The 42271-nt window shown below is 69.0% G+C and carries 43 protein-coding genes and 1 tRNA gene; 25 read left to right on the forward strand and 19 right to left on the reverse strand.

From position 1 onward, the window contains the following. Window positions 1-28 precede the first annotated feature (28 nt). Entirely contained in the window at window positions 29-520 is a 492-nt protein-coding gene (locus tag CVO96_RS16400) for an LEA/WHy family protein (RefSeq protein ID WP_103313156.1), read from the reverse strand. Between the two features lie 63 nt (window positions 521-583). Between CVO96_RS16400 and CVO96_RS16405 the strand changes: the two genes are divergently transcribed. Both CVO96_RS16405 and CVO96_RS16410 read left to right on the forward strand, forming a co-directional pair. Then, entirely contained in the window at window positions 584-1642 is a 1059-nt protein-coding gene (locus CVO96_RS16405; protein WP_103313157.1) for a hypothetical protein, read from the forward strand. Window positions 1643-1729: 87 nt separating this feature from the next. Beyond that, window positions 1730-2392, forward strand: coding sequence for an outer membrane lipoprotein carrier protein LolA (locus CVO96_RS16410; RefSeq protein WP_103313158.1), 663 nt, complete (start codon window positions 1730-1732; stop codon window positions 2390-2392). A 232-nt stretch (window positions 2393-2624) separates the two neighbouring features. Here the strand turns inward: CVO96_RS16410 and CVO96_RS16415 are convergent, their stop codons facing one another. Further along, a complete protein-coding gene (locus CVO96_RS16415) occupies window positions 2625-3257 on the reverse strand; it encodes a C40 family peptidase (protein WP_103313159.1) in 633 nt (210 codons plus the stop codon). 422 nt (window positions 3258-3679) lie between these two features. On the opposite strand from CVO96_RS16415, the gene CVO96_RS16420 reads away from it, so the two are divergent. The 7 genes from CVO96_RS16420 (at window position 3680) to aat (ending at window position 7986) form a co-directional block, all read left to right on the forward strand. Further along, complete coding sequence (locus tag CVO96_RS16420; RefSeq protein ID WP_103313160.1) at window positions 3680-4069, forward strand: hypothetical protein; 390 nt, start codon at window positions 3680-3682, stop codon at window positions 4067-4069. A gap of 78 nt (window positions 4070-4147) precedes the next feature. Then, window positions 4148-4819 carry a uracil-DNA glycosylase gene (locus CVO96_RS16425; RefSeq protein ID WP_103313161.1) on the forward strand — a complete coding sequence of 224 codons (672 nt, stop codon included), beginning with the start codon at window positions 4148-4150 and terminating at the stop codon, window positions 4817-4819. A 104-nt stretch (window positions 4820-4923) separates the two neighbouring features. Then, on the forward strand, window positions 4924-5187 hold the full coding sequence (locus tag CVO96_RS16430) for a DUF1844 domain-containing protein (protein WP_103313162.1): 264 nt from the start codon (window positions 4924-4926) through the stop codon (window positions 5185-5187). 30 nt (window positions 5188-5217) lie between these two features. Beyond that, window positions 5218-5655 carry a D-aminoacyl-tRNA deacylase gene (gene dtd, locus CVO96_RS16435; protein WP_103313576.1) on the forward strand — a complete coding sequence of 146 codons (438 nt, stop codon included), beginning with the start codon at window positions 5218-5220 and terminating at the stop codon, window positions 5653-5655. An 85-nt stretch (window positions 5656-5740) separates the two neighbouring features. Then, window positions 5741-6901, forward strand: coding sequence for a peptidoglycan DD-metalloendopeptidase family protein (locus CVO96_RS16440; protein WP_103313163.1), 1161 nt, complete (start codon window positions 5741-5743; stop codon window positions 6899-6901). A gap of 29 nt (window positions 6902-6930) precedes the next feature. Further along, entirely contained in the window at window positions 6931-7362 is a 432-nt protein-coding gene (locus tag CVO96_RS16445) for a PaaI family thioesterase (protein WP_165795335.1), read from the forward strand. Further along, window positions 7363-7986 carry a leucyl/phenylalanyl-tRNA--protein transferase gene (gene aat / locus CVO96_RS16450; RefSeq protein ID WP_103313164.1) on the forward strand — a complete coding sequence of 208 codons (624 nt, stop codon included), beginning with the start codon at window positions 7363-7365 and terminating at the stop codon, window positions 7984-7986. 180 nt (window positions 7987-8166) lie between these two features. On the opposite strand, the gene CVO96_RS16455 is transcribed toward aat, so the two are convergent. Continuing rightward, a complete protein-coding gene (locus CVO96_RS16455; protein WP_103313165.1) occupies window positions 8167-9423 on the reverse strand; it encodes an Nramp family divalent metal transporter in 1257 nt (418 codons plus the stop codon). A gap of 309 nt (window positions 9424-9732) precedes the next feature. On the opposite strand from CVO96_RS16455, the gene serA reads away from it, so the two are divergent. From serA to CVO96_RS16475, 4 genes are all read left to right on the forward strand, one after another. Further along, a complete protein-coding gene (gene serA, locus CVO96_RS16460; protein ID WP_103313166.1) occupies window positions 9733-11358 on the forward strand; it encodes a phosphoglycerate dehydrogenase in 1626 nt (541 codons plus the stop codon). Window positions 11359-11647: 289 nt separating this feature from the next. Continuing rightward, window positions 11648-13045 (forward strand): amidase family protein, encoded by a 1398-nt coding sequence (locus CVO96_RS16465; protein ID WP_103313167.1) that lies wholly within the window; start codon window positions 11648-11650, stop codon window positions 13043-13045. Between the two features lie 60 nt (window positions 13046-13105). Further along, window positions 13106-13180: transfer RNA gene (locus CVO96_RS16470), tRNA-Val, on the forward strand. 571 nt (window positions 13181-13751) lie between these two features. Then, complete coding sequence (locus tag CVO96_RS16475) at window positions 13752-14081, forward strand: cyclic-di-AMP receptor (protein ID WP_103313168.1); 330 nt, start codon at window positions 13752-13754, stop codon at window positions 14079-14081. Between the two features lie 41 nt (window positions 14082-14122). Here CVO96_RS16475 and CVO96_RS16480 read toward each other — a convergent pair whose 3' ends face one another. From CVO96_RS16480 to CVO96_RS16495, 3 genes are all read right to left on the reverse strand, one after another. Further along, window positions 14123-14392: a hypothetical protein gene (locus CVO96_RS16480; RefSeq protein WP_103313169.1), complete on the reverse strand. Its 270-nt coding sequence runs from the start codon at window positions 14390-14392 to the stop codon at window positions 14123-14125. Between the two features lie 592 nt (window positions 14393-14984). Then, window positions 14985-16361 carry a chromate efflux transporter gene (gene chrA, locus CVO96_RS16490; RefSeq protein ID WP_103313170.1) on the reverse strand — a complete coding sequence of 459 codons (1377 nt, stop codon included), beginning with the start codon at window positions 16359-16361 and terminating at the stop codon, window positions 14985-14987. 606 nt (window positions 16362-16967) lie between these two features. Further along, window positions 16968-19457, reverse strand: a complete 2490-nt coding sequence (locus CVO96_RS16495; RefSeq protein WP_133161815.1) for a tetratricopeptide repeat protein — start codon at window positions 19455-19457, stop codon at window positions 16968-16970. A 181-nt stretch (window positions 19458-19638) separates the two neighbouring features. Between CVO96_RS16495 and CVO96_RS16500 the strand changes: the two genes are divergently transcribed. Further along, complete coding sequence (locus CVO96_RS16500) at window positions 19639-20568, forward strand: Ig-like domain-containing protein (protein ID WP_133161816.1); 930 nt, start codon at window positions 19639-19641, stop codon at window positions 20566-20568. A 169-nt stretch (window positions 20569-20737) separates the two neighbouring features. Here CVO96_RS16500 and CVO96_RS16505 read toward each other — a convergent pair whose 3' ends face one another. The 3 genes from CVO96_RS16505 to CVO96_RS16515 all read right to left on the reverse strand — a co-directional run bounded on the left by CVO96_RS16505 (window position 20738) and on the right by CVO96_RS16515 (window position 23188). Next, window positions 20738-21043 carry a hypothetical protein gene (locus tag CVO96_RS16505; protein ID WP_103313173.1) on the reverse strand — a complete coding sequence of 102 codons (306 nt, stop codon included), beginning with the start codon at window positions 21041-21043 and terminating at the stop codon, window positions 20738-20740. A 67-nt stretch (window positions 21044-21110) separates the two neighbouring features. Next, window positions 21111-22388 carry a tyrosine-type recombinase/integrase gene (locus CVO96_RS16510; protein WP_103313174.1) on the reverse strand — a complete coding sequence of 426 codons (1278 nt, stop codon included), beginning with the start codon at window positions 22386-22388 and terminating at the stop codon, window positions 21111-21113. Between the two features lie 77 nt (window positions 22389-22465). Beyond that, window positions 22466-23188, reverse strand: a complete 723-nt coding sequence (locus tag CVO96_RS16515) for a helix-turn-helix domain-containing protein (protein ID WP_133161817.1) — start codon at window positions 23186-23188, stop codon at window positions 22466-22468. 40 nt (window positions 23189-23228) lie between these two features. Between CVO96_RS16515 and CVO96_RS16520 the strand changes: the two genes are divergently transcribed. The 3 genes from CVO96_RS16520 to CVO96_RS16530 all read left to right on the forward strand — a co-directional run bounded on the left by CVO96_RS16520 (window position 23229) and on the right by CVO96_RS16530 (window position 25872). Continuing rightward, window positions 23229-23642: a helix-turn-helix domain-containing protein gene (locus CVO96_RS16520; protein ID WP_103313176.1), complete on the forward strand. Its 414-nt coding sequence runs from the start codon at window positions 23229-23231 to the stop codon at window positions 23640-23642. A 224-nt stretch (window positions 23643-23866) separates the two neighbouring features. Continuing rightward, window positions 23867-24952, forward strand: a complete 1086-nt coding sequence (locus CVO96_RS16525; RefSeq protein ID WP_133161818.1) for a hypothetical protein — start codon at window positions 23867-23869, stop codon at window positions 24950-24952. Window positions 24953-25212: 260 nt separating this feature from the next. Continuing rightward, window positions 25213-25872, forward strand: coding sequence for a hypothetical protein (locus CVO96_RS16530; RefSeq protein WP_103313178.1), 660 nt, complete (start codon window positions 25213-25215; stop codon window positions 25870-25872). Here CVO96_RS16530 and CVO96_RS16535 read toward each other — a convergent pair. Continuing rightward, window positions 25869-26570 (reverse strand): hypothetical protein, encoded by a 702-nt coding sequence (locus tag CVO96_RS16535; RefSeq protein WP_103313179.1) that lies wholly within the window; start codon window positions 26568-26570, stop codon window positions 25869-25871. The genes CVO96_RS16530 and CVO96_RS16535 overlap by 4 nt on opposite strands. A 55-nt stretch (window positions 26571-26625) precedes the next feature. Here CVO96_RS16535 and CVO96_RS16540 point away from each other — a divergent pair, with 55 nt between their 5' ends. Next, on the forward strand, window positions 26626-26982 hold the full coding sequence (locus CVO96_RS16540; RefSeq protein ID WP_103313180.1) for a hypothetical protein: 357 nt from the start codon (window positions 26626-26628) through the stop codon (window positions 26980-26982). A gap of 208 nt (window positions 26983-27190) precedes the next feature. Here CVO96_RS16540 and CVO96_RS16545 read toward each other — a convergent pair whose 3' ends face one another. The 3 genes from CVO96_RS16545 to CVO96_RS16555 form a co-directional block, all read right to left on the reverse strand. Beyond that, window positions 27191-27583 (reverse strand): endonuclease domain-containing protein, encoded by a 393-nt coding sequence (locus CVO96_RS16545; RefSeq protein WP_103313181.1) that lies wholly within the window; start codon window positions 27581-27583, stop codon window positions 27191-27193. Further along, the gene (locus tag CVO96_RS16550) at window positions 27580-27879 is read right to left on the reverse strand and encodes a hypothetical protein (RefSeq protein ID WP_103313182.1); all 300 of its coding nucleotides are present in this window, start codon (window positions 27877-27879) and stop codon (window positions 27580-27582) included. Before CVO96_RS16550 ends, CVO96_RS16545 begins: the two co-directional genes overlap by 4 nt. 63 nt (window positions 27880-27942) lie before the next feature. Next, a complete protein-coding gene (locus CVO96_RS16555; protein ID WP_103313183.1) occupies window positions 27943-28428 on the reverse strand; it encodes a GNAT family N-acetyltransferase in 486 nt (161 codons plus the stop codon). A 664-nt stretch (window positions 28429-29092) separates the two neighbouring features. Here CVO96_RS16555 and CVO96_RS16565 point away from each other — a divergent pair. Beyond that, on the forward strand, window positions 29093-29587 hold the full coding sequence (locus CVO96_RS16565; RefSeq protein WP_103313185.1) for a hypothetical protein: 495 nt from the start codon (window positions 29093-29095) through the stop codon (window positions 29585-29587). Window positions 29588-30041: 454 nt separating this feature from the next. Here CVO96_RS16565 and CVO96_RS16570 read toward each other — a convergent pair whose 3' ends face one another. Both CVO96_RS16570 and CVO96_RS16575 read right to left on the reverse strand, forming a co-directional pair. Continuing rightward, window positions 30042-31607, reverse strand: coding sequence for a bifunctional metallophosphatase/5'-nucleotidase (locus CVO96_RS16570; RefSeq protein WP_103313186.1), 1566 nt, complete (start codon window positions 31605-31607; stop codon window positions 30042-30044). A gap of 109 nt (window positions 31608-31716) precedes the next feature. After that, window positions 31717-32154, reverse strand: coding sequence for an Hsp20/alpha crystallin family protein (locus CVO96_RS16575; protein WP_103313187.1), 438 nt, complete (start codon window positions 32152-32154; stop codon window positions 31717-31719). Window positions 32155-32246: 92 nt separating this feature from the next. Here CVO96_RS16575 and miaA point away from each other — a divergent pair, with 92 nt between their 5' ends. Next, the gene (gene miaA, locus CVO96_RS16580) at window positions 32247-33191 is read left to right on the forward strand and encodes a tRNA (adenosine(37)-N6)-dimethylallyltransferase MiaA (protein WP_103313188.1); all 945 of its coding nucleotides are present in this window, start codon (window positions 32247-32249) and stop codon (window positions 33189-33191) included. Window positions 33192-33391: 200 nt separating this feature from the next. Then, on the forward strand, window positions 33392-34633 hold the full coding sequence (gene glgC / locus CVO96_RS16585; protein ID WP_103313189.1) for a glucose-1-phosphate adenylyltransferase: 1242 nt from the start codon (window positions 33392-33394) through the stop codon (window positions 34631-34633). Window positions 34634-34704: 71 nt separating this feature from the next. On the opposite strand, the gene CVO96_RS16590 is transcribed toward glgC, so the two are convergent. Next, on the reverse strand, window positions 34705-36366 hold the full coding sequence (locus tag CVO96_RS16590) for a methylmalonyl-CoA mutase family protein (protein WP_103313190.1): 1662 nt from the start codon (window positions 36364-36366) through the stop codon (window positions 34705-34707). 130 nt (window positions 36367-36496) lie between these two features. Between CVO96_RS16590 and CVO96_RS16595 the strand changes: the two genes are divergently transcribed. Further along, window positions 36497-37444, forward strand: a complete 948-nt coding sequence (locus CVO96_RS16595) for a hypothetical protein (RefSeq protein WP_207795327.1) — start codon at window positions 36497-36499, stop codon at window positions 37442-37444. Between the two features lie 21 nt (window positions 37445-37465). Here CVO96_RS16595 and CVO96_RS16600 read toward each other — a convergent pair whose 3' ends face one another. Further along, a complete protein-coding gene (locus tag CVO96_RS16600; RefSeq protein WP_165795336.1) occupies window positions 37466-38074 on the reverse strand; it encodes a TetR/AcrR family transcriptional regulator in 609 nt (202 codons plus the stop codon). A gap of 56 nt (window positions 38075-38130) precedes the next feature. Here CVO96_RS16600 and CVO96_RS16605 point away from each other — a divergent pair, with 56 nt between their 5' ends. Beyond that, entirely contained in the window at window positions 38131-38547 is a 417-nt protein-coding gene (locus CVO96_RS16605) for an ester cyclase (RefSeq protein WP_103313192.1), read from the forward strand. A 375-nt stretch (window positions 38548-38922) separates the two neighbouring features. Here CVO96_RS16605 and CVO96_RS16610 read toward each other — a convergent pair whose 3' ends face one another. Further along, entirely contained in the window at window positions 38923-40122 is a 1200-nt protein-coding gene (locus CVO96_RS16610) for a serine hydrolase (protein WP_243398421.1), read from the reverse strand. Between the two features lie 115 nt (window positions 40123-40237). Between CVO96_RS16610 and CVO96_RS16615 the strand changes: the two genes are divergently transcribed. Both CVO96_RS16615 and radA read left to right on the forward strand, forming a co-directional pair. Next, window positions 40238-40519 carry a DUF2087 domain-containing protein gene (locus CVO96_RS16615; protein WP_103313194.1) on the forward strand — a complete coding sequence of 94 codons (282 nt, stop codon included), beginning with the start codon at window positions 40238-40240 and terminating at the stop codon, window positions 40517-40519. Continuing rightward, window positions 40512-41849, forward strand: a complete 1338-nt coding sequence (gene radA / locus CVO96_RS16620; RefSeq protein ID WP_103313195.1) for a DNA repair protein RadA — start codon at window positions 40512-40514, stop codon at window positions 41847-41849. Before CVO96_RS16615 ends, radA begins: the two co-directional genes overlap by 8 nt. On the opposite strand, the gene CVO96_RS16625 is transcribed toward radA, so the two are convergent. Next, on the reverse strand, window positions 41841-42271 hold a 431-nt coding region (locus CVO96_RS16625), incomplete at its 5' end, for an NUDIX domain-containing protein (RefSeq protein WP_103313579.1). The genes radA and CVO96_RS16625 overlap by 9 nt on opposite strands.

Raw genomic sequence — 42271 nt, forward strand, 5'->3', positions numbered from 1 at the left:
AGTACGGGGCGCCGGGTCATCGTGGACATTAGAAGGGCAGGATCGGCTCCTGCTTCCACTGGCCCTGGGCCAGCGTGAACGGCCCGAAGCGCTGCAGCCCCAGCGGCCCGAAATCGGCCGTGAAGCCGCCGTCCAGCCGGTAGGTCACGCCCTGGCCCCGCGCGATCTTCAGGAACGAGGCGGCCGTGTTCAGGGTCACGGGGATGGACACGTTCGCCGTCTGGTTCGCCGAGCCGCGCGCCGGGACGTTCACGTTGGGCAGCTCCACCTGCCCGACCCGCGCGCCGTCCACGATCACGTCGGTCAGGATGTTCGCCATCCGCAGCCCGATGGCGTTGGGATTCGAGACCTTCAGGTTCAGGGTCACGTCCGCGACCGGCGTGCCGCCGAAGCCGCCCGGCAGGCTCAGGCGCGTCAGGCGCACGCCCTGCACCTCCACAGTGGGCACCTGCAGGATCTGGGTCGGGGCGCAGGCGCTCAGGGCAAGCAGGGTCACGGCAGCGGGCAGGCACTTACGCATGGACTCACGTTACCCTGCGGCCTCACACGGAACCTGACGGGAGCCGCTGCTAGGCTTGGCCGCATGAACACTGGCCCCCTGACCGCACCGACCCTGACGCTTCGCCGGCTGCTGATGAGCACGTCCCTGACGCTGCTGCCCCCAGTGCTGCTGGGAGGTGCAGGCGCCACCGGCATCGACTTCGGCGTGGCCTACCGCAGCGGCCAGGGCACCCTGCTCGACTCCGCCTGGGCGCGGGTCGGCGTGTCCGACGTCGACTTTCTGGGGGGCGCCGTCTCGGCCGGGGTCTCCACCCGCGCAGCCGACCTGGCCTATGCCCGCAGCCTGAGCCTGCCCCCGCTGGGCGCCGTGACCTCGCGCAGCGACCTGGCCGTGACCTGGCAGGGCGGCGTGCGGCTCTCGTCGCGGGCCACGGCGAGCCTGGGGCCGGTGGCGCTGAACCTGGGGGGGGCGTATTTCACCACGTCGGCCCTGAACGTCGATCCGCTGGCGGCCTGGGCGGCGGCCCCCACCGATCTGCGCGCTCAGGGCTGGAACGCGGATATCACCGCGCGATACCGCGTGAACCGCACGCTGGTGGCGGTGGCGGGCGGCGAGTTCGGCCCGCAGAATCACGGCCTGCTCGGGGTGGAGGGTCGCCGCGAGCTGACCCGCACGCTGCCGCCCGCCGAGGGCGACGACGCCGACACCCCGCCCGAGACCGAGACCACCGGCACCCTGACCTGGCGACTCGGCGCGCGGGCCGGCCAGGACGTGCTGGCCGCCACCGCCGGCCTGAGCTACGCCACCCCGGCGGGCCTGAGTCTGGCCGTCGACGGCCTGCTGGGCCCGGACGACCTGGGCCTGAGCGCCAGCGTGAACGCGCCCGACACGCTGGGCGAGGGCAGCACCCTGCGCCTGTACGCCGCCTACGAACCCTGGCGCACCGCGAGCGCCCCGCTGCGGGTGGGGGCGGAGTACGGGCGGCCGCTCGGCGCCGGCCAGCTGGCCCTGAACGTGAGTGGGGGCCGCGACCGCCAGGGTGTGAGCGGCTTCGGCGCCCGGCTGGGCTACCGCCTGACTCTGGGGGCAGCGAGCCCGGAGCAGGGCCCGCCGGAAGAGGGCGGGCCGCAGACACCCTGACGGCCGCGGGAGCCCCGCCCCCAGAGCCTAAACCCGGCGTCAGGGCCGGCGCCCTCTTCTCATGAGGGTGGACGGGATACTCGCTCCATGAAGACCACCCGACTTTTCGCCCTGACGCTGGGAGTTGCCCTGACCGGCGCCGCCCAGGGCCAGACGGCTCAGGACATCATCGGCAAGGTGGACGCTGCCCAGCGGGCCTCCAAGGACATCTCGTTCCGGCTGTCGGGCAACGCCACGCTGGAATCCAGCAGCCAGAAGCTCGATCTGCTGGTCAAGACCATTCCGTCGCTGAGTCTGGTGCGCGTGCAGTTCAACGCCCCCGACGCCCTGGCCGACAACATCTTCGTGGCCGACAAGACCGAGGTGCGCCAGTACCTGTACCTCACCAACCAGGTCACGGTGACCTCGGCCAAGAAGGCGGCCGACGGCGCCGGGCTGAGCGGCCTGGACTTCACGCAGGTCGGCAACACCGCCGCCATGCTCAGTTCCTTCGACGTGAAGCTCCTGGGCAGCAGTGGGGCGGCGGGCAAGCGAACCTTCCAGCTCGAGGCCACGCCCAGGTCGGGCCAGTCCGACAAGACCCGGGTCTGGATCGCCGAGGACGGCTGGCGCCCGACCCGCATCCAGGTGGTGAACACCGCCGGCAAGACCCTGGCCGACCTGACCATCTCCAACTTCCGCAAGAACACCGGCCTCAGCGTGTCGACCCTCAAGCAGCTGCCCAAGGACGCCGAAATCATTCGGCAGTAACCGGCCTCAGGCCGCCTGACCCACCAGGCTCAGCACAGACCACATCAGGCCGTGCCCGGAACACTCGTTTCCGGGCACGGCCCTCTTGTTCCGCCGGGTACTGGCCCGGTCGTCGACGCGGGTGCGGGAGGGAGCCCCTCGCCACCCTCCTCAAAAGGCGACACTCCCGCCCGGAAGCAGGAGTGTATCGATGAAACGCCTTGAGGTCAGTGGGGACGGAGCAGGGGAACCCTCAGTTCAGGACGCGGCGGGCGCCGTCGTAGCGGTTGGCCCAATAGGCGTTGCTGAACAGGGGCTCGACCACGGTGCGGCCCTGGTAGGAGTTGGCGTTGGCCATCATGCCGTTGCCCAGGTACAGCCCCACGTGGCTGGCCGTGCGGCCCATGGTGTTGAAGAACACCAGATCGCCGGCCTGCAGGTCGCGGCGGCTGACCGCCACGCCGGTGCGCCACTGGGCGGCGGCGGTGCGGGGCAGGTTGATGCCCATCTGCTGGAACACGCGCAGCGTGAACGCGCTGCAGTCGATGCCGCCGGCGCCCATGCCGCCCAGCGAGTAGCGGATGCCCAGGAAACGGCTGGCGGCCGCGCTGACGAAGGCCCGGCCGCCGCTGGCGGGGGCACTGGCCTGGGCCTGCGGAGCGCGGGCCGGGGCGCTCGCGGTGGCGGCCCCCCCGATCTCCAGACGCTGACCGACCTGGATCGTGCTGCTGCCCATGCGGTTCAGGCGCATCAGGGTCGGCGCGTCCGTGCGCGTGGCGCGGGCGATCGAGTACAGGGTGTCACCGGGTTTGACGGTGTAGGTAGCGGCGCTGGCGAAGGTGCTGCACAGGGCGGCGGCGGTGAGGAGCAGACCGGGGAGTTTCATCGACGTCTGGAAGTTTAACCCACGTTAATTCATTTGTCCTTTATTCAACGGCAAAGGGGGGGTTGGTATGCGCCTATACGGCGCCTATGCGTTTGGCCGATCTGGAAATTCACCGTTTGGCTCAGAGTTCTCAGACTCTTACTCACGTCTGACGGGGTTCGGTTGGAGCAGTGAGACACGGCAAAAAAGTGATCCGTGAACTTTCCGACATGCTCATCTTTCTCACATGAAGAATCAAAGAAGGGCCACTGTCCGCTCACTTTGGGCCCGATTCCGCCCCTCAGGGGGGGCCTTGCCCCCGTTGCCGAAGGGTCTCCCGGCCCGGCCCGCCGCGCCGCCGTTCCTCCTATACACTCTGCCCAGACGTTAGGACACGGCCAGGACAAGCCGCACGCCGTCAGCCCCGATGCGCCGGAGGACAGATGAAAGACACCATGACCACCGACCAGATCCTGCTGGGACTCAAACATTACCGGCGGATCGCCCGCCAGGACATGTTGCGCGCCACCGAAACCCCCCACCCCGAGGCCTTCCTGAAGCACGCCGAGAGCCGCCGCGAGGTCTACGTGACGCTGGGCACCTATGCCGAGAGGCACGCCACCGATGAGGTCATCGAGCACGCCCTGGGCCTCTACCGGGCCCTGCCCTTCGTGACCGGCACCGCCGAGCACGAGTACCCCGAGGTCAAGGGACAGGAAAACGCCCTGGAGAACTTCTTCCTGCTGATCGGCCTCGATCCCAAGGCCCGCCGGGAGGCGCGCAGCCAGCGCCCCCGCATGGAGCCCCGGCCCGGCGAACCCACCGCCCCCTGATGGGCGGGCGATTGAGCCCGGCATGACGGCTGTGCAGGCTCACGGCTGTGCAGGCCCCGCCCGCACTACCCTGCGGTCGTGACCGATCCGACTGCCGGGCTGGCCGCCCTGGAAGCCCAGGCCCGAGGCTGCGTGGCCTGCCCGCTGCGCCAGGGCTGCAGTCAGGTCGTGGTGGCCGAGGGCCGCGCCGACGCGCCGCTGCTGATCATCGGCGAGGGGCCGGGCGGCACGGAAGACCGCACCGGGCGGCCCTTCGTGGGCCAGGGCGGGCAGCTGCTCGACCTGATCCTGGCCGCGGCCGGAATCCGGCGCGACGAGGCCTACATCACCAACATCGTCAAGTGCCGCCCGCCGGGCAACCGCGATCCGCAGCCGCTGGAGACCGAGACCTGCACGGCCCTGTGGCTGGAGCCGCAACTGCGGCACTTGCGCCCGCGCGTGATCCTGAGCCTGGGCAACACGCCCACGAGCTACCTGCTGGGCACCCGCGCCGGCATCACGCGCCTGCGGGGCCAGTGGTTCCCCTTCCGCCACGACGACGCTCAGGGGGGCGAGTACAGCGCGTGGCTGATGCCCATGCTGCACCCGGCCTACCTGCTGCGCCACGACAGCCGCGTGCCCGGCGGCCCCAAGAGCCTGACCTGGCGCGACATCCGCGAGGCGGCGGCGGTGCTGCGGGGCGAGAAAGGCCCGGACGGCTTCGGCTCGCTGGCCCCGGCCGACATGCAGGGTCAGCCGGGCCTGTTCTGAAGCCTGGGTCTGAGGGATGCAGGCGTGGGTGCGGAGACCGGCCGACCCCACGATCGGCACGCGGCCCGGACACGCAGGCGCCGGGCGGAGGCTATCCTCACCCCATGCCCCACCCGGAATTCGTCGGACTCGTGAACTCGCTGCAGGCCACCGCCGAGGCGGCCCTGGGCGACCTGAACGCCGCCACCGCCAGCGCCGCCAGAGACGGGCTGCTGGAGGAGGGCCGCGCCCGTCAGACGGCCGAGCGCAGCCTGAAGCTGCTGACCATGCTGGCCGACAAGACCCGCGGGAACCTCGATTTCACCGAGGCCGACCTGCTGACCGGCGCGATCGCCAGCCTCCGTGCCCGGCTCGATCCGGGCCACTGATGACGGGTGCCCTATGACCGGGGCGGCTCGATGAAGGCCGTGGTGCAGCGGGTCTCGCGGGCGACCTGCACGGTGGGCGGCGTGGTCACCGGGCAGACCGGGCCGGGCCTGCTGGTGCTGCTGGGCGTGGCGCCCACCGACACCCCCCGGACGGCCGAGGCGCTGGCCGTCAAGATTGCCCGACTCCGCATCTTCTCGGACGAGGCCGGCAGGATGAACCGCTCGGTGCAGGAGACCGGCGGGGGTGTCCTGAGCATCAGCCAGTTCACGCTGTTCGCGGACACCCGCTCCGGCAACCGGCCCAGCTTCATCGGCGCCGCCCCGCCGGAGCAGGCGCGCGAGCTGTACGCCGCCTTCAACTCCTCGCTGCGGGCGCAGGGTCTGGAGGTCGGCGAGGGCGTCTTCGGCGCGCACATGGTCATCGACCTGAGCAACGACGGCCCGGTCACCCTGACCCTGGAGCTGTGACCCGGTGCCCTCAAGGCCGTCTGAGCGCTTCTCCAGCCGGTCAGTGCGGCGCGACATTCTCACCCGTTCCCCGTATGCTCCAGCTATGAGCCGCCGCCACATCCTTCTGCTGACCGCCCTGCTGACCGGCTCCCTGCTGACGGGTCTGGCCGGCGCGTACACCGTGAAACCCGGGGACACGCTGTATTCCATCGCCCGCGCCAACAAGACCAGCGTGGGCGCCCTGGTGCGGCTCAACCGCCTGAGCAGCACCACCCTGGAGGTCGGCCAGACGCTGCGGCTGCCCGGCGACCCGGCCGCGCCCGCCTCCGGCCCGGTCCGGCCCACACCTGGTCAGTCCAGCCGGCCGGCCACGCCGCCCACGGCGACCAGCAAACCCGGCCTGCCCGCGCCGTTGCCGGCCGAGCAGCTGGCCCCCACCTCGGCCACCGCGCGGATCGCCGGCATCAACGTGGACGTGCCGGCCAGCCTGCGGATGGGCGACGCCTTCATCCTGCGGCTGAGCGGGGCACGCGCGGCCCAGGCCACCGTCCGCTTTCCCAGCGAGGTGGGCGAGGACGTGCGAGAGCCCAACGAGGTGCTGCGTCCGGTGGGGGCGGCCGGCGAGTACCGGGTGTTCGGCCGGGTGGTGCTGGGCAAGACCACCCCGGTGGTCTACGAGGTCGGCATCGGCGGAGAGCTGATCCGGGGGCGGATTCCGGTCACCGGGCTCGACCAGCCCATCCAGCACCTGAACCTGCCGACCCGCATCAGCGGCGTGCTGCAGGATCCGGGCCGGCAGGCCGAGGACGCCGCGGTCGAGAAGGCCTACGCGCGGCGCACCCCGCAGCAGTGGACAAGGCCCTTCGCCCAGGCCCTGGCGCGTGGGGCCGCCACCAGCAGTTCCTTCGGGCAGCCGCGCACCTACACCGCCGGGGGCGAGGTGGCCTACCACTTCGGCGCCGACTACCCGGCGCCCGTGGGCACCGCCGTGCTGGCCGTCAACGACGGTACGGTGGTCATCGCCGGGAAGTACCCGGTGCGCGGCGGCCTGGTCGTGATCGACCACGGGGCTGGCGTGACCAGCCTGTATTTCCACCAGAGCCGGGTGGTGGCGAAGGTGGGGCAGCGTGTCCGGCGCGGCGACAAGATCGGCGAGGTCGGCAGCACGGGCCTGAGCGCCGGCCCGCACCTGCACCTGGAGATCCGCGTGCGCGGCGAGGGCACCAATCCCGCCGGCTGGTTCAACCGGCTCGCGCCCCTGTGAGACGCGCCTCCGCCTGTTAGCCTGGGCACATGCCTGAGCTTCTGCACCCCGAGCTGCCCACCCTGGACGACCTGAATGCCCTGGGAGAAGGGAAACTTCCCGGACTGATCGGCGTGCGCTTCACCCACGTGGAGCGCGGGCTGATCCGCAGCGAACTGAGCGTCCGGCCGGAACTGCTGGCCCCCAACGGCTTCCTGCACGCGGCGAGCATCGTGGCGCTGGCGGACACCTCCTGCGGCTACGGCACCCGGCTGCTGCTGCCGGCCGGGGCGAGCGGCTTCACCACCATCGAACTCAAGAGCAACCACCTGGGTACGGCGCTCGACGGCACCATCACCTGCGAGGCGCGCGCGGTTCACGCCGGGCGCACCACCCAGGTCTGGGACGCCGAGGTGCACAGCCCGCAGGGCAGGCCGATGGCCCTGTTCCGCTGCACCCAGGCCGTGCTCTACCCGCGCTAGATGCCCGCCGCCAGCGCGTTCCTGCTCCACCCCGATGGGCTGACCCGCGAGGTCGCGCGGGGCTACGCCGGCGGCGCCTTCCTGATGGACAACGGCGAGGGCGTGCAGTGGTATTCGGTGGCGGGCCGGGCCCTGGTGCCGCTGACCGAGGCCGCCGGACTGCACGTGTCCCGGCGTCTGCGCCGTGAGCTGCCCCGCTTCGAGGCGCGCCTGGACACGGCCTTCGGCGACGTGCTGCTGGGCTGCCGGGGCCGCCTGCCGGGCAGCCCCCCCCGTGACGGCGAATGGATCAGCGACGAGCTGAGCGCGCTCTATCACCATCTGTACCAGAGCGGCCTGGCCCACTCCTACGAGGTCTGGAGAGACGGGGCACTCGCGGGCGGTGTGCTCGGGCTGGCGCTGGGCGGGGCGTTTATCGCCGAGAGCATGTTCCACCGCGTCACGAACGCCAGCAAGGCCGCGCTGGTCGGGCTGGCGGGTCACCTCCAGGAGCGGGGCTTCACCCTGCTCGACGCCCAGATCCAGAATCCGCACCTGCAGACCCTGGGGGTCCGGGAGGTGAGCCGGGCCGCGTACCGCCCGCTGCTGCAGCACGCCCTGAGCGTGGAGGCCAGCTTCAGCTGAAGCGGACTGGGGTCGGGGCGGCCGGCCTGTGGTGTCCAGCGGCCCGGAGCGGATGTTGGGATACCGATGTGGGCGAGCGTGACGAACGCCGGGAGCCACACTTCAGCTGGCCCTCCCTCGAACAGAGCTGGGCTGGACGATATTTCCCTCGTCCAGCCCAGTCCCTGGATTCGCCGCCGTTCAGCTCCCGGTCGCCGCGCCCCACAGCAGGTAGATGTTCAGGGCGATGATGAGTCCGGCGAACAGCCAGCCCAGCGTGTTGACCCAGGGTTTGCTGACCAGCACGCCCATCACGTCGCGGCGGGCGGTGAACATCAGCAGGGGCACCAGCGCGAAGGGCACGCCGAAGCTCAGGATCACCTGCGAGAGCACCAGCGTGGCGGTCGGGTCGAGCCCCAGCCAGATCACGATGAAGGCCGGCAGCATGGTGATCGTGCGGCGCAGCCACAGCGGAATCTGGAAGCCCACGAAGCCCTGCATGATGACCTGCCCGGCCATCGTACCGACCGCCGAGGAACTCAGGCCGCTGGCCAGCAGGGCGATGGCGAAGGCCACGGCCGCCGCCGGCCCCAGCAGCGGGGTCAGGGTCTGGTAGGCGGTTTCCAGGTCGCCCGCGTTCTCGATGCCCTTGCCGTGGAAGGTCGCGGCCGCCACCGCCAGCATGCTCATGTTGATCAGCCCGGCGAGGCCCATCGCGGCGTACACGTCGATCCTGTTCAGGCGGCTCAGGCGCAGCTTTTCCTCGTCGGTGCGGGTGGGCACGCGCCCCTGCGTGAGCGCCGAGTGCAGGTAGATCACGTGCGGCATGACGGTCGCGCCGATGATGCCCACCGCCAGGTACACGGAGTCCACGCCCTGGAAGCTGGGCACGAAGCCCCGGCCCAGCGAGGCCAGCTCCGGGCGGGCCAGCACGAACTGCACCAGGTAGGCCGAGCCGATCACCAGCACGAAGCCGCCGATGGCGATCTCCAGCGGCCGGAACCCGCGCTTCTGTAGGGTCAGCAGCCAGAAGGTGATCACCCCGGTGATCGCCGCGCCCCAGATCAGCGGCAGGCCGGTCAGCAGGTGGATCGCCACAGCCGCGCCCAGAAACTCCGCGAGGTCGGTCGCCATCGCCACCAGTTCGGCCTGCACCCAGTAGAACCACACCACCGGACGCGGAAAGCGTTCACGGATCACCTCGGGCAGGTTCTTGCCGGTGGCGATGCCCAGCTTGGCGCTCAGGTTCTGGATCAGCATGGCCATCAGGTTGGCGGCCAGGATCACCCAGATCAGGGCGTAGCCGAATTGCGCTCCGCCCTGGATGTTGGTGGCGAAGTTGCCGGGATCCATATACGCGATCGAGGCGATGATCGCCGGGCCCATGAACGGCGCGATGCGGGCGAAGCCCCGGCGTCCGCCCCGGTTGTTCAGGATCTGCGTGGCCCGCGCCGTCATGCGGCTGTCCAGATCGTGGCCCGCCGACGCTGCCGTTCCACTTGCTGCCGGCCCTGGTGCTGCCGGCCCTGGTGCTGCCGGGACGGGTGCTGCCGGGACGGGCGGCTCGTCGGGCAGATCCGGGGTGGAGGAGGGGCGAACCGACATAATCGGATTTTAGGCATTCCTAAAATAGTTGTCCAGTCCCCTCAAAGGGGGAAGCCTTTACGTCCTGCGCCCGTTCCGCTGCCCGGTCTGGCTGCTCCGGCCTGCTGATGTCTCCCTAGCCATCTCTCCGCAGGGCGGCCTCCGGACGCTTACCCTGACCGCATGACCGCCCCCGCTCCTGCCCAGACCGAAGCGCAGCCCGGAGCCCCGCTCCGCGTGCTGATCTGCGACGAGATGAACCCCGGCGACCTCGACCACGCCGGCTTCCAGATCGACTACGAGGGCAATCTAGAGCGCGCCGAGACGCTGCGCCGCCTGCCCGGCTACGACGCCCTGATCACCCGCAGCCGCACCAAGGTCGACCGCGAGCTGATCGACGCGGCCGGCCCCCGGCTCAAGGTCATCGGGCGGGGCGGGGTCGGCGTGGACAACATCGACCTGGACTACGCCAGCCTGCGCGGCCTGCTGGTGCTCAACGCGCCGGAGAGCAACAACGTGTCGGCCGCCGAGCTGGCGATCATGCACCTGATGGCCGCCGCGCGCGGCCTGACCCGCTCCGACCGCCTGACGAGGGAGGGCACCTGGGATCGCAAGTTCCTGGGCCTGGAGCTCAAAGACCGCGTGCTGGGCATCGTCGGCCTGGGGCGCATCGGGAGCATGGTCGCCGACCGCGCCCAGGGCCTGCGGATGAGCGTGGTGGCCTACGACCCCTACGTACCGGATTCCAAGTTCGAGCGCCTGGGCGTGGCCCGCGCCACCACGCTCGACGAGCTGCTGGGCCGGGTGGATTTCCTGACGGTGCATACCCCGCTGACCGAGGAGACCACCGGCATGATCGGGGCGCGCGAGCTGGCCCTGCTGAAGAGGGACGCCATCGTGGTGAACGCGGCGCGCGGCGGAATCATCGAGGAGGCCGCGCTGGTGGCGGCGCTGCAGTCCGGGCACCTCTTCGGCGCCGGCGTGGACGTGTTCGTGGAGGAGCCGCCCACCCCCCAGCACCTGTTCCTGCAGGCCCCGAACCTGGGCATCACCGCGCACCTGGGCGCCAACACCCGCGAGGCCCAGGAGCGCGTGGGCGCCGAGATCGTCTCGCGCGTGCTCGACGCCCTGCACGGCGACGTGAGCAAGGGCGCCGTGAACGCCCCCGCGCTGGACGCCAAGACCCTGGAGGCGATCGGCGGCCACCTGCAGCTGGGCGAGAAGCTGGGCCGCATCCTGGCGCAGCTGCTGCCCGGCGCCCACGACGTCGAGGTCACCTTCCGGGGTGAATTTCCCGCCGATCCGGCGCCCATCGTCACGTCCGTACTGGTGGGTTACCTCTCGGGCAGCACTGACGAGCGCCCGAACATGATCAACGCCCGCGCGCTGGCCCGCGAGCGCGGCGTGAACCTCGCCATCCGCGAGGAGCAGGACAGCCCGGACTACCAGACCGAGGTGATCGTGAAGGTGACGGGCCACGCCGGCGAGCGCGAGCGCACCCGCACGGTGGGCGGCACCGTGTTCGGCAAGAGCCCGCGCCTGACCCGCCTGCGCGACTTCCGCGTGGAGCTGGAGCCCGAGGGCTACATCCTGATTGCCAGCAACGAGGACAAGCCCGGCGCCGTGGCGAAGCTGAGCACCCTGCTGGGCACCTGGGGCGTGAACATCGCCGGCATGGCCCTGGGCCGCGCCCAGAAGGGCGGCCAGGCGCTGTTCACCCTGACCCTCGACGACAACCTGACTCCCGACCAACTCCAGGCCATCCGCGCGCTGGACGTGATCGAGAGCGCTTATCTGGTCAAGGCCTGAAGTGGGTGTGTCGACCAACCAGCCTGCCCTGTGGCGTGGGCTGGCCGCTGCCTGTCTGCCCGGGGAAGTGGTGATGATCTGCCGTCTCCATCCTCTCGACGGATCACTCTGACAGCGGGGAAGGGTCTGGAGCCAGCGCGAGTCATTCGTCTCCATCGCCTGCGCTCTTCGCCTGGAGCCGACCCGACTGGACGGAGCGGCCTTTCGTCTCCACCGCTCCTCGAGTCGTGATCCCGGATGGCCGCGCCTCAAGCGGTCGGACGGGCAGATCGGGCTCTAGAGTGGGCCGGTGACCCCCGACCTGCTGACCCTGGACGCCACCTCCCTCGCCGACGCGACCCGGCGCGGCGAGGTGCTCCCCTCGGCCGCCACGCGCGCCTACCTCGAACGCCTGAACGCCCTGAACGGCCGCCTGCGCGCCGTCATCACCGTCAGTCCCAGTGCCCAGGCCGAGGCGGACACGCTGGACGGCCTGCCGGACGCGCAACGGGGCGCGCTGCACGGCGTCCCCATGCTGATCAAGGACAACCTGGACGTGGCCGGGTTGCCCACCACCGCCGGCAGCGTGCTGATGCGCTCGCATGTGCCTGCCCAGGACGCGCCCGTCGTGGCCCGCCTGCGGGCGGCCGGCGCGGTGATCCTCGGGAAGGCCAACATGACCGAGTGGGCCAACTTCATGACCGTGGGGATGCCGAACGGCTATTCCTCGCACGGCGGCCAGACCGTGAACCCCTGGGGCGAGGGCCTGGACACCGGGGGCAGTTCCTCGGGCAGCGGCGTGGCGGTGGCGGCCCGGCTGTGCGCTGCGGCCATCGGCACCGAGACCAGCGGCAGCATCGTCAGCCCGGCGCACCAGAACGGGGTGGTGGGCCTGAAACCCTCGATGGGGCTGGTGCCGCGCACCGGCATCGTGCCTATCAGCTCCAGCCAGGACACCGCCGGGCCGATCACCCGCTCCGTGCGCGACGCCGCCCTGATCCTGGGCGTGATCGCGGGGCCGGACGAGCGCGACCCCGTGACCCTGACCCCGCCGACTCCGGAACAGAGCCCCGTCCACGGCCTGCAGGGCGCCGTGATCGGCCTGATCCGCGACGAGCTGCACGCGACCTCCGGCGAGTCGGCGGCGCTGGAGCAGGTCGAGGCGGCCCTGCGCGGCGCCGGGGCCACCGTCCGCGACGTGACCTTCCCCAGCCGCGCCGAGCTGGAGGCGGCCGGCTGGATGCTGGAGGTGCTGGAATACGAATTCAGGGGCGACCTGAACGCCTACCTCGCCGGCGTCACGGATGGCCCACGCACGCTGGCCGAGGTCATCGAGGGCAACGACGCCGATCCCGCGCGCGCCCTGCGCTTCGGGCAGACCCTGCTGCACGCCGCCCAGGGCACGCGGGGCGACGCCAGCGAGCCCCATTACGCCCAGGCCCGCGCCCGCGACCTCGACCTGACCCGCACGCGCGGCTTCGATCCGCTGTTCGCCTCCGGCCTGCACGCCGTGGTCTTTCCCGGCATCCACGGCTATGGTCTGGCGGCCAAGGCCGGCTACCCCAGTCTGGCGCTGCCCACCACACCGGCCGGGAGAAAGCCGGGGGGCGTGCTGCTGGTCGCCCCGGCCGGCGGAGACCACGCGCTCCTGGCGCTGGCTGGAGATCTCAGTGGCCGGCTCGGCGGCGTGACCCTGCCGGAGCTGTGAGGTGGCCCGCACCGCCGACTTGCGCGCCGCCTCCACTTTCATTAGGATGACTCTCCGCGCGGGCGGTTAGCTCAGCGGTAGAGCTTTCGCTTTACACGCGACGGGTCGGGGGTTCGAATCCCTCACCGCCCACCACAAGAACCCTGTCCTGGACAGGGTTTCTCTTTTTGCCCTCGCTGCCCGATCAATCGTTTCAGCCAAGGCTTCAGCCAAGTGGCAAAAACAGTGCATACCTGCATACGGTCGGGGCACCTGCCACAGCGGCGGCCAGAATGTCGCGGGCGGACGAGACACCTCAGGGACGGGGTCAGGTTCTGGCCCATGCTCCCGACAACAAACAGTGGTTGATTCCGACGCACCATGTCACGCTGACCGGATGAAGGTGGCCGCACTGTGCCAGGGAGTCCGGTCTGCCCTGCACCACGTGGGAGATCGCGCTGTCACCACATCCGCCCGAAAAAAGCCATCTGACCCGGGGAGCCGGTCATGGACACCTGCCTGCAGTTCCAGACCTCCACCAGGTCTCCAGGCGCGTCGACAGCGCAGGCCCCAGTCGTCCCCTCAGCCCCCGACGTGCGGGAAGCTCAGCAGGGACTGCGCGAGCCGGCGCTGGTAGGCCGGCTGGGCAAGCCTCGGCCCTTCCACTGGAGGCACATTGATGTCAGTTTCGCCCCGGTTCCAGACCTATTGACTGCTACCCTGAGCCATGAAGCTGGTGCTCGCCATCATCCAGGATGCCGACGCGTCCGCGCTGATGCGGGCGCTGACCGACCACGCCTTCGAGGTCACCAAACTGGCCAGCACCGGCGGCTTCCTGCGCGAGGGCAACACCACCCTGATGATCGGCGTGAGCGATGAGCGCCTCGACGAGCTCAGGCGGCACGTCGGTCAGACCTGCCGCACCCGCAGCCGTCTGGTCGCTCCCAGCGTGCCGATGGGCGAGCAGGGCGAGAGCCTGATCAGCGAACCCATCGAGGTGCCGGTGGGGGGCGCGGTGCTGTTCGTGCTGGGCGTGCAGGAGTTCATCAGGGTCTGATCCTGGGCACGCTGCCTTGGCTGCTGGGAGACTGGACTCCATCACGCTGAGCCGTCTCGCTCGAAGACGTGCAGGACGCTCAATCCCAGGGGCGTGAGGCCGTACCGGACGTATCCATAGCCCTGAATGTTCCAGGTGCTCAGAAGCTCGATGAGCTCCTGAGCCATCAGCATGTCGAGGTCGGACGGACTGACCACCGTTCCGCCCATCACGGACTCGACTGCCGTCCCGCGTCCCGTGGTGTCCGTGCGCTCCAGCAGCGAACCCAGGCGGATCCACTGCAGCAATCGCGCGTGCGCCTCACTCAGCATGCGGATCGGCGTTCGCCGTGCGTGGCCCCCGCTGCTGTCCGGAGGCCACCTCCCTGGCGAGGGGATGTCCGTTCCGCTGCCTGTGCGTGCCCGAACCACCCGGCCGCCGGACGGTAGTCCGCGCTTCTGGGGACAGGTCAACCCCCGGTGTCGGGCTCACCTCCTGGGTGACGGCGCGAGGTCGGGCGCCAAGCGGGCGTCGCCGGCCTCGCTGGCGCCCGCCAGGAACTGTCCCGGCAGGCCGCGCGTGGCGGCGCTGATGGCCGGGCTGGGGCCGATATCGGCAATGTCGATCTGCCCCGCCGCGAGCGTCGGGGCGTGGGTCAGGTTCGGGACAAAACCCCAGCCGAACCGTGGTGGCTGGCTGGGCAGGGGCGGGAATCAGGGTGGCGCTGGACAGGGCCATCAGCCTGCTGACGGCGCGGAACCATCGGCGCGGTCGGAGATGGGTGGGAGCAGGTCGCATGATGTCCTCCAGGGGGAGAGGGCGGGAACTGCGGGCCAGGTCGAAGGGTGCCGCATTGTCCGCAGTGGCCCGCTCCTGAGGATGTGAGCCGGTCGATAGGATCACCCGGCCTCTTTCAGAATCCCTTCATCCTGGCGCGAGGCCGAACCACAGCCCGCCCAGCAGGGCGCTGCCGAAGAGCACGACGAAGGTGCTGAGTTTGAAGCGCCACAGCGCCACGCCCGCCAGGACGGCCAGCAGCAGGGAGGACACACTCAGCGTGTCCCACTCGGGCATCGACAGCTGCAGTGGCCCGGCCTGCACCTCGGTCACCTGGCCGAACAGCACGTGCAGCGCGAACCAGATCGACAGGTTCAGGATCACCCCCACCACCGCTGCCGTGATCGCGCTCAACGCCCCCGAGAGCGCCCTGTTCCCCCGCAGCCGCTCGATGTACGGCGCCCCCAGGAAGATCCACAGGAAACACGGCGCATACGTCGCCCAGGTCACCACGACCGACGCCAGCACCCCGGCGGCCAGCGGGCTCAGGGCGCCTGGATCGCGGAAGGCCCCCAGGAAGCCCACGTACTGCACCACCTGGATCAGCGGCCCCGGCGTCGTCTCGGCCAGCCCCAGGCCGTTGAGCATCTCGCCCGCCGTGAGCCAGCCATAGGTCTGCACCGCCTGCTGCGCCACATAGGCGAGCACCGCGTAGGCCCCGCCGAAGGTCACCACTGCCATCACGCTGAAGAACTTCGCCTGTTGCCAGAACACGCTGCCCCAGCCCAGGGCGGCCCCGACCAGCAGCAGTGGCCCGAACCACAGCCCCAGTCCGGTCGCCAGCACCCGCCAGAAGCGGTGCCAGCCCGGCGTGACGTGCGGGGCGGTGGCAGCAGTGATCAGGGCGTCTGGACTCTCCTCCTGGCTTTTCCCCCCACCATGCCCTCCAGCCTGGAACACGTCCGGTCGCCGCTGGCTGCCGAGGTAGCCCACGAGCCCCGCCACGATGATCACCACCGGAAAGGGAACATTGAAGAAGAACAGCGCCACGAAGGCCAGCGCGGCGATGCCCCACATCACCCTATGCTTCAGGGCGCGTTTCCCGATGCGCTGCACGGCCTCCAGCACGATCACCAGCACCGCCGCCTTGAGGCCGAAGAACAGCGCCTGCACCGGGGTGGTGTCCTGGTACAGGGCGTAGACGACGCTGAGGATCAGGATGGAGAGGAAGCCGGGCAGCACGAACAGGCTGCCGGCGATGACGCCGCCGCGCGTGCCGTGCATCAGCCAGCCGATGTAGATGGCGAGCTGCTGGGCTTCCGGGCCGGGGAGCAGCATGCAGTAGTTCAGGGCGTGCAGAAAGCGTTCCTCGCTGATCCAGCGCTTCTCATCGACGAGGATGCGGTGCATCACGGCGATCTGCCCGGCTGGGCCGCCGAAACTCTGGGCGGCGATGCGGGCCCAGACGGCGGTGGCCTCACGCTGGGAGACGCCGTGGGTGGGGCGCACAGGGGCCTGGGTCATGTCGAAACCTCCGGGCAGGGTGGGAGCGAAACAGCCTGAGGAGGCAAGGCGACCGGATGAGGGGTCAGCCGTTCTGGCCAGGCCATCCCTCAGCTTGACAGAGGGAAGCAGAGAAAGACCCGTCGCGGTTCTTGGTCTTTGGGCAGGAGGGGACGTTGCGTGGAGGAGAGTTCGGGGATCAGCGCAGGGCTTCCGCGCCCTGACGATGCTGGCGGGCACGGTGATGGCGTGGGCCATCCCGACCGCCTTGTGGATGGCGACCTTGCGCGCAGAGGCATGAGTCGCCCGACGGGGTGCAGGCCCTGACGAGGAAGCAGTGGCGCCGGCACGTCAACCCCTTCGGCCGCATCCGTTTCGATCACGGACGCCTGAGTGGTCGTCAGGTGCAGCCTGTCCAGCCCCCCGGCGTCATTCGGGTGGTTGTGCAGCACGTCCCCGGGCAACACCGCCGTCGGCCGCCGGACAGGGGAGGGGGTGGCCCAGGGTACCGGTTCGTTACTCCTTCAGCAGTGGAGTCGGCCGCGACCCTGAAGGGATGGAGAATTCGGAGTGAGACTGCAGGGGTGCCGGGGCCTGCGCTGCCGAGGCTGCGTCCTGCCTGTGGCGTCAGAAGCTGTCGATCACCTGCGAGAGGCGGGCTGCGACCGATCCTGCGTCGCCAGCGGACAACGACCGTCTCAGTGCTGCATGCACCGTCGGCCGGGACTCGAGAACCCAGCTGCTGAAGACGCCCGAAAGGAACTCGTCGGCCACATGCTGCACCGCTGCAAATTCGGCCACGGCACGGGGGAACGCACTGCGGGTTGCGCCGTGAATCCTCACGCGGAGCAGGGGGTTCAGCGCATAGCGCGCGCCTCTGTAGGGTACTGGATCCTCGCCTGGGGGCATCAGGGGCCTGAGGGTGTCGCGCAGACCACGCACGGCCTTCTTGAGCAGGTCGGCGGCACGCACCGATGGGTCACCGTCCCAGAGGTCAGCGATCAGACCATGACGGGACGATGGCCCCATCAATGACAGGTAGACCAGCAGTTCGGCGGATCGGCTCAGAGGGAAACGCACTGCGTCACCGACATGGCGCACGCTGAGGGAGCCGGCGACGTCCACCTGGAGGGCCACGTTGCCCTGCCAGACACTCTGATCCAGCAGCCTCTCGATCCGCTCCGCGAGGGGCGTGCTCCTGAGGGCAGAGAGCAGGGGATCCAACTGCCGGGCGTCTGTGATGAGGGGTGCGTCAACACCGAAGGCGCTCAGCGTGTCCTCGAGCGCCTGAATGTCCAGCTGCCCCCTGATCCGCAGCGCGATGGCCGCGCGGTAGGCGGCCGACCGCACCACATCCCAGCCGGGCAGCCCCGAACCCGACGCGGCGGCGAAGGCAGCGTCAGCCGGATCGAAATCCCCCCGTGCGTAGGCAAGCACGCCGGCCGTGAACGCCAGCTGCGCGTCATCATTGCCCTGTCCCTGGGAATCGCCTTCGGCCCGCAGAGATTCCGACCGGGCAGCGCCGTGCTGACCATCCAGGGCCAGGCGCTCTGCGAGCAGCAGCCGGTAGACCGTGGCCTGATCCACAAGCCGCACTTCATCGAAGCGCTGGACGGCGTCCTGCAGGGTGGCCAGAGCTTCACCGTGCTGGCCACCCTGGTGCAGGATGATTGCCCGGCTCCCGGTCAGCCAGGCCTGCCAGCGGCGCTGGGCCTGCTCATCCAGATGGACGAGCCGGGCGCCCGCCAGGGTCAGTTGGTGCAGCGCCTCGGCGTGGCGGCCACGGTCGGCGAGCATCTGAGCATAGTTGTTGTGCAGCTCGATGGTGGGCAGGTGGAGTTCCAGGCGCTGGAGGTAGCCCAGGGCCCTGTTGTATTGCAGCATGGCTTCGTCGGGGTGCCCCTGATCCTCCAGACAGGTGCCCAGGCCCGTGTGGGCGTGGGCCGTGAATTCGAGGCTGCCCTCCCAGGTCGCCAGCGTCAGCAGCTGTTCGCACGCGGCCTGCTGGGCGGTGAAGTCCCTGGCACGGTTCAGCACGAACTCGTAGTGCCTGAGCACCAGCAGGCCCTCCCGGCCGGTGGGCGTGATCCTCAGCCCTTCCTCGCACAGGGCGCGCGAGCGGTCATACCGTCCGGCGCGCGATTCGGCGTAGGCCAGCAGATAGGTCAGCAGCGGGTGACGGGTGCCCTGTTCATAGAGGGCGTAGAGTTCTCGTTCTGCCCGCTCCTGCCGGGCGTGATCCTTCGACCAGGCAAGCGCGCCCAGCCGGGACAGGCTCAGCCGGAGTGACCGCTGGTGCGCGGGCACGGCGTCCACCAGCTGAACCACCTCGTCCCGGCGTCCGGCGGCGCTGAGATTGAGGCAGTGGCCTGCGAGCACGTCGGAGGCGCCCTCATGCTGCCCGGCGAGCCGCAGCACGCGCTCCGCACGGCGCAGATCGCCTGACTGGATCGCCTCGTCCGCCGCCCTGACGGTGTTGCTTTGAAACGACCGGGCATCGACCAGGGCAGACCTCTGGGCCAGCGCCGCCGAGACGATCCACGGCACCTGGACGGCGTCACCGTCCGGGATCAGTGGCAAGTGACGGCGCACCAGCGTCCACCAGGTGGCCGGCAGACCCGGGGAGTGGGTCAGGCCCTGCGCCGCCGTCCAGCTCTCCTGATGTACCAGCGGCAGCAGGGCGTCCGCGACACCGGCCAGCTCGCCGCCCAGCAGGGCCTGAATCCGGCGAACGGCCGCGTCGGGGCCGGCCGCCAGGATGAGGGCGACTCCCTCCGGCCAGCCAAGCGTCGCCTGGACGGCGGCCCGCTGCGCCGCGCCACGTCCTGGCCTGAGCCGGAGATCCGCCGCCGTCAGCACCACCGCGCCGGCGGGCAGTTCTGCTGCGCGGTCAGGCGACAGGCTGATCAACAGCAGGGCGCCCGCGCTGACCGCCCGCCTCAGCTCAGCCGGTGGAGGATCCAGCAGGAGCTGTGCCTCCGGCACGAGGGCGTGCAACCTGCCCGACAGCTCCGGCGCGCCATACCCTTCAGGCACCAGACATGCCACGGCCCCCCGGACGCGCAGCTGACGGGCGAGTGGGCCCAGGGCCGGGCCGGGGTGGACTGTGGGGGACATTGGGTGGAGTCTACGTCCGGGCAGGGGAGAAGTGCGCCCTGCAGGGGCACGGAGCGACGCTTCCCCGCTTCTTCCCCGGCTTCCTCGCACACTGGGCACGACCCTGTTGACCGTCACGGCGTGCCCCGCCGTTCGCGGCCACGGAGGGCTGGTGACGTGCCAGGGTCAGTGGAGGTTCACCATGACACGACGCCGAATTCCCTTCCTGACCGGGCTGACCGCCCTGCTGCTGTCGGCCTGCGCCGGCACACCGCCGCCGCTGGACAGCGCGGACACGGCTGGCCCCACGGTGGAGCTGACGGCAGTCACTACAGCAGCCACCACAGGAGCTGTTCTGGTGCTCAATGCCCGGGCCAGCGATCCCAGCGGCGTGCGGGAGGTCGTCTTCTCCCTCGACGGGGTCGAGGTCGCCCGCGATGCCGAGGCGCCATTTACCGCCGACGTCCCCGTTGCGTCCATCACCGTCGGCCCCCACCTGGCCAGTGCCGTGGCCCAGGATCGCCTGGGCAACACGACGGCCGTCACTGCCGAGGTGCTGGTGAGGGATCCCGCCGTGACCTCGACGTTTTCACTGGTCGGCACGGTCGACCGCTGGACGGGCGGCGCGGCGACGCTCCAGATCCAGAGCTTCGCCCTCCTTGCCTGGACGAAGGAAATTGTGCCCAGTTACAGGGTGCTGCTCAGGCCCTTCAGCACCGCCGGGATTGACGCCGGCGGCCAGTTTTCCGGGGCCCTCCTCGCCGTGCCGGCTGGCGACCTTCAACCGGTGATGGGCACCTTCACCAGTTCCGGCGGCGAGACCTGTGGCAGCCAGCTCCTCGTGAGCGACCCGGACGCCCGCGCCACAAGTCTGGTGGTCTCGGCGCCGGGCCGGGGCATCGTGCAGCCTCTGTCCCCGGACGGATCGACGAAGGGCATCCTGGTCTTTGTCGACCGCGACGTCACTGTCAGCGGAACCTGCGACCGTCTGGACGTTGACTGGCAGCTGAAGGCTGGGTTCAACAGCACGACCTTCCGGGCCTCGACGAACGCCACCACCGGGGCCACCTTCTACAGATTCAGATCCGAGCCCCTGCCGTCGTCCATCTGGACGGATCGCGGGGGGTTCTGATGCCCTGCCGGTCTGGCTGATGCCCGATGGGCTCACGGACAGAGCGCCTGTGAGCCTTCAGGGGCGTTCCCGTGAGCACAGAGGGGGCTGACAGTTCAGATGACCGGCCCCCAGGTTCCTGGGGGCCGGTCTCCATCTGGCCTGGATTCAGGCCGTGGTCTGATCCGGGTCAGTTCAGCTGGTCACGCGCCCAGGCCTCGGTGAACTCTGTGCTGCCCACCCTGAACAGCAGCAGGCCGGCGTGGGCGGGGTGCATATAGGCTTCCAGCCAGTCCTCGTGCGGGTAGGACGCCAGGCGCATGTGGCGTCCTGTCCCGTGCAGCACGATGCTGTCCATCTCGTGATCGGAGTCGGTGTCGTCAGCCAAGAGGCCACTGAACTCGTGCTGAAAGGAGGCGCGCCGCTCTGCCGGCAACGCCCGGTAGGCCCTGTGAATCTCGCTGGCAAGCTCGGGGTTGGGTTGTCTGCTGAACATATAAACTCCTGTTCCAGAACGTGTCGGGCGGGTGATCTGACCGAGAGCGGTCAGGCGCTGGCACCGCTCAGTGAGCGTCTGCCGGGGTGCTGTGCTGATCTGAATCCTGTCTGGCATCAGCCAGTCCCTGGGTGCTGCCGTCAGGGGCGATGTGTGCGCCGGAGGCCCTGTGATACAGGCCCTGAAGGTTCGATACTGCTGCAATCAGCTGTGGTTGCCGCCCGGCGCGGCGCTGGGCGTAGCGCAGCGTCATAGCGGGACTGGTGTGACCCACAGCCGCCTGGATGTCCGCCAGGCTGAAGTTGGCCAGCTCAAGTGCGTGCGTGATGAACGTCCCCCGGGTGGAGTGAAAACGGCGGTGTTCCAGGCCGGCGGCGCTCAGGACGGCCCTCCAACACTTCCGGACATTGCCGGCGCTCCAGGGGGTTCCAGTGCTGGTTGGAAACAGGGCGTCATAGGCTGGCACGTCCTGAGGTCGGGGCGGAATCCAGGATGCCGTCAGGGGGCGAGCCGCCGCCCGACGCGCCGCCTTCCGCTGGCGCCTCACCACCTCGGGATCGACGGCCCGCTTCTGGTTCCAGCCCGATCCCGCCCGGGCGCGTCTCCGGGCCACCTCCAACAGGTGGGCCTCCAGAACGTCCTGGAGGAGTGGGGGCAGCATGAGGTCGCGGTCAGCGGCGGCGGTTTTGCCCCTGCCCCGTCCCCCCTCGCGTTTCGCTGTCCCGCGGATTTCCAGGAGGCCGCTTGTGGCGCTGTAGTCGCTCATCCGGGCCCCGAGGAGTTCGCCTATGCGGGCACCGGTGTTGAGGGCCAGCAGAACCATCGGATAGATGCGGCTGAGTTTCGCCGCCGTCAGCAGCTGCTGCAGCTCATCGAAGGTCCAGACCTCGTCCGGCAGGCGGGTCGACACGGTGGGCGGGCGCACGTCCTCCGCTGGGTTGCGGGTGATGTAGCCGTGCGTGACGGCCTTCCTCAACACCACCCTGAGGTGGCGCAGCGCCTTGGCCACGGTGCTCTGGGCACGGCCATCGGTGAGCATGGTCGCCATCATGACCTCGATATCCCGGGTGGTCAGGCCGGTCACAGGGATGTGGCCGATGTACAGGGTGAGGATCTCAATCAGCCAGCTGCGGTTGAGCCTGGTGCTGTAGCTGCCCCCCCTCTGGAGTTCCGCCCAGGATCCCAGTACCTGCGCCACGGTCATTGACGCAGCGCGCTGAGGCTGCCGGGCGGCACCAGCGTAGTCCACCGTGCGCGTGTACTCCACCGCGTCTGCCCTGGTTTTGAAGGTCTTCTGGATCCGGTGGCGCTGGCCATCAGGGAAGGGTGGCAGTTCAATGGCCACCGCCCAGCGTCCCTTCCGTTTCTTCAGAGAGATCAGGCCGTTCGTGGCCCTCGGCTTCCTTGTTGCGCTCTGGGCCCTCACCGTGGTCGCCCCTCGAGGAGGATGCGTCCAACGACACTGAAGGCGTCCAGATCGAAGTGCGTGTGGCCGACCTGCAGGCCAAGGGTCGGGGGTATTTCATCCTTGTTCTCTACTTTCTTTGTCACCTTCCAACAGCCCAGCGCCCGGATGAGGGCCTGTGGCGCAGGTTCGTCCGTAGGCTGCCGGAACACCGCGTAATACCGGCCGGGTTTAACGGTTCTCTGCTGCCGGTCAATTACGGCCACAAACGGAGGAATGTGGTCACCCGGTAACTCGATGCCCGAGGTGAGCGCCCGCCAGTTCTCGGGGAGTGTTTCGGTCTCGTCGGTGACCACGACCGCGATGTGTCCCACAGCAGTGTTGGTCAATATCCCCGCATGCACGCTCCTCGCATCGAGGGGCAGGTCGACCCTGACTGAACGTTCGCCGTCAACAGGACGGTCGTCCAGCTTGAGGCCGGTCAGTTCCTGGATCTGAGCCACGGTGGGTTTCAGGGCGTTGATGATGCGCGGCCAGTGAATGGAGCGCAGCACATGCACCCGGCCGCTCTCGAGGTTGGTGAGGTATTGGGTCGACGGGAGGGACGTCTTCTCGACAACCTGCGCCAGGGTGAGCCCCATACCAATGCGCCAATCCCTGAGCATCCGCCCTGCCTCGGCCGCAGTGACCTCGAGTGATCTGGTTGCATCGCCCATTCTCAGTTCCTTGCTTTGTGTCATATCAGTATCTTAGTTCACACGACTTTGATATACAAGCGGCATGAGCGAACTGAAGACCCTCCTCGAACTCCCCGCCCTCATTGCCGAACTGACGGCGCAGCTTGCGCGCGTCACAGTTCTGAGCCACGACGACGTTCTGACCAACAGGGAAGCGGCCGCACTCCTGCGGATCGGCGAGAACCAGCTGCGTGCCCTGGCAAAGGCGGGCCGGATCCCCGTCGACCCCTCGAGCAATGGCTACCGCTATTCCCGCCAGCAGCTGATGGAGTGGTTCAGAAATGGGGCGGCCAGAGCAACGAGCGACATCCAGCCCCAGGGAGACTTCCCACGTCAGGAGCGCAGGCACACCGCCGCCAGTCAACGGCCCATCCGGCCCACCAGAGGCCCGGCCCAGACAACGGCTGTCACGGCCGGGTTCACATCTGCGGTCACTCCTGATGATCCGGAGTCGTAGGCGGACTGCGGCCTACCGGTGTGGTTCTGGGCAGGCCCCAGCCAACCCGGACTGCCATACCCCCTCCAGTTACCGTCCGCAACAGGGGTCGGCGACTGGAGCCTGCCCTTCCTCAGACCAGGGAGTCCACATGCCTTAAACCGAATCCAACAGCCTGACCTGCCGCCCCGTCGCGGCCCACCTACTGACCGGTCGCTCTCCGCGACCGGATGGAGTTCTTTTGCATGCCGACAACGCGCAGCCACGAGTTCATGGACACGGGACGCTACCCAAACGGGGAGTTCGTTCCCGGCGTCGTTCATGACTCGCTGAGCGCGCGCTGGCGCCGGGTCATCACCGCACGAGCGCGACTCCTGCAGACGTTCCTGGCCGCGCAGCTGGCCGTCCCAGCAACCGGCAGACTCACGCTCTGTAGTCACCTCATTGAGTTCCCAGGATTGGCGGGCAGCCGGCCCCATGATCCCAGCACGCAGGTGGTGGTCGCTCGGGTATTGAACGAGCTGAGGGGGCTGTGGGGAGCGCAGTTCCTTTCCTACACGACCGAGGTCACGGTGGTGGGCACACTGCATGTCCACCTGCTGGTCGATGAGCCGGCCGGCCGGCGCCTCCGGGCGCTGGGTCACGAGCACTGTGGCCTGGCCCTCAGCACGCCTGTGCGATTCAAGGAGCTGCGTGAAAAGGTCGGGCCGCAGATCGTCAGTTCGATGCTCTACATGAGCAAACCGGCGATGGGGACGTGCACCATCAAGCACCTCAGCGCCCTGACCGCCGGGCAGGCCGAGGCCACCGTCCGGCAGACCATGCGCGCCCACCGCTCGGCACAGGCCGCAACCGGACGGCGGGCCGGTTCGACGCGCCACATGCTGGGCCGCCTGACCGTTCCCAGACTGCCTGGCCTCTCCCCACGGCAGCTGGGTGCGGTGGCCCTGCAGGCCCTGATGTTGGGCCGGCGATGGAGCAGCATGTCTGCCCGTCAGATCCTGATGGCCACCCTGCTCGACTCAGGTGCCCGGGCCCGAATCGAAGCTCACTGGCACCATGGGCAACGCAGCAGTGGCACGCCACCAGCTGCAGGTGACCTCGAGCCACCGCGCCCACCGGTGAGGGCCAGTGCAGCCTGGAGTGAATCTGCGGTGAGCCACCTGAATCCTGTGCGTGTCGAGGGCCAGACGCCAGCTCAGGGTGGACACCGTTCACTGCAGGCACGGTGCCGTGATCCGCCCGACACCACTTCAGCGCTGCCGCGCGTCGCTGGTCGTCCCCTCGCTCCCGTTCGCTGGCCCCTCTGGAGGCACCAGGTCACCCGTTAGCCGCCCCTGTACCTCTCTTCACACCGCCCCACCGACGCTCCCTCCCAGGATGATCGTGGTGGTTTGGTGTGTCGGCCGATTGTGGGTCACCTGACCAGCGATGTTCACCGATTTCCGGGCTTGCCGCGCAGACCGGACTCGCTACAAAAGGCTAAACACCTGATGCGTAAACCCGTGTGACCAGATCCCGAATTCCTGCGCCCAGCGCTGCTTCGAGCTTGTGCTCACATATTTCGCGTGATCTGTGCGACGGTGATCCCATGACCCTCCATCCCGCCACCCAGCGTGCTCAACTTCAGTTCCTCTTCCGCGAGGTGCCGGTCGTCACCACCGTGCAGCTTCATCGCCTGGGGCTGCTGCGGGCGGCCGGGTCGCTGACGCTGCCGGAGCGCACCCGCGACTGCGTCACACGCGTGACCCAGCAGCGCAGCGTGACGCGCCTGTCGTTCGTCGCCCTGAAGGCGTCGACGCTGCAGCGGCCCGCGCAGGTGCTGCAGCATCTGGCAGGTGTGGCGGAGGCCCGCCTCCAGCTGGGCGAACTCGCGCCGGGTGAACGCTTCAGCCTGATCGCCACCAGGGGGCGGCCCAGCGGCAACCAGCCCGACGCGGAACTCCTGCTGGGCGGGCCGAGCGGGTACCAGGATCAGGCGCTCGAGTTCGACGCCGGCTACCCGAAGCTGCGCGTGGACGAGAAGCTGCGGGCCTTCGCGGAGCAGGGCTACACCGGCATCCTGTGGGCGACCTCCGTGCATGGCCGGGTAGAGACCCTGTTTCAGAGGATGCGCGACCTCAGGGCTGCCGGCGAGCTGCCCGGCGTGGAGCGCTGTCAGGTGACCTTCGTGGATTTCTGGACGGCGCACCGGGATCCCTATGGACACCGGCCGCGCTGTCACAAACCATTCGTCCGCAGCTCCTACTAGGAGCGCACGATGATCAACTGCACGTCGGCGGTGGTCACGGCGCCGACAGCCTGCTCCGCTGCACGTTTCTGCCGGGCCTGGGCGGCCCGCAGGAGGGCCCGCACGGCGTGATCGTTGGGCGCGGCGATGAGCAGCGGGTGGCGCCACGCCGGGATGTCGCGGGCATGCACCGTGAGAAGCTGCCGGAGTCTGGCCACGCTGATTCCGGACGGAAATATGTAAAGCCGTGGGCGTCCGATGGGCTCCAGGTTCTCTGGACTTCTGACCGGATGGAAAGCGCGCAGCCGGGTGAGATGAACAGGGTCAACCTCGACGGTCACGCTGGTGATCTGGTGACTGTGGAGAATGGACTTCCCGGCGAGGGCGCGTTTGTAGTGCGCCTCGTAGGTGGTGTAACCGGTCTGGGCCAGCAGGTCGAGTGTGTCATTGAGGTAGGCCCGGCCGGCCAGCATGGACGGGGCGCTCAGTCGGTCGAAGGCTTCACGGGGCCGACGGCGGCGCGCCTCCGCCAGTCCGGCTGCGGTCAGGGCGACCACCGGGCCGAAATCTGTCTCGCGTTTCAGGAGCCAGCCACGGCTGATCAGGGCGCTCAGGGATCGTCTGGGGCAACCGTGCGCGGTGAGCGTCCGGCTGGAGAGGGCGCAGCGCACGGCCACCAGCCAGAACACCTGCTCGTCAATGGTCGTGTGGTCTGACATATGGCCACCGTAGCCAGGTGTGGATGGACACGGGGGGGGTAGGGATGATCTGCCCATGAAACGAATCACCACTCACTCACTCTTCCTTCTCACCGTCCGGGGCGTCACCACCGAGATCATCGCTGAAGATGCCCGCGACCTCGCGGAGCAGGTCACGGCCGGTGTCGGCAGTCGCCAGGCTGGTCTGCTGGCCCGCGCTGTCTGGGGCGACGAGCAGGCCGACATCCGGCTGTTCGGCGTCGTGCTGGTGTCGTCCGGCCGGGTGGTGCGGGAAACCTGGCGCCGACCGCCCGCCCAGAAGACGGACAGCCCCGTCCCACTGACCGGCGAACCACGCTCCGCAGGGCTCAAAAAGGTCGAGGACACAGAACCTGATGACGAGAACCTGGAGCCCAGCTGGCGCAACCACTGAGCCTGGAGATCGCACCATGTGTCACGGCGGCAGACTGGATTTTTGGAGTCTGCCGCTGCCGCTGGCCAGACCCTGAGCAGGAACACGCCGGCCTGTGAGTTCAGCTGGGGATGAACACCATACAATCCCGCCCACCGATCCAGAGCACCTTCAACCTGCGGATTGACCGCCGCTCCTCACCAGCGTTGGAACGCGCGCTCATCTGCCGTCACTCCTCGGGATGCTGCTCGATCATGCCCTGCGGAAGGCGCACAATCCGCCAGCCCTCGGCCACCGCCATGGCATCCTTGCGGTCGTCCCGCTCCTGGGCCCTGACCGAGGTGTGATACGCCTCCCCATCGATCTCGACCAGCAGCCGCACCTGGGGGAAGGCAATGTCGATGACGTAGGGGCCGAGCGCGAATTGCTCCACGAAGGCCAGCCCGGCGTCACGCAGCCGCTCCGCGAAGCCGCTCTCCAGGCGGCTGGCGTGCAGCTGCCCCAGCGTCAACTTGTGCTGCTGGATGCACGTCGGCGAGCAGAAGTTTGCGAAGGGCTGCCCGCGCCGCTGCGGGGTGAGTTTGAAAACCTGACCACAGCGGGGACATGTTCTCTCCTTCATGGCTGGACTCCCTGGGCCCGTCGGCCCTCCTGTGAATGGTTCGGTACCCTCCTGCGGTAGCTCCACAGCATTGTGGCGTCCGGCCGCCGGCCACAGCGGGCCTCGATCCAGTCCGCCAGCTGCCCGTTGGTCATCTGGGCTGCCTCCAGCGTCTGTTGCAGCTCTGCGCCCTGGGCCAGGGTCAGCAGGCGGCGCCGCACCACGACGCGGCCCCGGCGGGAATTCAAGACACCCGCCACCCCCCGGGTGTTGTATGCCCGCATCAGGTCGTCACCGATCCTCAGCAGCTCGGCCACCGCCCGCCTGACAGGCTACCTACGGGGGTGGCAAGGCTGGTGGTGCTCACAGGGCTGGGTGGGTCAACGGAGAATCATCCAGCGCGCGCGCGAGCCATCTGGCCAGGTCTGCTCGCTGCGGTCAAAGCCCAGTGAGGTGTAGAAGCCATCACTGTTTGGTGTCGACTCCAGTGAGAGGGTCTTGATGCCGAGGTTCGGCGCCTGTTCCCTGGCGAGGTTGATCAGGAACTCCATCAGTCGCCGGCCGAGACCGGCCCGCTGATGGTTCTGGTGCACCGCGATCACCGGAATGTGCAGGGTGGGCACGGCCAGCGGCTCCTGGGGGCTCAGTCCAGCCAGCACGGTGTGGTCAGCCTGCAGGGCACCGACCTGCACGGTGAACAGGGCAATGACGAACCCGTCGGCACTCAGTTCATAGAGGGCCCGTAGCCCACGCGTGGCTGCCTGCACCTCCTGGCTGATCCTCGCTTCGATGAGGGCGTCTGCACACACGAAGGCGCCCCACTGAACCTCGTGGGGCGCGATCAGCGACAGACTGGGTTCAGTCATGGGCCACAAGGCCAGGCACCGGGAACGGCACACCAGCCCGGAGTCGCTCGGTGGTCAGGGGGCCAATAAGGCGCCCAAGCTCCCCGGCGCGGGCCAGCGTGTGCTGACGGCGCGCCTCCTCCTGAGGCAGACGCCGCTGTGGGGCGAAAATTTTGTCAAGATCAGCCTGGGACAGAATAATGGCGCGCATCATGACCTCCCTGCCCCTCAGTTTACATGGCCTTCCCCACCCTGGCCGGTCATGCCGCACAGTGCTCCCTGCGGGATGGTCGTCTGAGGCTGCTGTGGACAGCCTCACCGCGCCGGTTACGGGACGTGCGCTTCAGTGCCGACGTCTGTGAGGGCGGATAATCCGACTCGACCGATTGATACCACGGTGCTGCCAGACATGAACGACAGGACACCGGTGGGCGGGCGAACAGCGCGAGGCTGACGGACTGGGGGCGATTTCAACCCCAGTATTTTCAGTGCATGGTCGTCTGGCAGGCCCGTCGGCCCGTAACCCAGGGAGCGAAACCAGAAGTTGGGCGTCCGGCTGCATACCCTCTGGCATCTGGACTGGAAGAACACCGCACCAGCATCGATGAGTCCAGCGGGTCGGTCAGCCACGCCATGGGCATGATGTGAGGCAACGCGACAGGGAGAAGGCGCCTACAGTCTGTGCATGCCGAAAAAACTATGTCTGAGCGTCCTGCTCGCTGCTCTGGCCCTCGCAGGCGGGGCCGCCGCGCAGAGCACTTCTGCACCCGTCAGCTGGAAGTCGAACCCGCAGGACTCCAAGTTGACCTACACCTTCAACGGCTGTCAGCGCATCAACCGCCTCGACGTCATCTGTAGCGTGAACGTGGCGTTCACGCCGGATCCCACGGACAGTGACCAGCGGGGGTATCAGCTGTCGGCGGTTGCTTCACAGGCAGCGTGGTCTGTCATGTCGAACACTGCCCAGCCCGTCCAGGCCAATCTGGTGCAGACCTACTCCCCAGCTGTGGGCCGCTCAAAACTTGACTACGGCGCCCTCTTCTACAATGTCGTCAAGGACGCCCCTGTGAAGTTAAGCTACATGTTCCGTGCTGCTCCGGCCGCTATGACGGTGTTTCCTGAACTCACCCTCCTCGGTCACCGTCAGATCGGTGTGGCGATCCGGCCCCTCACAAAATAGGTTCTCACGGTTCGCGTCATGAAGGCGCCAACGCCCTCCCACAGTCAGGTGGCATCCAGATGGATCCTGACGCGTTCTGGCCGAGACTGAGCTCCAATTTCCCCTCGCGCTCGATCATCGAAACGTCGCCGCCGTCTCGAGACCAGCGCCCACCCGACGAGGCTCCCTGCCCTGACTGTTGGTTCCTGCTGTCTCAGACAGTGCGAGGGGCATATCCAGGCCCCTGAAGTTTTCAGCCAATTTCAGCCAACTCGGAGGTGAATACTGTGGAGTGCTGAGGCGCTCTCATCGAAAAAGCCCACAGATAGCATGAGCAGTGGCGTGCAGGGGCACAGAATGACCCTCAGCAATCGCTTTACACGCGACGGGTCGGGGGTTCGAATCCCTCACCGCCCACCACACAGGAGACCCCCTGGCCTCGCCGGGGGGTCTCCTCTTCTCGCGGACGCTTCGCCTACTTCGGCTCGTTCTGGATGACGATGCGGCCTTCCGGCTGCGGAGCGAGGTTCGGGTTGGCCTTCAGATAGTTCACCAGGATGTCGACATCGAGCGTGCCCGTATCCAGGCGCGGCGCACCCTTGAACATCGTGAAGCCGTCGCCGCCGCCCGCCGTGAAGTTGTTCATGGCGACCTTGTACACCGTGGCGTCCGCGATGGGCTGGCCGTTCAGCGTGACGCTCACCACGCGGCTGCCCGCGGGCCGGCCCAGGTCGAAGGTGTAGGTCATGCCCCTGGAGAGGTGCAGGAACTGGCCCTTGTTCTCGGCCCAGGTGGCGACCCCGTGTTCCAGCGCGGCCCTGATCTGCGCGCCACTCAGGTCGAGGATGCTCAGCGAGTTGCCGAAGGGCTGCACGGTGATGGCTTCCTCGAAGGTCACCGGGCCGGCGTCGATGCTGGAGCGCACGCCTCCACCGTTGACGAAGGCGAGCTGCGCCCCGGCCTTCTGCCCGGCGGCCAGCGCGGCGTCGGCCAGCACGTTCGCCATGGTGCTCTCCCGCCGGCGGACGATCTCGCGGGCGCCGTTCAGGGGGGCACCGGCCGTGCCCACGACCTGGGCGCGCAGGTTGGCGATCGGCACTGACAGCGTGGCGATCATCCGGCGGGCGGTGTCGTCCTCGGCGATGTCGCTGGTCACGGGAACGGGGTTGCCTTCCCAGCTTTCCACCGCGCCCGCGTCCGTGAAGTTCACCTTGATCCGGCCGAGCACCTTGCCCCACTCCCAGGCCGCGACCAGCAGCGTGCGGTTGCCGTCCGGATTCTGGACGACGGTCGGGTACGGCCCCTCACTGGCCGGGAAGTCCTTGTTCTCGAAGGTGCCCAGCAGCGTGTGGCTGTGGCCGCCCACGATCAGGTCGATGCCCGGCACGGTCCCCGCGACCTGCTGCTCCAGCGTGTAGCCCAGGTGCGAGGCCAGGATGATCTTGTTCACGCCCTGATCCTGCAGCGCCTTTACCGAGGCGTTCAGGCTGTCCATCAGCTCCAGCATCTTCACGTTCGGGCCCGGCGAGGAGATCAGCGGCAGATCCGGCGTCACGGCGCCGATCACGCCGACCTTCTCCCCGCCGACGCTGAGCACCGCAGAGGGCTTGATGAGGTCTTTGAGCAGCGGCTCGGCGCTCAGGTCGAGGTTGCTGGCCAACACCGGGAACTTCGCCTTCTGCACGAAGGCCGCCAGCGCCGCCGGGCCGTCGTCGAACTCGTGGTTGCCCACCGTCATGGCCTGATAGCCCTGCAGGTTCATGAACAGCACGTCGGCCAGGCCCTTGTAGACGTTGTAGAACAGCGTGCCCTGGAAGGTGTCGCCCCCGGAGAGCACCAGCGGGTTGGGATCCTCGGCGGTGTACTTGCGGATCAGCGTGGTCTGCCGCGAGTACCCGCCGTACTTGTTCTGCCCGATGGTCACCGGGTCGAGGTGCCCGTGCAGGTCGTCCGTGTGCAGCACGGTCACGGTCAGAGGAGCGGCGGTCGCGGCGCCTCCGAGCAGGCTGAGGCTCAGCAGCAGGGTCAGGGAGCGTTTCATACCCGACCAGTGTACGGTTCAGGCCAGTGGACGGTGGGGGGAGGGGGCCTCTGCCGAACCTGCACGGCCAGGCTCGCCTGACCCGACTCCGATGACCCGTGGCTGGGGCTCAGGCCGGGTTCCGGTCTCCCGGCTCGTCTGTGCCAGGTTCGTCCAGGCCGTCGGCCTGGGTCGCGTTCACGTCGATGGTCGGATGACGCTTCTGGAACCGCACGCTGAGCACGCCGCCCTGCAGCTGCGCCTCGCCGGTCTGGGGCAGCACCTCGTCGGGAAAGCTGAAGCTGCGGCGGAAGGTGCCGGCCGGTCGTTCGCCCTGCAGGCGGCGTTCCAGCGCCGGACGTTCACCGGCCACCGTGACCGTGTTGCCCTCTTCCAGCAGTTCCAGGCTCTCGGGCAGCACGCCGGGCACGTCCAGATGCAGCACCAGATGGGTATCCTCGGCCGTCCAGTCGGCGGCGGGCAGCCAGGGGCCGACGCCGCCGAGCGTCTCGACCTCCTCGCGCAGACTCATCAGTTGTTGCAGACGGGCGAGTACCGGCTCGTTCATGCTGCCAACGCTAGCATCTGCCCTGAAGCGGGTGGGTGTGTGCCGCGCGGGGAACGCGGCCCGGCGCCGGACGCCGGGGGCCACTGCGTACAATGCCGCCTGTGCGCCGCATTCCCATCCTGACCGCCCCCACGGCCGCCGGCAAGTCGGCCCTGGCCCTGCAGGTCGCCCTGGAGCGGGGCCAGGCGGCCGGGCTTGGGGCCGCCCTGGAGATCGTCTCGGCCGACGCCTTCACGGTGTACCGGGGCCTGGACATCGGCACGGCCAAGCCCACGGCCGCCGAGCGCGCGGCGGTGCCCCACCACCTGCTGGACACCGTGGAGGTCACGCAGCCCTCCGATGTGGCCCAGTTCGTGCAGGCCGCCGAAACTGCCATCCGGGACATCCTGAACCGGGGCCGCACGCCCCTGGTGGTGGGCGGCACCGGCTTCTACCTGGGCGCCCTGCTGCGGGGCCTGCCGCTGACCCCGCCCTCGGAGCCCGCCCGCCGGGCCGAGGTCGAGTGGGAACTGCAGGAGCGCGGTCTGGACGCCCTGCTCGCCGAGATCGCGGCCGCCGACCCGGCCGAGGCGGCGCGCATGGAGCGCAATCCCCGGCGGGTGGTGCGGGCGCTGGAACTCTACCGGGCCACCGGCCGGCTGCCCGGCCACTACGGCCGGCGGCCGCCCGCCTTCGGGTACGACGTGACCGCGCTCACACGTCCCCCCGAGGAGCTCGGGCGCCGCATCGGGGAACGAACCCGCACCATGCTCCAGGCGGGCTGGCCAGGGGAGGCCGGGTGGCTGGCCGCTCAGGTCGACCCGGAGACGGTGCCACTGCCGACCGTCTGGCAGGCGCTGGGCTACCGCGAGGCCCTGGCCGTGCAGCGGGGCGCCCTGGACGTGGCCCAGGCGGCGGAGCGGATCACCCTGGCCACCCGGCAGTACGCCAAGCGCCAGGCCACCTTCATCCGCACCCAGCTCGGCGCGCCCCTCCTCAGCCCCGAGGAGGCCCGTGAGCGGCTGCTCGGGCTGACCGCCCTGTGGCGCGGCACTTAAGCGTTCCTTTTCACATGGCCCGTCCGTACGCCTCGGCGCCCCCCAGGACGGGCTCGCCACCAGATCGGCCTGCGGGACGCCGGACTTGTGTCCGCGCAGCGAGGCGCTAGAGTGAACCCAAGCACAAGCCCTGTCACGCAGCTGATCGCCAGCTGATCGAGCACCCGTCGTCCATATCGTCCGTTCTGGAGGGGAAACAGATGAAACCACGTGTACTGGGCATGATTCTCGCAGGCGGGCAGGGTTCCAGGCTGGCCCCGCTGACGCAGAAGCGCTCCAAGCCCGCCGTGCCCTTCGGCAGCAAATACCGCATCATCGATTTCGCCATCAACAACTTCATCAACTCGGGCATGTTCTCCATCTACGTGCTCACGCAGTACAAGGCCCAGAGCCTGACCGAGCACATCCAGCGCGGCTGGCGCTTCGGCACCTTCCTGAGCGACTACTTCATCACGCTGGTGCCGGCCCAGATGTACCGCTTCGAGGAGCTGGGGCCGGTGTGGTACCGCGGCACCGCCGACGCCGTGTACCAGAACATGCACCTGATCGACAACCACGACGCCGACTACGTGGCGATCTTTTCGGGCGACCACATCTACAAGATGAACGTCGAGCACATGCTCCAGCAGCACATCGACACGCGCGCCGACCTGACCATCGCGGCCTACCCCATGCCGCAGGCGCAGGCCCACCAGTTCGGGATCATGCACGTGGACGACCGCTGGAAGGTCACGGATTTCCTGGAAAAGCCCAAAGACCCGCCCAGTATCCCCGGCCGCCCCGACATGAGCCTGACCTCCATGGGCAACTACATCTTCTCGCGCCGCGCGCTGGACGAACTGCTCGAGACCAACATGGCGGGCGGGGAAGAGGGCTTCGACTTCGGCGGCGACGTGATTCCGCGCGCCCTGGCCGACGGCTACAACGTCAGGGCCTACGACTACCACCGCAATCCGGTGCCCGGCCAGAAGGGGCCGAACACCTACTGGCGCGACGTGGGGACGCTCGACGCCTATTTCGAGGCGAACATGGATCTGGTCAGCGTCAATCCGGAGTTCGACCTCTACAACCCGGAATGGGTGTTGCGGACTTCCTCCGAGTTCTCACCGCCCGCCAAGTTCGTACACGAGACCGATGGCCGCAAGGGGCAGGCCTTCAACTCGATCATGGCCGGGGGCGCGATCATCTCGGGCGGCACGGTGCGCGACTCGGTGCTGGGGCGCTCGGTGCGAACCCATTCCTACTCGCTGGTCGAGAGCTGCGTGCTGTTCGACGACGTGGAGGTCGGCCGCAACTCGCACCTGAGGCGCGTGATCGTGGATAAGAACGTGACCATCCCGCCCGGCACCAAGATCGGCCTCGACCCCGAGCACGATCGTGCCCGCGGCTTCACGCTCACCGAGAAGGGCGTGGTGGTGGTACCCAAGAGCTACAGCTTCTAGGCGGATGGCAGATGGCAGATGGCTTAAAGATCTCGGGCCATCTGCCTTCTGCTATCGGCCTTCCGCATCCCTCAGACCAGCACCGGCTCCACGTACTCGCCGTACACGGTCTTGAGGACGTCCATCTGCTCGCCCAGCGTCACGTAGGCGTGGGCGCATTCCAGGAAGGCGGGCATGGAGTTGGCGCCGGTCACGGCGGTGTCGCGCAGGGCGGCGAGGGCGGCGCTGGCCCGCTCGGGGTCGCGCTCGCGCCGCACCTGCGAGAGCCGCGCTTCCTGAATGCGCTCCACCTCCGGGTCGATGAGCTGGATGGGCACTTCCACGGCGTCCTGCACGAAGTCGTTCACGCCCACGACTAAGCGGTTCCCCGTCTCGACCTCGCGCTGGTAACGGTAGGCGGCCTCGGCCATCTCCAGCTGGAAGAAGCCCGAGTCGATGCCCGCTTCCACCCCGCCCATGTTGCGGATCTGTTCGATGTAGCCCAGCGCGGCGGCCTCGATGTCGTCCGTCAGCTTCTCCACGTAATACGACCCGGCCAGCGGATCGACCACGCCGGCCACACCGGTCTCGTAGGCGATGATCTGCTGGGTTCGCAGGGCGATGGTGGCCGCTTCCTCGGTGGGCAGCGCCAGCGCCTCGTCGAAGGCGTCGGTATGCAGGCTCTGGGTGCCGCCCAGCACGGCGGCCAGCGCCTGGATCGCCACGCGGGCGATATTGTTCAGCGGCTGCTGCGCCGGCAGCGACACCCCGGCCGTCTGCGAGTGCGTGCGGAGCATCCAGCTCTTCGGATTCTTCGCGCCGTAGCGGTCTCGCATCTGCCGAGCCCAGATGCGCCGGGCAGCGCGCAGTTTGGCGATCTCCTCGAAGAAGTCGTTGTGGATGTCCCAGAAGAACGAGATGCGTGGGGCGAACTCGTCGATGTCCAGCCCGCGCTCCAGCGCCTTCTCCACGTAGTGGAAGCCGTCGGCCAGCGTGAAGGCCAGCTCCTGCACGCCGGTCGCCCCGGCCTCGCGGATGTGGTAGCCGCTGACCGAGATGAAATTCCACTTCGGCACCACCTTCGGGCCCCACTCGAAGGTGTCGATGACCAGCTTCACCGAGGGGCTGGGCGGGTAGATGAATTCCTTCTGCGCGATGAATTCCTTGAGGATGTCGTTCTGGATGGTGCCGCCGACCCGGCCCAGATCCTTGCCCTGCTTCTGCGCGTTGGCGATGTACATGGCCCAGACGGCGTTGGCGGGCGAGTTGATGGTCATGGAGGTCGTGACCGCGGTGGGGTCGATGCCCCGGAACAGGATCTCCATGTCCGCCAGCGAACTGACCGCCACGCCGCACTTGCCGACCTCACCTTTTGAGAACGGATGATCCGAGTCGTAGCCCATCAGGGTCGGCAGGTCGAACGCCGTGCTCAGGCCGGTCTGCCCGGCGCCCAGCAGCGCGTGGAAGCGCTCGTTGGTCTGCTCGGCCGAGCCGAAGCCCGCGAACATCCGCATGGTCCAGAGCTTGCCCCGGTACACGGACGGCTGCACGCCGCGCGTGTAGGGGAACTCGCCGGGGTAGCCCAGGTCGCGCTCGGCGTCCCAGTCTTTCAGGTCGTCCGCCGTGTAGATCGGCTCGGGCTCCATGTCCGAGAGGTTCTTGAAGTTGTACTTACGCTCGGGAAACGTCTGCGCGGCGGGGCTGTAGACGCTCTGCATCCACTCGTTCTTGGTCTTCCTGTTGCTGGTCTTCATGGGGCCTCCGGGGCGGGGGAGACTAACGCTCGTTAGGTTGACTCCCAGGGTAGCAGACGCGCGGCTGTTCCCGCTGTCTGCGCCATCTGGCGGATACGTTCAGATCAGCGCCGCCCGTACGCTGGACGAAGTGACCTTCTCCAATCTGCCGACCGCCCACGATCTCGCCCGTATGAGTCTCGCCGCCCAGCACCCCCTCAGCCTGGACTGGTGCCCTGAAGCGGTTCGGCTGGACGGGCTGGAAGAGGAGCACGCCTTCGACCTGCAACTGGCGACCGACCGGGAACTGGCGCAGGGGAGGGCCGGGCAGATGGCGCTGGGCCACCCCGCCGAGGCCTACCTGAACCGCTGGCTGACCGCCCGGGGCGACCTCCAGGCCATGCTCAGCATCCGCTTCGAGGGCGGGAACCCGGAGCGGCCCTTCGTGGACGCCAGCGTCACGTCGCGTCCGCTCACGTTTGCCGATCTGCCCGCCCTGTCCGAGGCGGCCCGCCAGACCTACGCCGCTTTCCAGGTTCCCCGCCTCCGCTTCTGGAGCCCGCTGCCGATGCAGGGCGCCCGGTCGGCTTTCGTGGACGCCTCGCCGGACATGCGCGTACTGGCGGCGCCCCTCTCCGACCTGCGAGACCGCGAGGTTCCGGCGGGCCTGAGCCTCCGGCCCACCCGCGACGCCACCCATCTGCCCAGGGCCGCGTCGGCCTACGCCCAGATCGACACCCTGCACCCGGCGCACGTGGAGCAGGCGCGTCTGATCGACGAGGACACGCTGGCCGAGGCCATCGCGGCCGGCACCATGTTCGACGTGCTCTGGCAGGGCGAGTGGAGCGGGTACGCCGGCACGCTGCCCGAAACCCAGCTCGGGCTGCCCGCTCAGGTCGTGCAGGAACTGCTGCTCGCGCCCCACGCACGCGGTCAGGGCCTCGGCACATTCCTCTCGACCCTGCTCGCCCGCCACCTGCCCGACGACGGCCGGGTGCTCAGCGGCACGATCCACGCCCAGAACAGGGGTTCCCTCCAGGCGGCGACCCGCGCCGACAGGCACGACCTCGGCGGCTGGTGGTTTACCCCACTCGCCTGACGCTCAGCGCAGGAACGGGTCTCACCTCAGGAACTGGGATTTGAGGAGGCTGGCCAGCCACGCCTCGTACTCGGCCGGCGTCCAGCCCTGCTCGGCCACCAGTTCCAGGTAGACCTCGGCGCGGGTCAGGGCCAGGTACAGGGCGGCGGCGCGCTCGGGCGGCATCCGGAAGTCTCCCGCCCAGCTGCGGATGGTCGCGCCCACAGTGCTCCGGCGACCTGCCAGAGCCTCCCGAAGTTCGGCGGCAGCCTCCGGATCGGACGCGGCGGCCACACTGTACACCGCCATCATGCGGGCGCCGGACTCCCACTGCCGGCGGGTGGCCTGCGCCGCCAGCTCCAGACGCCGGGCCGGGTCGGCCTGCTGCCCCGCCAGCCGGTACAGGTCGCGCTGCCCCGACGTCTGGTGCCAGCCCTCGCGGATCGCCTTCAGGATGCCCCGCTTGTTCGTGAAGGCGTTGTACACCGTGCTCACCGCCACCCCGGCACGGGCCGCGATGGCGTCCATGGTGGTCGTGCTGTAGCCCCCCTCCAGGAACAGGTCGGTGGCCGCCTGCACGATCAATTCCCGTGTGGCCCGGGCCTGCCGCTGACGATGGGTGAGGGGGAAGGTGGCGTTGCTGTCCGGCATCAAAAGGAGTATAACCATCTTGACTGTAGTGTCACTACAGTCAATGGAGGCTCACTATGATTGCTTCGGCAGACGTCTCGGTGGTGCGGCAGATGATCGAACGGGCCTTCAACGCGGGTGACCTCAGCGCGGTGGACGAACTCCTCTCTCCGGAAGCCGTCGACCATCAGGAGCAGCCTGGGGTGAACTTCCCGGCACACCTGAAGGGCGTCATCTCGATGCTGCGCGCCGCCTTCCCCGATCTCCATTTCGAGATCCAGCACCTGATGGCCGACGGTGAGATAGTCGCCATGAATTCGGTCATGACCGGCACCCACCTGGGCCCGATGCGCGACCTGCCGGCGACCGGGCGCCCCGTTCAGGTTCGCCACATGCATTTCGTGCGGGTGGTGGAGGGCCGGGGCACCGAGCTGTGGCACCTCTGGGACACACCCGGTTTGATGCGGCAGCTGACCGCGCCGGCACCGGTGTAAACCGGTGGGGGCCGCGGAGTGCGGCGGGTGGATAGTAGGGCCGCACTCCGCGGTCGACAGCCCGGCAGAGCAGGCCAGGGCCTGCTGGTCGCCTGGCGGGCGGAACAGCTCCGGCGCGATGACCGTGACGAAGTCGGTGCCCGGAACCCGCTTCCCCAGGGTCAGGCTCACGGGTTCTGGCTGGACGGCGGATCGGGTGGGCACGTGGGGGAGGTCGCCGGGCCGGGGTCACGCGGTACCCAGGAACCGATGATTGACCGCCTCAGCCCTGACCCTCCCCACGCTGAGCCACGGCAGGATGAGGAGCCCGGTTCCGCGGCGTCCGCAGGTTACGGCCGTTCCAACCCGTGAAGCAGCCGGGGCTCGGTGCGGGCCTCACGGACTGGCGTGCAGCGTGAACAGCGTCCGACCGATCCACTCCACCACGGCCGGGATCTGCTCCTCCATGTCCTCGGAGTCCTGAACGTCGCTCTGGTCGTTCAGGTAGGTGTAGGCGAACATCCGGCCGTCCGGGGTCTCCACCAGCCCGGTCAGCGTGAGCAGGCGCCAGCCACTACCGGCCTTCGCGCCCCAGTACGAGGTCTTCAGGGTGGTGGATGGGGGGCGGCAGCAGCCCTTCGCCAGTGACTTCCGGAAGACCTTCCGGGAACCGGGCTTCAGGTTGCGGCCCGGCAGCACCCGCGCCATCAGGTCGGTGTAGGCCTTCGCCGTGCTGAGGTTCTGGATGGCCAGATCGATCTCCGGGCTCTGGTCGGGCCCACGGAAGTAGGTGTCGATGGCCGCCTCCACCTCCGGGCCCGTCCACTCTGCGGCGCCCGCGTTCAGGCGGGTGGCCACCGCCAGCCGTTCTCCGAAGGGGAGGGCGGCGTAGCGCCGTGCGCCGGCCGACAGGTCGGGGCCGAGCACGGCCGCCTGCAGGCCGCCCTGAGCGGCCCACGCCGCCTTGCCTGTCAGCAGGAGCTGCGTGCAGGGGCTGCGCTCCCGCACCGATCGGGCCAGCCGCTGCGTGCCGACGCGCAGGTGCAGCAGGTCGGCCGCCGTGTTGTCGCTGAGCTCGAGAGCGCGCCGCAGCAGGGTCAGCACGGGATTCGTCCCGGCCGGGAAGAGCTCGATGCTCCGACTGGCGGCGGTGGTCGTGAGCGGCGTGGTCAGCGTGAGCTGCCCGGCATCCACGTCCCGCAGGGCCTGTTCCACGATCAGCGGCTTGACCGTGCTGGCGAGGGCGAAGAGCGCGTTGCTGGCCCCGAGACCGACGCTGCGGCGCACCCGGAGCGTCGCCGGATCGTACTCGGCCCCGTAGAACGACACCCGTCCGGACACTGCGGTGGGCAGGGGCGGGGGCGTGAGATCGGGGGAGAGGGGGTCGCCACAGGTGGTCGGGCGCGGGGCCGGTGCGGGGGGAGTGGTCGGCTGCGGGCCGAGGGTCGCCAGAGCGACCGCCAGCACGTTCAGGAGCGCCAGCGCCGTCAGGATGCGTCGACGTTTCCTCCACATCCGCACATCGCGCCACCGCCTCGCCCCTGCTCGCCTCACCCGGGCGAACCACTCCTGAACCGGCACGGGGGGCGGGCGCACGTGCGGCACTGTAGCAGGGCGCAGCCAGACTGGAGTCACTCGGGGGCCCCACGAACCGCCCCGAATGTGCCCCGCTGTGCGGGTTCAGGGCCAGCCGCCAGATAGCATGGAGGCTATGACGAAGAGTATTGCCGCATTTCAGGACGAACACGGGCGCATCACCGGCTGGCCCAGCGACCGCCGCCGGGCCCACCAGCTCGCGATCCTCGACTACCTGACGGGCCTGTTCGAGCCCGGCGTCTCCTACGACCAGGGGCAGGTCGACCAGATCCTGGCGGATCACAGCACGGTGGACGACCCGACCATCCTGCTGCGGGAGCTGGTCGACGGCGACTACCTGGCGACCGCCGACGGCACCTACTGGCGGGCCGACGGCCGCCCCGGATCACGTGGCTAAGGTTCTCGCCAAATTCGTCTGCACGAGCTGCGGCTACCAGGCGTCCAAACCGCTGGGCCGCTGTCCGAACTGTCAGGCCTGGAACTCCTTCGAGGAGGAGGCGCCCAGCCCGGTGCCCGCGCGGGGAAGCCGCGGCGGGGCCTACGGCGCCGTGTCGGGCGGCAAGCTCACGGCGCTCTCGGGGGTCGGCCGGCGCGAGGAGCCGCGCACCTCCAGCGGCATCCCGGAACTCGACCGGGTGCTGGGGGGCGGGCTGGTGGCCGGGGGCGTCACGCTGATCGGCGGTGAGCCCGGCATCGGCAAGAGCACGCTGCTGCTGCAGGTCGCCGACCGGGTGGCGCGCAGCGGCACGGTGCTGTACGTGGCGGGCGAGGAGTCGCTGGAGCAGATCCGCCTGCGCGCCGACCGCCTGGGGGTCACCGCCGACATCCAGCTCACCCGCGACACCCGCGCCGAGCACATCGCCGCATTGATGGCTGAGCATAAGCCCGCGCTGTGCATCGTGGACTCCATTCAGACCGTGACCGTGGAGGGCGAGGGCGCCCCCGGCGGCGTGGCCCAGGTGCGCGACGGCACCGCCATGCTGACCCGCGCGGCGAAGGAGACCGGCACGGCCACGGTGCTGGTCGGGCACGTCACCAAGGACGGCACGGTCGCCGGGCCGAAGGTGATGGAACATATCGTGGACACCACGGTCTTCCTGGAAACCGTGGGCTCGTTCCGGCTGCTCCGCTCAGTGAAGAACCGCTTCGGACAGGCGGGCGAGCTGGGTGTGTTCGAGATGCGCGGCGAGGGCCTCATCGCCGTGGAGAACCCCAGCGCCGCCTTCCTGGCCGAGCGGCCGGTGGGCGTGCCCGGCTCCGTGGTGGGGGCCACCGTCGACGGCCAGCGCCCGATGCTGCTGGAGGTGCAGGCGCTGGCGAGCAAGACCCCCTATCCGAACGCCCGGCGGGTCGTGGTCGGCCTCGACCCGCGCCGGGTGGATGTGGTGCTGGCCGTGCTGGAACGCCGCCTCGACCTGACGCTGGGCGGGCTGGACATCTACGTGAACCTCGCGGGCGGCCTGAAGGTGCTCGACCCGGGGCTCGATCTGGCGATCGCCCTGGCGGTGTACTCCGCCGTGGTGGGCCGCGCCATGCCCGGCAACGTGGCGGTGTTCGGCGAGGTCGGGCTGGCCGGCGAGGTGCGCTCGACCCAGGCGTCCATGCGCCGCGCCGAGGAGGCGGGCCGCGCCGGCTACACCCGGCTGGTCGTGCCCCCCGGCCTGGACGGCCACAGCGGCGTGAAGAGCGTGGAGGAGGCGGTCGGGCAGGTGTGGCGCTCAGGCTGAGGCCGCCTCCCGGTTCACGAGGTGCCGGACGGTGCCGGGCGGAACCTCCAGCAGCTCCCGGATGACCAGCGGGTACACGGGCACGTCCGCGATCCCGGCGACCGGCGCCCACTGGCACCAGACGTCGGCGTTGTCCTGCACGGAGAAGCGGTCGGCGGGCAGGCTCTCCGGGGCAGGCATCAGGAAATAGAAGCCGATCTCGTGCTGGCGCCTGTCCGGTGGGCCGAAGAAGTTCTCGACGATGCCGACGAGTCTCATCGGCCCAGGGGGAACGCCGGTCTCCTCCTGCCACTCGCGGACGGCACAGATCGCCACGTCCTCATCGGTACTGAGCGCCCCGCCGGGCACGAAATGGAAGGCCAGGCCGTCCGAGGCGTTGGTGAGCAGGGTGCCCCCGCGCCGACAGAGGATTGCCACCCGCA

The sequence above is a fragment of the Deinococcus koreensis genome (assembly GCF_002901445.1).
Lineage (GTDB): Bacteria > Deinococcota > Deinococci > Deinococcales > Deinococcaceae > Deinococcus > Deinococcus koreensis.

Bases quoted from the DNA above. Each gene is read 5' to 3' on its own strand.
- CVO96_RS16400 (WP_103313156.1), bottom strand. From the start codon at position 520: ATGCGTAAGTGCCTGCCCGCTGCCGTGACCCTGCTTGCCCTGAGCGCC.
- CVO96_RS16405 (WP_103313157.1), top strand. From the start codon at position 584: ATGAACACTGGCCCCCTGACCGCACCGACCCTGACGCTTCGCCGGCTG.
- CVO96_RS16410 (WP_103313158.1), top strand. From the start codon at position 1,730: ATGAAGACCACCCGACTTTTCGCCCTGACGCTGGGAGTTGCCCTGACC.
- CVO96_RS16415 (WP_103313159.1), bottom strand. From the start codon at position 3,257: ATGAAACTCCCCGGTCTGCTCCTCACCGCCGCCGCCCTGTGCAGCACC.
- CVO96_RS16420 (WP_103313160.1), top strand. From the start codon at position 3,680: ATGAAAGACACCATGACCACCGACCAGATCCTGCTGGGACTCAAACAT.
- CVO96_RS16430 (WP_103313162.1), top strand. From the start codon at position 4,924: ATGCCCCACCCGGAATTCGTCGGACTCGTGAACTCGCTGCAGGCCACC.
- dtd (WP_103313576.1), top strand. From the start codon at position 5,218: ATGAAGGCCGTGGTGCAGCGGGTCTCGCGGGCGACCTGCACGGTGGGC.
- CVO96_RS16440 (WP_103313163.1), top strand. From the start codon at position 5,741: ATGAGCCGCCGCCACATCCTTCTGCTGACCGCCCTGCTGACCGGCTCC.
- CVO96_RS16445 (WP_165795335.1), top strand. From the start codon at position 6,931: ATGCCTGAGCTTCTGCACCCCGAGCTGCCCACCCTGGACGACCTGAAT.
- aat (WP_103313164.1), top strand. From the start codon at position 7,363: ATGCCCGCCGCCAGCGCGTTCCTGCTCCACCCCGATGGGCTGACCCGC.
- CVO96_RS16455 (WP_103313165.1), bottom strand. From the start codon at position 9,423: ATGACGGCGCGGGCCACGCAGATCCTGAACAACCGGGGCGGACGCCGG.
- serA (WP_103313166.1), top strand. From the start codon at position 9,733: ATGACCGCCCCCGCTCCTGCCCAGACCGAAGCGCAGCCCGGAGCCCCG.
- CVO96_RS16475 (WP_103313168.1), top strand. From the start codon at position 13,752: ATGAAGCTGGTGCTCGCCATCATCCAGGATGCCGACGCGTCCGCGCTG.
- CVO96_RS16480 (WP_103313169.1), bottom strand. From the start codon at position 14,392: ATGCTGAGTGAGGCGCACGCGCGATTGCTGCAGTGGATCCGCCTGGGT.
- chrA (WP_103313170.1), bottom strand. From the start codon at position 16,361: ATGACCCAGGCCCCTGTGCGCCCCACCCACGGCGTCTCCCAGCGTGAG.
- CVO96_RS16495 (WP_133161815.1), bottom strand. From the start codon at position 19,457: ATGTCCCCCACAGTCCACCCCGGCCCGGCCCTGGGCCCACTCGCCCGT.
- CVO96_RS16500 (WP_133161816.1), top strand. From the start codon at position 19,639: ATGACACGACGCCGAATTCCCTTCCTGACCGGGCTGACCGCCCTGCTG.
- CVO96_RS16505 (WP_103313173.1), bottom strand. From the start codon at position 21,043: ATGTTCAGCAGACAACCCAACCCCGAGCTTGCCAGCGAGATTCACAGG.
- CVO96_RS16515 (WP_133161817.1), bottom strand. From the start codon at position 23,188: ATGACACAAAGCAAGGAACTGAGAATGGGCGATGCAACCAGATCACTC.
- CVO96_RS16520 (WP_103313176.1), top strand. From the start codon at position 23,229: ATGAGCGAACTGAAGACCCTCCTCGAACTCCCCGCCCTCATTGCCGAA.
- CVO96_RS16525 (WP_133161818.1), top strand. From the start codon at position 23,867: ATGCCGACAACGCGCAGCCACGAGTTCATGGACACGGGACGCTACCCA.
- CVO96_RS16530 (WP_103313178.1), top strand. From the start codon at position 25,213: ATGACCCTCCATCCCGCCACCCAGCGTGCTCAACTTCAGTTCCTCTTC.
- CVO96_RS16535 (WP_103313179.1), bottom strand. From the start codon at position 26,570: ATGTCAGACCACACGACCATTGACGAGCAGGTGTTCTGGCTGGTGGCC.
- CVO96_RS16540 (WP_103313180.1), top strand. From the start codon at position 26,626: ATGAAACGAATCACCACTCACTCACTCTTCCTTCTCACCGTCCGGGGC.
- CVO96_RS16545 (WP_103313181.1), bottom strand. From the start codon at position 27,583: ATGAAGGAGAGAACATGTCCCCGCTGTGGTCAGGTTTTCAAACTCACC.
- CVO96_RS16555 (WP_103313183.1), bottom strand. From the start codon at position 28,428: ATGACTGAACCCAGTCTGTCGCTGATCGCGCCCCACGAGGTTCAGTGG.
- CVO96_RS16565 (WP_103313185.1), top strand. From the start codon at position 29,093: ATGCCGAAAAAACTATGTCTGAGCGTCCTGCTCGCTGCTCTGGCCCTC.
- CVO96_RS16570 (WP_103313186.1), bottom strand. From the start codon at position 31,607: ATGAAACGCTCCCTGACCCTGCTGCTGAGCCTCAGCCTGCTCGGAGGC.
- CVO96_RS16575 (WP_103313187.1), bottom strand. From the start codon at position 32,154: ATGAACGAGCCGGTACTCGCCCGTCTGCAACAACTGATGAGTCTGCGC.
- miaA (WP_103313188.1), top strand. From the start codon at position 32,247: ATGCCGCCTGTGCGCCGCATTCCCATCCTGACCGCCCCCACGGCCGCC.
- glgC (WP_103313189.1), top strand. From the start codon at position 33,392: ATGAAACCACGTGTACTGGGCATGATTCTCGCAGGCGGGCAGGGTTCC.
- CVO96_RS16590 (WP_103313190.1), bottom strand. From the start codon at position 36,366: ATGAAGACCAGCAACAGGAAGACCAAGAACGAGTGGATGCAGAGCGTC.
- CVO96_RS16600 (WP_165795336.1), bottom strand. From the start codon at position 38,074: ATGCCGGACAGCAACGCCACCTTCCCCCTCACCCATCGTCAGCGGCAG.
- CVO96_RS16605 (WP_103313192.1), top strand. From the start codon at position 38,131: ATGATTGCTTCGGCAGACGTCTCGGTGGTGCGGCAGATGATCGAACGG.
- CVO96_RS16615 (WP_103313194.1), top strand. From the start codon at position 40,238: ATGACGAAGAGTATTGCCGCATTTCAGGACGAACACGGGCGCATCACC.